The sequence below is a fragment of the Streptomyces sp. NPDC090077 genome, from assembly GCF_044747545.1.
Lineage (GTDB): Bacteria > Actinomycetota > Actinomycetes > Streptomycetales > Streptomycetaceae > Streptomyces.
In genome coordinates this window covers 260,050-313,493 of sequence record NZ_JBIVEG010000004.1, presented here as the reverse complement: position 1 = coordinate 313,493, position 53,444 = coordinate 260,050, and the positions used below count along the sequence as shown (strand labels likewise).

The 53,444-nt window shown below is 75.0% G+C and carries 57 protein-coding genes and 1 tRNA gene (1 of these 58 running past the window's edge); 29 read left to right on the top strand and 29 right to left on the bottom strand.

Translation table 11 applies throughout. The features are described 5' to 3' along the window. Both ACIPW5_RS10115 and ACIPW5_RS10110 read right to left on the bottom strand, forming a co-directional pair. On the bottom strand, positions 1-403 hold the start of the coding sequence (locus tag ACIPW5_RS10115) for a serine hydrolase domain-containing protein (protein WP_401243141.1). The gene continues 695 nt to the left of window position 1, outside the view; the window shows 403 of its 1,098 coding nt (coding positions 1-403); it begins with the start codon at positions 401-403; its stop codon lies beyond the left edge, outside the window. Positions 404-572: 169 nt separating this feature from the next. Then, positions 573-1,466, bottom strand: coding sequence for an alpha/beta hydrolase (locus ACIPW5_RS10110; RefSeq protein WP_401242917.1), 894 nt, complete (start codon positions 1,464-1,466; stop codon positions 573-575). A 119-nt stretch (positions 1,467-1,585) separates the two neighbouring features. Between ACIPW5_RS10110 and ACIPW5_RS10105 the strand changes: the two genes are divergently transcribed. From ACIPW5_RS10105 to ACIPW5_RS10095, 3 genes are all read left to right on the top strand, one after another. Beyond that, on the top strand, positions 1,586-2,623 hold the full coding sequence (locus tag ACIPW5_RS10105) for a helix-turn-helix domain-containing protein (protein ID WP_401242915.1): 1,038 nt from the start codon (positions 1,586-1,588) through the stop codon (positions 2,621-2,623). A 142-nt stretch (positions 2,624-2,765) separates the two neighbouring features. Next, a complete protein-coding gene (locus ACIPW5_RS10100; protein ID WP_401242912.1) occupies positions 2,766-3,599 on the top strand; it encodes a class I SAM-dependent methyltransferase in 834 nt (277 codons plus the stop codon). Between the two features lie 111 nt (positions 3,600-3,710). Further along, entirely contained in the window at positions 3,711-4,544 is an 834-nt protein-coding gene (locus ACIPW5_RS10095; protein WP_401242910.1) for a class I SAM-dependent methyltransferase, read from the top strand. 63 nt (positions 4,545-4,607) lie between these two features. Here ACIPW5_RS10095 and ACIPW5_RS10090 read toward each other — a convergent pair whose 3' ends face one another. From ACIPW5_RS10090 to ACIPW5_RS10075, 4 genes are all read right to left on the bottom strand, one after another. After that, positions 4,608-4,844 (bottom strand): hypothetical protein, encoded by a 237-nt coding sequence (locus ACIPW5_RS10090; RefSeq protein ID WP_401242909.1) that lies wholly within the window; start codon positions 4,842-4,844, stop codon positions 4,608-4,610. Positions 4,845-4,935: 91 nt separating this feature from the next. After that, the gene (locus ACIPW5_RS10085) at positions 4,936-5,772 is read right to left on the bottom strand and encodes a hypothetical protein (RefSeq protein ID WP_401242906.1); all 837 of its coding nucleotides are present in this window, start codon (positions 5,770-5,772) and stop codon (positions 4,936-4,938) included. Between the two features lie 68 nt (positions 5,773-5,840). After that, positions 5,841-6,731 carry a DMT family transporter gene (locus ACIPW5_RS10080; protein WP_401242904.1) on the bottom strand — a complete coding sequence of 297 codons (891 nt, stop codon included), beginning with the start codon at positions 6,729-6,731 and terminating at the stop codon, positions 5,841-5,843. Between the two features lie 77 nt (positions 6,732-6,808). Next, entirely contained in the window at positions 6,809-7,738 is a 930-nt protein-coding gene (locus ACIPW5_RS10075; protein ID WP_401242901.1) for an oxidoreductase, read from the bottom strand. Between the two features lie 153 nt (positions 7,739-7,891). Here ACIPW5_RS10075 and ACIPW5_RS10070 point away from each other — a divergent pair, with 153 nt between their 5' ends. Next, positions 7,892-8,506, top strand: coding sequence for a TetR/AcrR family transcriptional regulator (locus tag ACIPW5_RS10070; protein WP_401242898.1), 615 nt, complete (start codon positions 7,892-7,894; stop codon positions 8,504-8,506). Between the two features lie 405 nt (positions 8,507-8,911). Here the strand turns inward: ACIPW5_RS10070 and ACIPW5_RS10065 are convergent, their stop codons facing one another. Beyond that, the gene (locus tag ACIPW5_RS10065; protein WP_401242896.1) at positions 8,912-9,799 is read right to left on the bottom strand and encodes a TIGR03619 family F420-dependent LLM class oxidoreductase; all 888 of its coding nucleotides are present in this window, start codon (positions 9,797-9,799) and stop codon (positions 8,912-8,914) included. 227 nt (positions 9,800-10,026) lie between these two features. Between ACIPW5_RS10065 and ACIPW5_RS10060 the strand changes: the two genes are divergently transcribed. After that, positions 10,027-10,263, top strand: a complete 237-nt coding sequence (locus ACIPW5_RS10060; protein WP_401242894.1) for a chaplin — start codon at positions 10,027-10,029, stop codon at positions 10,261-10,263. 104 nt (positions 10,264-10,367) lie between these two features. After that, positions 10,368-11,465 (top strand): hypothetical protein, encoded by a 1,098-nt coding sequence (locus tag ACIPW5_RS10055; RefSeq protein ID WP_401242892.1) that lies wholly within the window; start codon positions 10,368-10,370, stop codon positions 11,463-11,465. Positions 11,466-11,497: 32 nt separating this feature from the next. Here the strand turns inward: ACIPW5_RS10055 and ACIPW5_RS10050 are convergent, their stop codons facing one another. From ACIPW5_RS10050 to ACIPW5_RS10040, 3 genes are all read right to left on the bottom strand, one after another. Further along, positions 11,498-12,259: a CAP domain-containing protein gene (locus ACIPW5_RS10050; RefSeq protein WP_401242891.1), complete on the bottom strand. Its 762-nt coding sequence runs from the start codon at positions 12,257-12,259 to the stop codon at positions 11,498-11,500. 443 nt (positions 12,260-12,702) lie between these two features. Then, positions 12,703-13,263, bottom strand: a complete 561-nt coding sequence (locus ACIPW5_RS10045) for a hypothetical protein (protein WP_401242889.1) — start codon at positions 13,261-13,263, stop codon at positions 12,703-12,705. Positions 13,264-13,424: 161 nt separating this feature from the next. Beyond that, a complete protein-coding gene (locus ACIPW5_RS10040) occupies positions 13,425-13,598 on the bottom strand; it encodes a hypothetical protein (RefSeq protein WP_401242888.1) in 174 nt (57 codons plus the stop codon). A gap of 145 nt (positions 13,599-13,743) precedes the next feature. Between ACIPW5_RS10040 and ACIPW5_RS10035 the strand changes: the two genes are divergently transcribed. The 4 genes from ACIPW5_RS10035 (at position 13,744) to ACIPW5_RS10020 (ending at position 15,506) form a co-directional block, all read left to right on the top strand. Beyond that, on the top strand, positions 13,744-14,103 hold the full coding sequence (locus tag ACIPW5_RS10035) for a hypothetical protein (protein ID WP_401242885.1): 360 nt from the start codon (positions 13,744-13,746) through the stop codon (positions 14,101-14,103). Beyond that, the gene (locus ACIPW5_RS10030; RefSeq protein WP_401242883.1) at positions 14,100-14,486 is read left to right on the top strand and encodes a VOC family protein; all 387 of its coding nucleotides are present in this window, start codon (positions 14,100-14,102) and stop codon (positions 14,484-14,486) included. Before ACIPW5_RS10035 ends, ACIPW5_RS10030 begins: the two co-directional genes overlap by 4 nt. A 14-nt stretch (positions 14,487-14,500) precedes the next feature. Beyond that, positions 14,501-14,575 (top strand) — tRNA-Trp (locus tag ACIPW5_RS10025). Positions 14,576-14,609: 34 nt separating this feature from the next. Beyond that, entirely contained in the window at positions 14,610-15,506 is an 897-nt protein-coding gene (locus tag ACIPW5_RS10020; RefSeq protein WP_401242880.1) for a GNAT family N-acetyltransferase, read from the top strand. Here the strand turns inward: ACIPW5_RS10020 and ACIPW5_RS10015 are convergent. Next, positions 15,492-16,475, bottom strand: coding sequence for an aldo/keto reductase (locus ACIPW5_RS10015; protein ID WP_401242878.1), 984 nt, complete (start codon positions 16,473-16,475; stop codon positions 15,492-15,494). The genes ACIPW5_RS10020 and ACIPW5_RS10015 overlap by 15 nt on opposite strands. Positions 16,476-16,587: 112 nt before the next feature. Between ACIPW5_RS10015 and ACIPW5_RS10010 the strand changes: the two genes are divergently transcribed. Continuing rightward, the gene (locus tag ACIPW5_RS10010) at positions 16,588-17,175 is read left to right on the top strand and encodes a TetR family transcriptional regulator (protein WP_401242875.1); all 588 of its coding nucleotides are present in this window, start codon (positions 16,588-16,590) and stop codon (positions 17,173-17,175) included. Between the two features lie 18 nt (positions 17,176-17,193). Here ACIPW5_RS10010 and ACIPW5_RS10005 read toward each other — a convergent pair whose 3' ends face one another. Beyond that, on the bottom strand, positions 17,194-18,051 hold the full coding sequence (locus ACIPW5_RS10005; protein ID WP_401242872.1) for a helix-turn-helix domain-containing protein: 858 nt from the start codon (positions 18,049-18,051) through the stop codon (positions 17,194-17,196). Positions 18,052-18,153: 102 nt separating this feature from the next. Here ACIPW5_RS10005 and ACIPW5_RS10000 point away from each other — a divergent pair, with 102 nt between their 5' ends. Together ACIPW5_RS10000 and ACIPW5_RS09995 are read left to right on the top strand one after the other, a co-directional pair. Further along, a complete protein-coding gene (locus ACIPW5_RS10000; protein ID WP_401242870.1) occupies positions 18,154-19,083 on the top strand; it encodes an MBL fold metallo-hydrolase in 930 nt (309 codons plus the stop codon). Between the two features lie 96 nt (positions 19,084-19,179). Beyond that, on the top strand, positions 19,180-19,941 hold the full coding sequence (locus tag ACIPW5_RS09995; RefSeq protein ID WP_401242869.1) for a DeoR/GlpR family DNA-binding transcription regulator: 762 nt from the start codon (positions 19,180-19,182) through the stop codon (positions 19,939-19,941). 20 nt (positions 19,942-19,961) lie between these two features. On the opposite strand, the gene ACIPW5_RS09990 is transcribed toward ACIPW5_RS09995, so the two are convergent. The 6 genes from ACIPW5_RS09990 to ACIPW5_RS09965 all read right to left on the bottom strand — a co-directional run bounded on the left by ACIPW5_RS09990 (position 19,962) and on the right by ACIPW5_RS09965 (position 24,616). Further along, positions 19,962-21,194: an FAD-dependent monooxygenase gene (locus ACIPW5_RS09990; RefSeq protein ID WP_401242866.1), complete on the bottom strand. Its 1,233-nt coding sequence runs from the start codon at positions 21,192-21,194 to the stop codon at positions 19,962-19,964. A 509-nt stretch (positions 21,195-21,703) separates the two neighbouring features. Then, positions 21,704-22,042, bottom strand: a complete 339-nt coding sequence (locus ACIPW5_RS09985) for an antibiotic biosynthesis monooxygenase family protein (RefSeq protein ID WP_401242864.1) — start codon at positions 22,040-22,042, stop codon at positions 21,704-21,706. 88 nt (positions 22,043-22,130) lie between these two features. Beyond that, the gene (locus ACIPW5_RS09980) at positions 22,131-23,009 is read right to left on the bottom strand and encodes a hypothetical protein (RefSeq protein ID WP_401242861.1); all 879 of its coding nucleotides are present in this window, start codon (positions 23,007-23,009) and stop codon (positions 22,131-22,133) included. After that, positions 23,006-23,377 carry a PadR family transcriptional regulator gene (locus ACIPW5_RS09975; protein WP_401242858.1) on the bottom strand — a complete coding sequence of 124 codons (372 nt, stop codon included), beginning with the start codon at positions 23,375-23,377 and terminating at the stop codon, positions 23,006-23,008. The genes ACIPW5_RS09980 and ACIPW5_RS09975 overlap by 4 nt, the downstream gene beginning before the upstream one ends. Before the next feature lie 19 nt (positions 23,378-23,396). Next, a complete protein-coding gene (locus tag ACIPW5_RS09970) occupies positions 23,397-23,900 on the bottom strand; it encodes a DUF3291 domain-containing protein (protein WP_401242856.1) in 504 nt (167 codons plus the stop codon). A 32-nt stretch (positions 23,901-23,932) separates the two neighbouring features. After that, complete coding sequence (locus ACIPW5_RS09965) at positions 23,933-24,616, bottom strand: helix-turn-helix transcriptional regulator (RefSeq protein ID WP_401242854.1); 684 nt, start codon at positions 24,614-24,616, stop codon at positions 23,933-23,935. 112 nt (positions 24,617-24,728) lie between these two features. On the opposite strand from ACIPW5_RS09965, the gene thpR reads away from it, so the two are divergent. Further along, entirely contained in the window at positions 24,729-25,316 is a 588-nt protein-coding gene (gene thpR, locus ACIPW5_RS09960) for an RNA 2',3'-cyclic phosphodiesterase (protein ID WP_401242852.1), read from the top strand. 97 nt (positions 25,317-25,413) lie between these two features. Then, on the top strand, positions 25,414-26,868 hold the full coding sequence (gene argG / locus ACIPW5_RS09955) for an argininosuccinate synthase (RefSeq protein ID WP_401242849.1): 1,455 nt from the start codon (positions 25,414-25,416) through the stop codon (positions 26,866-26,868). 72 nt (positions 26,869-26,940) lie between these two features. Here argG and ACIPW5_RS09950 read toward each other — a convergent pair whose 3' ends face one another. Both ACIPW5_RS09950 and ACIPW5_RS09945 read right to left on the bottom strand, forming a co-directional pair. After that, complete coding sequence (locus tag ACIPW5_RS09950; protein ID WP_401242846.1) at positions 26,941-28,155, bottom strand: serine hydrolase domain-containing protein; 1,215 nt, start codon at positions 28,153-28,155, stop codon at positions 26,941-26,943. Between the two features lie 97 nt (positions 28,156-28,252). Beyond that, positions 28,253-28,735 carry a hypothetical protein gene (locus ACIPW5_RS09945; RefSeq protein WP_401242844.1) on the bottom strand — a complete coding sequence of 161 codons (483 nt, stop codon included), beginning with the start codon at positions 28,733-28,735 and terminating at the stop codon, positions 28,253-28,255. A 157-nt stretch (positions 28,736-28,892) separates the two neighbouring features. On the opposite strand from ACIPW5_RS09945, the gene ACIPW5_RS09940 reads away from it, so the two are divergent. After that, a complete protein-coding gene (locus tag ACIPW5_RS09940; RefSeq protein WP_401242841.1) occupies positions 28,893-29,519 on the top strand; it encodes a hypothetical protein in 627 nt (208 codons plus the stop codon). A 59-nt stretch (positions 29,520-29,578) separates the two neighbouring features. Here the strand turns inward: ACIPW5_RS09940 and ACIPW5_RS09935 are convergent, their stop codons facing one another. Further along, on the bottom strand, positions 29,579-30,187 hold the full coding sequence (locus ACIPW5_RS09935) for a GNAT family N-acetyltransferase (protein ID WP_401242838.1): 609 nt from the start codon (positions 30,185-30,187) through the stop codon (positions 29,579-29,581). 115 nt (positions 30,188-30,302) lie between these two features. Between ACIPW5_RS09935 and ACIPW5_RS09930 the strand changes: the two genes are divergently transcribed. Continuing rightward, positions 30,303-31,133 (top strand): dienelactone hydrolase family protein, encoded by an 831-nt coding sequence (locus ACIPW5_RS09930; RefSeq protein WP_401242835.1) that lies wholly within the window; start codon positions 30,303-30,305, stop codon positions 31,131-31,133. 22 nt (positions 31,134-31,155) lie between these two features. Here ACIPW5_RS09930 and ACIPW5_RS09925 read toward each other — a convergent pair whose 3' ends face one another. Then, complete coding sequence (locus ACIPW5_RS09925) at positions 31,156-31,968, bottom strand: NAD(P)-dependent oxidoreductase (protein WP_401242832.1); 813 nt, start codon at positions 31,966-31,968, stop codon at positions 31,156-31,158. Positions 31,969-32,026: 58 nt separating this feature from the next. Here ACIPW5_RS09925 and ACIPW5_RS09920 point away from each other — a divergent pair, with 58 nt between their 5' ends. Further along, positions 32,027-32,941, top strand: coding sequence for a LysR family transcriptional regulator (locus ACIPW5_RS09920; RefSeq protein WP_401242829.1), 915 nt, complete (start codon positions 32,027-32,029; stop codon positions 32,939-32,941). Here ACIPW5_RS09920 and ACIPW5_RS09915 read toward each other — a convergent pair. Beyond that, entirely contained in the window at positions 32,928-34,979 is a 2,052-nt protein-coding gene (locus ACIPW5_RS09915) for a calcium-binding protein (protein WP_401242826.1), read from the bottom strand. The genes ACIPW5_RS09920 and ACIPW5_RS09915 overlap by 14 nt on opposite strands. A gap of 456 nt (positions 34,980-35,435) precedes the next feature. Here ACIPW5_RS09915 and ACIPW5_RS09910 point away from each other — a divergent pair, with 456 nt between their 5' ends. From ACIPW5_RS09910 to ACIPW5_RS09890, 5 genes are all read left to right on the top strand, one after another. Continuing rightward, on the top strand, positions 35,436-38,162 hold the full coding sequence (locus ACIPW5_RS09910; protein WP_401242823.1) for a glycosyl hydrolase 2 galactose-binding domain-containing protein: 2,727 nt from the start codon (positions 35,436-35,438) through the stop codon (positions 38,160-38,162). A 377-nt stretch (positions 38,163-38,539) separates the two neighbouring features. Then, a complete protein-coding gene (locus tag ACIPW5_RS09905; protein ID WP_401242820.1) occupies positions 38,540-38,749 on the top strand; it encodes a hypothetical protein in 210 nt (69 codons plus the stop codon). Positions 38,750-38,904: 155 nt separating this feature from the next. Next, a complete protein-coding gene (locus ACIPW5_RS09900) occupies positions 38,905-40,296 on the top strand; it encodes an MFS transporter (protein ID WP_401242817.1) in 1,392 nt (463 codons plus the stop codon). A gap of 37 nt (positions 40,297-40,333) precedes the next feature. Then, a complete protein-coding gene (locus ACIPW5_RS09895; protein ID WP_401242815.1) occupies positions 40,334-41,053 on the top strand; it encodes a response regulator transcription factor in 720 nt (239 codons plus the stop codon). Further along, positions 41,050-42,444 carry an ATP-binding protein gene (locus ACIPW5_RS09890; RefSeq protein WP_401242812.1) on the top strand — a complete coding sequence of 465 codons (1,395 nt, stop codon included), beginning with the start codon at positions 41,050-41,052 and terminating at the stop codon, positions 42,442-42,444. Before ACIPW5_RS09895 ends, ACIPW5_RS09890 begins: the two co-directional genes overlap by 4 nt. Before the next feature lie 137 nt (positions 42,445-42,581). Here the strand turns inward: ACIPW5_RS09890 and ACIPW5_RS09885 are convergent, their stop codons facing one another. The 3 genes from ACIPW5_RS09885 to ACIPW5_RS09875 form a co-directional block, all read right to left on the bottom strand. After that, positions 42,582-43,214, bottom strand: coding sequence for a hypothetical protein (locus ACIPW5_RS09885; protein WP_401242810.1), 633 nt, complete (start codon positions 43,212-43,214; stop codon positions 42,582-42,584). Between the two features lie 231 nt (positions 43,215-43,445). Continuing rightward, the gene (locus ACIPW5_RS09880) at positions 43,446-44,420 is read right to left on the bottom strand and encodes a TAXI family TRAP transporter solute-binding subunit (protein ID WP_401242807.1); all 975 of its coding nucleotides are present in this window, start codon (positions 44,418-44,420) and stop codon (positions 43,446-43,448) included. A gap of 22 nt (positions 44,421-44,442) precedes the next feature. Beyond that, entirely contained in the window at positions 44,443-44,787 is a 345-nt protein-coding gene (locus ACIPW5_RS09875) for a hypothetical protein (protein WP_401242804.1), read from the bottom strand. Positions 44,788-45,031: 244 nt separating this feature from the next. On the opposite strand from ACIPW5_RS09875, the gene ACIPW5_RS09870 reads away from it, so the two are divergent. Together ACIPW5_RS09870 and ACIPW5_RS09865 are read left to right on the top strand one after the other, a co-directional pair. Further along, entirely contained in the window at positions 45,032-45,745 is a 714-nt protein-coding gene (locus ACIPW5_RS09870) for a DUF4232 domain-containing protein (protein ID WP_401242802.1), read from the top strand. A gap of 79 nt (positions 45,746-45,824) precedes the next feature. Continuing rightward, on the top strand, positions 45,825-46,784 hold the full coding sequence (locus ACIPW5_RS09865; protein WP_401242799.1) for an SMP-30/gluconolactonase/LRE family protein: 960 nt from the start codon (positions 45,825-45,827) through the stop codon (positions 46,782-46,784). Between the two features lie 20 nt (positions 46,785-46,804). Here the strand turns inward: ACIPW5_RS09865 and ACIPW5_RS09860 are convergent, their stop codons facing one another. Together ACIPW5_RS09860 and ACIPW5_RS09855 are read right to left on the bottom strand one after the other, a co-directional pair. Continuing rightward, positions 46,805-48,079, bottom strand: a complete 1,275-nt coding sequence (locus ACIPW5_RS09860) for a DUF1266 domain-containing protein (RefSeq protein WP_401242797.1) — start codon at positions 48,077-48,079, stop codon at positions 46,805-46,807. A gap of 9 nt (positions 48,080-48,088) precedes the next feature. Continuing rightward, complete coding sequence (locus ACIPW5_RS09855) at positions 48,089-49,525, bottom strand: amidase (RefSeq protein ID WP_401242795.1); 1,437 nt, start codon at positions 49,523-49,525, stop codon at positions 48,089-48,091. Between the two features lie 171 nt (positions 49,526-49,696). Between ACIPW5_RS09855 and ACIPW5_RS09850 the strand changes: the two genes are divergently transcribed. From ACIPW5_RS09850 to ACIPW5_RS09840, 3 genes are all read left to right on the top strand, one after another. Continuing rightward, positions 49,697-50,311: a TetR/AcrR family transcriptional regulator gene (locus ACIPW5_RS09850; protein ID WP_401242792.1), complete on the top strand. Its 615-nt coding sequence runs from the start codon at positions 49,697-49,699 to the stop codon at positions 50,309-50,311. A gap of 70 nt (positions 50,312-50,381) precedes the next feature. Further along, entirely contained in the window at positions 50,382-51,149 is a 768-nt protein-coding gene (locus tag ACIPW5_RS09845) for a maleylpyruvate isomerase family mycothiol-dependent enzyme (protein ID WP_401242789.1), read from the top strand. Between the two features lie 90 nt (positions 51,150-51,239). Continuing rightward, positions 51,240-51,764 carry a DUF5133 domain-containing protein gene (locus tag ACIPW5_RS09840; RefSeq protein WP_401242786.1) on the top strand — a complete coding sequence of 175 codons (525 nt, stop codon included), beginning with the start codon at positions 51,240-51,242 and terminating at the stop codon, positions 51,762-51,764. A 10-nt stretch (positions 51,765-51,774) separates the two neighbouring features. Here ACIPW5_RS09840 and ACIPW5_RS09835 read toward each other — a convergent pair whose 3' ends face one another. Next, complete coding sequence (locus ACIPW5_RS09835; RefSeq protein WP_401242784.1) at positions 51,775-52,983, bottom strand: cytochrome P450; 1,209 nt, start codon at positions 52,981-52,983, stop codon at positions 51,775-51,777. Between the two features lie 174 nt (positions 52,984-53,157). Between ACIPW5_RS09835 and ACIPW5_RS09830 the strand changes: the two genes are divergently transcribed. Continuing rightward, positions 53,158-53,313 carry a DUF6131 family protein gene (locus tag ACIPW5_RS09830; RefSeq protein WP_401242781.1) on the top strand — a complete coding sequence of 52 codons (156 nt, stop codon included), beginning with the start codon at positions 53,158-53,160 and terminating at the stop codon, positions 53,311-53,313. The last annotated feature ends 131 nt before the right edge of the window (positions 53,314-53,444 follow it).

The following is a 53,444-nucleotide window of genomic DNA, read 5'->3' as shown; positions in this document are numbered from 1 at the left end:
GGATGAGCTCGGCCGGGCGGAAGCGCCGGAAGCGGTTGTCGTCGAGGCTCGCGGGCGATCCGGTCTGCAGGGACGGGAAGGCGTGGGCGATGTAGTCGGGGAGGCCGCTGGTGTGGTTCAGCAGCATCCGGACGGTGATCTTCCGGCCGCGCTCCCCCGGCACCAGGTCGGGGAGGTGGTCGCCGATCGGCGCGTCGAGCCGGATCCGGCCCCGTTCGACCTGCTGCATGACGGCGGCGGCGGTGAAGGTCTTGGTGACGCTGCCGACGCGGTGGCGCAGGTCCGGGCTGACGGGGCGTCCGGTCTCGACGTCGGCGACCCCGGAGGCGCCGCGCCAGGTGCGGCCGCCGGTGCGCACCTCGCCGTACACCCCCGGCACGCCCGCGCGGTGGACGGCGTCCATGGCCGCCCGCAGTTCCGCCGGGGTCACGGTGCGGTGCGGTGAGGGGGCCGCCGTCGCGGGCACGGCGGCGGTGGTGCTGAGCAGGGCGGCGCCCGCGCACAGGGCGAGGCGGAGTTTCGGCCGGATCGGCATGGTCGTGCTCCTCATCGGGGTGGGTGCGGTGGGCGGTTCAGGCGAGGGCGCGGCGCAGGACCGCGCCGAGTTCGGCGTTCTGGCGCTGGGACACCTCGGCGGACAGCAGGGCCTGCGAACCGTGGAAGGTGCCGGGCCACTGGTGGATCTCGACCGGTACGCCCGCCCGGAGCAGGCGCAGCCCGTACTCCAGGCCCTCGTCGCGGTTCGGGTCGAACTCCGCGGTGGAGATGTAGGCCGGGGGCAGGCCGGACAGGTCGGCCGCCCGGGCCGGCGCGGCGTACGGGGTGGCGGGCCCCGGTCCCAGGTAGTGCCGCCAGCCCGCGGCGGCCTTGTCGCGGTAGAACCAGGGCGTGTCGGTGAAGGTGCGGGCCGACCAGCTGTCCTGGCGGTCGTCGAGCCCCGGCTGGTTGAGCAGCTGGAACCGGATCGCCGGTCCGCCGTGGTCGCGGGCCCTCAGGGCGACGGCGGTCGCGAGGTTGGCGCCGGCACTGTGGCCGCCGACCGCGATGCGGGCCGGGTCGACGCCGAGGGCGTCGGCGTTCCCCGCCGCCCAGGCCAGGACGGCGTAGGCGTCGTCCAGGGCCGCGGGGAAGGGGTGTTCGGGGGCGAGGCGGTAGTCCACCGAGATCACCACGGCTCCGGAGCCGGCCGCGATGCGGCTGGCCCAGGGGTGTTCCGTGTCGAGGTCGCCCATGGTGAACCCGCCGCCGTGCATCCACACGACGGCGCCCTCGGCGCCGTGCGGCCGGTAGACGCGGACGCGCACGTCGGGGTCGGCCGCGACGGTGCGGTCCTCGACCTGCAGGTCCGCGGCGTCCGGTGCCGGTACGGCGGAGGCCAGTTCGGCGAAGCTCTTGCGGGCGGCGACCGGGTCGCTCAGGTCGGTCCGCGGGAAGAAGGGTACGAATGCTTCGAGTTCGGGGTCCATGGCCGACATCCTCACCGGGCGGGCCGGCCCGGGTCGTCCGCCGTCCGTCGGGCATCCCGGCCCGATCGCGCGCCGTTCGGCGCCCCCTGCCGGCCGGTCCGGCCTTCTATGCTTGGGCCATGGAGGCACTCGCCGTACGGCTGTCGGGACTCGATCCGTACGTGGACGGGGCCCTGCGCATCGTCGCGTTCTACGACACGCTGATGCGCCGGCGGGTGGACCTCCCGGCCCTCGCCCGCGCCTCGGCGGGGCTGGCCGAGTGCGTCGCCGGGATCCGGCTGTACGGCACGGGGCGGACGATCCGCGTCTCGTCCGGCGGCGGCGAGCTCCCGGCGGGGTCCGCGCCCGGGTCCGGCCGGGTGGCGGTGGTCCTGGACGAGGAGGAGATCGGCTCGGTGTGGCTGGAGCGACCGGGACCGGCCGGGCCGCTCGACGAGGTGCTGCTGGAGCGGCTCGCCATCGCCGTCGCGGCCGCCGTCGAACGGTACGGGCCGGCCCGGACCACGATGGCCGATCCGGCCCTCGTCGAGCTGGTGATCGGTACCGGAACCGACGAGGCGGCCCGGGCGCGGGCGCTGCGGCTGCTGGGCTTCGCCGCCGGCCGGCCGGTGCGGGTCGCGGCCGTGCGGTCGGACGGGCTGCCGCTGGACCGGGTGGGCGGGCTCGTCTGTCCGGGGCGGCCGGTCAAGGGGGCGGTGGTCGGCGGGGTCGGGGTCGTCCTGGCCGCGGCCGTGGAGCCCGACCGGTTCCCGGCGGGCGTGCGCGCGGGGATCGGCACCGCCGAGCGGCCCGACGTGGCGTGGCGGGAGGCCCGTACCGCCCTGCGGTTCGCCACCGCGCGCGAACCCGTCGTCCGCCATGCCGCGCTGGGCGCGCTGGCGCTGCTGGCGGAGCTGCCGCGGGACGTGCTGCGCGGCAACCCCGACGTCGCGGCGGTGGCCCGGCTGGCCGCCTGCCCGGAGGACCTGGAGACGCTGGACGCCTACTGTGCCACGGGGTCGCTGCGCCGGGCGGCCGACCTGCTGCACCTGCACCACAGCAGCGTGGCCCGCAGGGTCGAGCAGATCGGCCGGGTCACGGGCCTCGACCTGACCGGAGCGCCGGGACTGGCCCGGGCCGGGCTGGCACTGGCCGCGTGGCGGCTGCTGGAGGGGTGAGGGCGGCGGGCAGGGCGCCGGAACTCCGCCCGCGTTCCACCCGAACGGACCCGTGCCGCTCCCACCGGGCCGGGCGCCCGCCGGGTTCTTATGCTCGAAGGAGACGGCCATCGGCACCGTACGGACGAGGGAGGCGGGTGGCATGACCGAGACGGCGGAGGCGCGCGAGGCCGACCGTGCGCTCAAGGCGAAGCACCGGACGATGTGGGCGCTCGGCGATTACCCGGCGGTCGCCACACAGGTCGTGGCGGCGCTCGGGCCCGCGCTCGTGGAGGCCTGCCGGGTCACGGACGGCGACCGGGTGCTGGACGTGGCCGCGGGATCGGGCAACGCCTCGATCCCGGCCGCACTGGCCGGCGGGGACGTGGTGGCCTCCGACCTCACCCCCGAGCTGCTGGCCGTGGGGCGCAGGGAAGCCGAGGCCCGCGGTGCGGTGCTGAGCTGGCAGGAGGCGGACGCGGAGGCGCTCCCGTTCGAGGACGCCACCTTCGACACGGTGATGTCCTGCGTCGGGGTCATGTTCGCCCCGCACCACCAGGCCGCCGCCGACGAGCTGGTGCGGGTCTGCCGCCCCGGCGGCACGATCGGCCTGCTCAGCTGGACCCCGGAGGGTTTCATCGGGCAGATGTTCGCCACCATGAAGCCGTACGCGCCGCCGCCCCCGCCGGGAGCGCAGCCGCCGCCGCTGTGGGGCCGGGAGGAGCACGTGCGGGAGCTGCTGGGCGACCGCGTCACCGGCGTGGAGGCGCGGCGGCGGGCGATCCGGGTGGACACGTTCGGGGAGCCGGAGGAGTTCCGGGAGTTCTTCAAGGCCGCCTACGGGCCGACGATCGCCGTGTACCGCAGCCTCGCCGACGATCCCGACCGGACCGCCGCCCTGGACGACGCCCTCGCCGCACTGGCGTCCGGCGCCCTGCGGGACGGGGCCATGGAATGGGAGTACCTGCTGGTCACCGCGGAGCGGAGCGCCGCCTGAGCCCGGTCGCTCCGGGGCGCGCCGCCGACCGGCCCAATGCGGGTGTCGCGGCGGCCGGCGGGCGATCCTTCAGGCCGGGCGGTACGGGGCCGTCCGGCGGAAGGAGTCCCGGTGGCAGCAGTGTCCCCCGAAGAACCTCCGGTGCGGGCGGGACGGTACGGCGAGGCGCTGTTCCGGCCCGAGGCGCCGGGTGAGGGCGAGCGCATCGACCACGCCGCCCTCGTCTACGACCCGCTCACCCACCAGCGGCTGCGCGCGCTCGGGGTGGGTCCCGGCTGGCGCTGCCTGGAGGTGGGCGCCGGGACGGGCACGGTCGCCCGCTGGCTCGCCGAGGAGGCGGGGGTCGACGAGGTCCTCGCCCTGGACCGCGACACCAGCCGGCTGGCCCCGCTGGCGGGGCCCCGGCTGAGGGTGCTCACCGACGACCTGACCCGGCTGGACGACGAGGCCGAGCTCGGCTCCTTCGACCTGGTCCACGCCCGGTTCGTGCTGATGCACCTCCCCGAGCGCCGGGCCCTGCTCGACCGGCTCGCGAAGCGCCTGCGGCCCGGCGGGTACCTCGTCCTCAGCGACGCGGCGGACGTGCCGGACCCCGCCGACGCGCGCTCGGCGTACCGGCGCACCCTGGACGCGATGTGGCGCACTCTGGCCGAGACCATCGGGACGGACATCGGCGCCGTGCTGAACTACCCGCACGCCCTGCGCGCGGCCGGTCTGGCCGAGGTCGCCGCGGAGCTGGTCTGCCCGCCGCTGACGCCCGGCAGTCCGCTCGCCGCCTTCTGGCGCGAGACCTGGCAGCGGATGCGGACGGACCTGCTCGCGCCGGGCCGGCTCGAACCGGTCGTCTTCGACGAGGCCCTCGCCTATCTGGACTCCCCCGGCCTGGCCGAGATCGGCCCGGGCATGCTCACGGCATGGGGCCGCCGCCCGGTGCCGCGCGCCTGACCGGCGCCGCACGATGGGGCCCGCGGCCCGCCGCCTCCGGGCAGGGGGCGGCGGGCCGGGCCGTCAGTGCAGGGTCCAGGTGAACTTGCCGCCCCCGACCCACCGGACCTCGTCCAGGTCGTCGAGGTCGTGGATGGTGATACCCGCCTCCGAGGCGACCAGCAGCACGTCCGTCATCGATTCCGCCCGGCCGACGAACTCCCCGTCGAGCTCGATGATCCGGAAGGGCGGGGTACCGGGTTGGACTCCCAGGACGGTGATGCGCGCCGGGGAGAGGTGAGGTGTCAGGCCTTCGGTCATGGGGAGACGGTTGCACGCCGTGACCGGTGAGGGGCGCGGCGACACGGCACGGGGCGCCGATCGGCGGCGTACGGGGGACGGCCCGGCGGGCTCAGCGGCCGAGCGCGCCGCGCAGGGTGATCCCGTGGCGGCTGCGCAGGCGCCGGACTTCCCACACGGAGAGCGCGGTGACCGAGAGGGGGCCGCCGAGCAGGAAGGCGTAGAGCACCTCCGGGGGCGCGGCGACGTCGGGGCCGTTGAAGACCTGGAAGGCGAACAGCGACCACACCAGCAGCGGGGAGAGCAGGGCCGGGAGCAGCTGGTGGACGTCCGAGGCGCGGAAGCAGGAGGCCACGCAGACGTAGGCGGCGAGGACCGTGTACGGGACGGACGCGATCAGCAGCACGACGGCGGCCAGCCAGCCGATGATCAGGACGATGAGGCTGGCCAGGGAGCACAGGATGCCGCGGCCGAAGATCCCGGAGAAGAAGTCCATCAGGTCGTTCCCGCCGACCAGGTCGCCCTTGAGGGTGGCGAGGGAGAGCCAGATCGCCGCGGGGCCGAGGGCGAGCGCCAGCATGCAGACGATCGGGCCGAGCAGCCGCCGGGAGAAGGCCCGGCGCCGGTCCGGGGTGCCTGCGATGAGGAAGGCGGTGATGCCGAGGACGCTTCCCACCAGCAGGATGCCGCAGGCGAGGCCCAGTTCGGCGAGTTTGCCGAGGACGAAGTCCTGCCGGCCCGAGCTCAGCGGATAGGCCAGGACGAGCCATACGGCGGCGATCATGCCGAGGAGGGTGCGGATGACCTGGAGGCTGCCGATGAGCCGGTCGTCGGGGCGTTCGTCGAGTCCGGGGGCGTGGTCGCCCATCAGGTCGCGGAAGAACTCGTTCGCCGTGGCGAAGGGGCCCGTGGACCCGCTGCCGCCCGCCTGCGGCCTGGTCGTGCTCACTTCTCGTCCCCCGGGTCCCCGCGCGTGCTTCCCGCGGCGGGCGCACCCCGCCGCGGACGTCGAACACCCTAACGGATCTTGGACTGTTCACCGGTCGGGCCGGACGGCTCGGCCGGGGGCTCGCTCCTGGCCAGGGCCAGTACTCCGGCGCAGATCAGGGCCAGGCCCAGGAGCTGCGGCAGCAGCCACCAGTGGGCCCGCAGGTGCTCCTCGTACAGCAGGACCCCGAGCGCGATGCTGACGCCGGCGTCACCGAGGGTCAGCGCGGGCTGCGAGGCGACCAGCGGCCCGCCCTGCATGGCGTGTTCGAGCAGCAGCAGGGCGCAGACGCCGCTCGCACCGAAGGCGTACGTCTCCCAGGCCGTCAGGAACGCCCCGATGCCGCCGCCCTGGAGGACGTGCACGGCGGACTTCATCAGGGCGGCCGTGAGCGCGTAGCAGACGGCGGTGGCCGCGCCGAGGCACCCGGCCCGCATCCTGCCGGGCGGCCGCCGCAGCCCGGCCACGGCCAGGACGGCCACCGCCGCCGCGCAGGCCGCCAGGGCCAGCACCCAGCGGTCGAACGGCACGTGGGTGCGGTTCCCGGCGGGCGCGGCGGCCACCAGCACGATCCCGAGCCCGGCCACGACCCCCGCCACGGCGAGCCAGAGCGCGCCCGGCAGGCGGCTGCGGGCCAGGAGCGAGGCGATCAGCAGGGCGAGCGGCAGCTCCAGTACGAACAGGGGCTGGACGAGGGCCAGCGCGCCGGTGGCCAGCGCGAGGGCCTGGCCGACGCCGGCGGCGATCACCGCGAGGATCCCGCCGATCCACAGGGGCCGCCGCAGCAGGTCGAGGACGAGCCCGAACCGGAAGCCGTCGCTCTGCGGCACGGTGAGCGAGGCCCGCCGCTGGAGGACCGTCGCCAGCGCGTTGCTGAACGCCGCGAACAGTGCGAAGAGGACCGGCAGGAGGAAGCCCATGCCCCGATCCTGACCGCACGGGGGTCGCCCCGCGCCGCCCGTACCCCCGTCCGGGCCGTTCCCGCCCCCGGCCGGCCCTACGGGTACGTGACGCCGGTCAGGCGTTCCGAGAGCGACCACAGGCGGCGGGCCGTGGCGGGGTCCCGGAGGGCGCGCTCCCGGGCGCGGAGGACGGGTTCGCCGCGGAGCTGGAAGGGGCCGTCGGGGACGACGTAGCTCCCTCCGGGCAGGCCCGGGAGGGTCGCGGCGTAGAGGGAGGTCTTGGCGCCCTCCGGGGTGGGACGGAAGACGCTGCGCAGGAGCAGGCGCACGAGGGTCCCGTACGCCCGGCCCCGGCTGCGGTTGGCGCCGCCGGTGAGCACGTTGGTGCGGGTGAGTCCGGGGGCGACGGCCATGCTGCGCAGCCCCAGGCCGGCGGCGTCGGCGCGGCGCTGCAGTTCCGCGGCGAAGTACAGGTTCGCCCGCTTCGACTGGAGGTAGGCGTACAGCGGCCGGTAGCCGCGCTCGGCGTCGAGGTTGCGCAGGTCGAACCGGGCGAACCGCTGGCCCTCGCTGCTGACCGTCACCACCCGGGGGTCGGGGGCGGCCAGCAGGTGCGGCAGGAGCAGGCCGGTCAGTGCGTACGTGCCGAGGTGGTTGACGCCGAACTGGGACTCGAAGCCGTCGGCGGTGCGGGCGAACGGCACCATGGCGATGCCCGCGTTGTTGACCAGGAGGTCGAGCCGGTCGTGGTCCCAGTCCTCGGCGAACCGGCGGACGGACCCCAGGTCGGCGAGGTCGAGCGGGCGCAGTTCGGCACGGGCGCCGGGGACTTCGGCCCGCAGCCGCTCGACCGCCCCGCTCCCGCGCTCGCGGCTGCGGCAGGCCAGGACGACGTGGGCGCCGCGGCGGGCGAGTTCGCGGGCGGTGACGTAGCCGATGCCGCTGTTGGCGCCGGTGACCACGGCCAGCCGCCCGGACTGGCCGGGGACGGAGGCCGGTGTCCACCGGGGGGTACGGGGAGTCATGGGGAACCTCGATCCACGGGTCGGGAGCCTCGGCCGCATCCGGCGGCACGGGCATGGGCGCAGCCACAGGCACGGCAGGACTGCATTGCAACTGCCAGTTGCAATATGCTGATGCTGTCGCATGGACCGCCAATAACGCAACTAGGAGTTGCAATGGATTCCGCCGAGTCGCCCCCGAGGCGCGGCACCCCCGTCGGACGCGGCAGCAGGATGCGGGCCGCCGTGCTGGCGGCGGCCCTCGCCGAGCTCACCGAGACGGGCTACGCCGCACTGACCGTCGACGCCGTCGCCCAGCGGGCCGGCGTGCACAAGACGACGATCTACCGGAACTGGAAGACCCCCGACGGCCTGGTCGAGGACGCGCTCACCCGCCACTTCGCCACCGACGTCCCGGTCCCCGACACCGGGACGGTGGAGGGCGACCTGCGGGCCCTGGCCCGTTCCCTGGTCGCGTCCATGACCACGGATGCGGGCCGCGCGCTCCTGACGACGGTGCTCTCGGACGCCGTCCGGACCCCCCGGCTCGCCGCGATCAAGCGGGCGCTCTTCGAGGACCGCTTCCGGCGGGCCGAGCCCGTCGTCACCCGGGCCGTCGAACGCGGCGAGCTGCCCGCCGGGACCGACCCCGCCGAGCTCCTGAAGACACTCGTCGCGCCGGTCTACTTCCGCCTCGTGTTCACCGGCGAACCGGTCGACGCGGCGACCGCGGACCGCGCGGTGGACGTCGCCCTGGCCGCCGCACGCGCGGGCGTGCTCCCGGCGCCGTGACCCGTCGCGGGGTCCGGTGACGGTGCGTCAACATGCGGTCGGGAAGGGCGGGTCGTCGGCGATGCCGGAGCCGCACGGCACCACGCGGGCAGCCGACCGCCGGTGGGCCGCCGAGGCCCACCTTCACCGCGCTCGCTGCCGCCGCCCCGTGATCGAACCGGCACACGGTCACGCCCGTCTTCGGTCCGCCCTCGACAAGAAGGCCCCGGTCTCCGTGAGGAGGCCGGGGCCTTGTCAGAGCGCTGGGCAGGCCTTGCACCTGCATTCCCCCACGGGAAGTGGGGTGTCTTTCCTTGGACCACCAACGCGCGTCCCGTCCACCGTGTTTCGCGGCGGCGAGCTCGAGATCAACTATACGGCACGCGGCCGGCCGTTCGAACCGTCGGCCGCGTGACCCCGGACCCGCTACCCGGCGCGTACCCGGTCGAGGACCTTGACGCCCAGTTCCAGTGCCTCGTCCGGTTCGCGCACGCACTGCTGGAGGTCGACGAAGCAGCTCTCGGCACCCGTGTCCCGGATGCCGTCGAGGACCGCGGCGATCTCCTCGCACGGGGTGCCCGGCTTGGCGTTGAAGCGGATGCTGCGGCGCAGGGCGTCGGGGTCGCGGCCGGCTTCCTCGGCGGCCTGTCGGGCGACGGCCCACAGGCCGGCGAGTGCCGCGGGCGGCAGGACGGCGCCGGCCCAGCCGGTCGCGCGGCGGCCCACCCGGCGCATCGCCGCGGGCGAGAACCCGCCCAAGTAGACGGGCGGGTGCGGCCGCTGCACCGGGCGCAGGCCGACGTGGGCGCGCGGGATGCGCCAGTGCGGGCCGTCGTGCTCGAACTCCTCGCGGGTCCAGATCCCCTGGAGGACGTCGAGGATCTCGTCGAGCCGTTCGCCGCGCCGGCCGAAGTCGGCGTTGACGGCGGTGTATTCGTCGCGCAGCCAGCCGATGCCGAAGCCGGCGTCCAGCCGGCCGCCGCTCACCTGGTCCAGCGAGGTGAGGCTGCGCGCGAGCAACAGGGGCGGGTACCAAGGGGCGTTGAGGGTGCTCGTGCCGAGACGGACGCGGCGGGTCGCACCGGCGGCGACGGTCAGGACGGTGAGCGGATCGAGGAAGGTCCGGTATTCGGGCGGGTACGGGTTCTCGGGCGTGTGGCCCGGGTAGAGGTCGCTGGGCTCGACCGGGGCCAGCGAGCGGTCCCCCACCCAGAGCGAGTCGAAGCCGGCGTGCTCCGCGTCGCGCGCGAAGCCGGCGATGCGGGCGGCCTGCGCGTGAGTGCCGTACTGGGGCAGTGCGATGCCTATCTCCATGGCCCCATCGTGGATGCGGGGCGGTCCAGGGGCCCAAGGGCGCCACACGTGACACGTGACACAACGTCGTTGTGGGGGCGGCCGTCTCCTCCACCACGGCACCCGTTCGGGCGGCGCCGGTCACCCCGGGCGCCGGAACACGCCGTTGGTCAGGTGAATGCCGGGCGGGAAGCCCCCGGAGGCGGTGTGATCCTGCTTCGACGTTCCGTCATCGAGTCTGGAGTGACATGCGTATTCGAACTGCGATCGCCGCCACCGTCCTGGCCGCGGCCGGCATCCTCGGCGCCGGCGGTGCCGCCGTTGCCGACTCCAACGCCAACGGCTTCGCCGTCGGCTCCCCGGGCATCCTGTCCGGCAACGTCGTCCAGGTGCCGATCCACATCCCGATCAACGTGTGCGGTAACAGCGTCAACGTCATCGGCCTGCTCAACCCGGCGGCCGGCAACACCTGCATCAACACCTGACCTGACCGCGGCGCGGCCCCGGCCGCGTCCGCACGGACCCCTCGCACCCCGTCCGGCGGTGCGAGGGGATACCGTGTTCCTCCAGGTCAAGAGGGGGAACAGGGATGTCGCACAACGCCGGATGGGGACAGCAGCCGCAGCAGTCCGCACCGCAGTGGCCGGGTGGCTGGATCCAACCGCCCCCGCAGCCGGGGGTCATACCCCTGCGTCCGCTCGGTGCGGGCGAGATGATCGGCGGCGCCTTCAAGGCGCTCCGCCAGTACTGGAAGCCGCTGGCCGGCGTCACGCTCGCGGTCCAGGGCATCGGGTTCCTGCTGGTGGTGGCGGCGGTGGTCATCGGCATCGCGGCGGCGAGCAGCACCTTCTCCGAGGTCTTCGACGTCGACTCGGACACACCCGCCGACGGCTCGGACGTGGCGACCCTCTTCCTGGCCCTGCTGCCGGGGGGCGTGCTCCTGCTGCTGGTGATGCTGGTGAGCACCGCGGCGATCGGCGCCCTGTGCCCCGCGGTGGTGCAGGAGGCCGTGCTCGGCCGCTCCGCGACCTTCCGCGACATGTGGCGCCGCAGCTGGTCCCGGCTGCCTTCGGTGCTCGGCGCCGTTTCGCTGATCGGGCTGATCGCGGGCGGGCCGGTGATCCTGCTGTACGCGATCGCCCTGCCGCTGATCATCACGTCCTGGGACGACTCGGTGCCGCCCGTCGGCCTGTTCCTGCTGATCGCGGGGGTCCTCGCCTGGATGCCCGTGGCGGTCTGGCTCGCGACCCGGTTCAGCCTCGCGCCCGCCGCGGTGGTGTTCGAGGGCCTGCGCCCGGTGGCCGCGCTGCGGCGGTCGGCGCAGCTGGTCCGCGGCAGCTGGTGGCGCGTCGCCGGTGTGACCCTGCTCGGGTACGTCGTGGGGGTGGCCGGGGGCTACGCCATCCAGATGCCGTTCGGGCTCGTCGGGATCCTCGCGCTGTTCCCCGCGATCCTCGGCTCCGGCCCGGACGGCTCGGCGGCCGTGACGGCCCTCGGGTTCGTCGTGTACGCGGTCTGCTTGCTGGCCGGCACCGCGTTCAGCGCGGTGTTCCAGCTGGGCTACCCGCAGCTGGTGGTCTCCCTGCTGTACGTCGACCAGCGGATGCGCAACGAGGACCTCGCGCCGGCCCTGATCGCCGCCGCCTACCCCGCCCCGGCGCCGGGCCAGGTCCCCCCGTCACCCTGACGGACGTCCCGGGCCGCGGCGTCCGGGCCGGTTCAGCGCGCCGCGGCGAAGTCCTGGGTCCAGTACTGGCCCGGCTGGGCGAGGCCGATGCCGATCTCCTTGTACGAGCAGTCGAGGATGTTCCGCTTGTGGCCGGGGCTGTTCATCCAGCCCTCCATGACCTGTTCGGGCGTGCTGTACCCGTAGGCGACGTTCTCGCCGTACGTGCGCCACTGGTACCCCGCGCGGGTGATGCGCTGCCCCGCGTCGGAGCCGTCGGACCCGGTGTGGGACATGTTGCGGTGCGCGGCCATGTCGGCGCTGTGGTCCTGCGCGGCCTTCGTGAGCTTCTCGTTGATCGTGAGCGCCGGGCAGCCGGCCGCGGCACGCGCCTGGTTGACGAGTTCGAGGACCTTGGCCTGTTCGTCGGAGGGGGCCCCGGAGGCCTGCGGCGCGGCGGGTGCGGCGGTGGGCTCCGCCGGCTGGGGCTGCTGGGGCTGCGGATCGGCGGGCGGCGCGGCCTCGACGACCGGCTCGGCGGGCTCCGCGGCGGGCTCTTCCGCCACAGGCTCCACGGGCGCCGGCGCGTCGGCGGCGGGCTGCACGGGCGCGGCGGCCGGGACGGGTGCCTGCGCCGGGAGCGGGGCCCCGGGAGCCTCGAAGGGTACGTCCAGCTGCGCCGCGGCCGGCCGCACGCGACCGCCGTCCTGGGTGTCCAGACAGGCCATGGCGGCGGTGGGGACACCCACGACGGCCAGCGCGCCGACGGCGACGGCTATCTTCCGGTAGTGCGTCTTCTTACGGTGCTTCTTCATGCGGGACCTCACTCGGTGATCGCGAAGCTCCCGGCGCCGGACCGCTGGGGCGCCGGAGGAGTCGCCATTCTTAGAAGGCCCGCAGGGGCATGGCAAGCCGGCTCCGGCCCGGCACGCCGCAGGCCCGGGCACCGGCTTGAAAGGGCGCGAAGATCGTGCATGACCGTCCGACGGGCCCGTCCCGGAGCAGCTGACGCGCCGCTAGAACCACCTCCCATCAGGAACGTTGGGGGAGGCGAAATGAGAGTCACCAATTCCGTTTCTGGCGGAGTGCGGCATGTCAACGCCAAACAGGGACAAATAATGAAATGGGCACCCACCGGCGCCCACTTCGGGGCCCTCGGGACCACCGGAGACCCTGTGTCCCATGTCACGAAACCGCGGAGCCCCGCACACCGTCCGCGGACGGTGTGCGGGGCTCCGCGCGGTGGCGCCGCCGTACGTCAGAAGGAGCTCTTCGACGCGCTGACGACGACGCACTCCTTGTACTCGGTGCCGTTGGTCTTGCCGAAGTACGGGGTGGTGGCCTCGGCCGGCTGGGACGCGCCCGCCTTCACCTTCAGGCTGCTGACCATGGCCGTCGCGGGGACCGCGGTCGAGGTCGCGTCGCCGCGGAACTTCATCGTGATGTTGTACGTGTAGTCCAGCGAACTGTTGTTGGTGACGGTGAGCTTGGCGACCAGGTTCTTGCCGCCGGCGTCCAGCTTGCACCCGTCGATCCGGATGTCCCGCTCGGCCTTGTCCCTCGAACCGCCCGTGGTGGAGCCGGTGGTGGTGCTGCCGGTGGTGGTGCTGCCGGTGGTGCCGGTGGTGGTGCTGCCGGTGCTGCTGCCGTCGTGGCTGCCGCCCGTGCTGCCCCCGCTGGAGCTGCCGGAACTGCCCGAGCTGGAGCTGGAGCTGTGGCTGCTGCCGCCGCAGCTGGCACCGTGCGAACCACGGGCTCCGGTCAGGGCGACGACGGCTATACCGAATACTGCGACCGCGCGGACATGGCGAAGCTTCACGTTACGAACCCCGTTGGAATATCAGTGAGCAGGAGGGCCCGCCTTGACGGGCGCACGTCACCCTACAGGCGGAGGGGATGCGATCCGGCCACCTTTCGACCCCGTGGCGCGTCTGTTGAGGAGCCGTTACGCAAGGCCCGGACGGCGGCCGCCGGAACCCCCTACCGCTCCTGCGGCGGATCGTCCTCGGGCCACAGACCGATCATGTCGAGCAGGGTCGCGAGGTCCTCCGCCCCGAGGGCGCGCGAGGCGACCGCGCGGCGGGCCGCGGCCCGGTCCACGGTGGCCGCCCGGGCCGGCAGTGCGGGCTCGTCACATCCGAAGGGATCTTTCATACGACCGATGCCACCACGGGCCCGGCCGATCCGCAGCTCCCGCTGCTCCCATCGGCCGCCGCCGCCGGACCGCCCCGTAGGGTGGCCCGGACATCCACCCGGCCGGGGGCCGCGCCTCCGGACCGCCTTCCTCCAGGGAGCCACCGTGGCGCGCTCGCTCGACGGCCTCGTCTTCGTCCCCGTAGCCGACCAGGCGCCGGGCCAGGTCGGCCGGCAGACCCGGTTCGCGTACCACGAGCAGGACGGCCGGGTCTGGGCCGAGTACTGTGGCGGGGACGTGGCCAGGGGACATCTGGTCGGCACCCGGGCGGACGACACCGTCGACTTCCGGTACGTCCAGCTCCGCCACGACGGCTCGACCGCCTCCGGGCACTGCGTCTCCCTCGTGACGGAACTCCCCGACGGGCGGCTCCGGCTGGAGGAGACGTGGACGTGGGAGTCCCAGGAGGGCAGCGGCACCAGCGTGGTCGAGCAGCAGCCCGATACGAGGGAGAGCACCCGATGAGGATCCACCTGTCCAGCGTCTTCGTCGACGACCAGGACAAGGCCCTGCGGTTCTATACGGACGTACTGGGCTTCGTGAAGAAGCACGAGGTGCCGCTGGGCGCGGACCGGTGGCTGACCGTGGTCTCGCCGGAGGACCCCGAGGGGACCCAGCTGCTGCTGGAGCCCGACGGCCACCCCGCGGTGAAGCCGTACAAGGAGGCCCTGGTCAAGGACGGCATCCCGGCCGCCTCCTTCGCCGTGGACGACGTGGCGGCCGAGTTCGCCCGGCTGAGCGGCCTCGGGGTGCGCTTCGCGCAGGAGCCGAGGGAGATGGGCCCGGTCACCACCGCGGTCCTGGACGACACCTGCGGCAACCTGATCCAGATCGTCCACGGCGGGTAGGCTGCCGGGCGGGCGGGGCCGTAGCGCAGGGGTCGACGCGCGCGGTCTCCAACACCGTGAGGACGCCGGTTCGAATCCGGTCGGCCCCGCCCGCCCGCCGCTCCCCCCGCCTAGGGTGGGCGAATGAGCGAGATCGAGATCGTTGCCGAACAGGGCACGTGGCGGGGCGGGTTCGAGGAGCGGGTGCTGGCCGGGTACCGGGCCGCAGGGTGCTCGGAGGCACTGGCCCGGGCCCTGCTGGAACGGGCCGTCGAGGGGATCGAAGGCTGGACGGTGGCCACGGACGGCACCGGCTGGATAGCGGTCGGGGTGTCGGAGGACAACGGGGCGGTGGTGGGCCGGATCCACGACCTCACGGCGGCGCGGGGGCGCGAGTGGGCCGAGCGGTGGTGCGCCGGGCGCGGCGCCGAGCGGGTGGAGGTCCGGCTCACCGGCGGCGCGGGAGCCTTCGCCGACTACCCCGTGCGGGGGCAGAACCGCATGCGCGTCGTGGCCGGGGATCCGCAGCTGCCGCCGGGGCTGACGGTCCGGCGGCTCACTGAGGAGGAGTACCCGGCCTGGTACGCCGCCGAGGAGGCCGCGTACGTGGCGGACATCGTCCGGGCCGGGGCCCTCACCCCGGAACAGGCCAAGGAGAAGTCCGACCAGGACTTCGCCCGGTACCTCCCCGAGGGCTACCGGACCCCCGGACACGCCTTCTACGCGATGGAGGCCGACGGCCGGGTCATCGGCACCGGCTGGGTGAACCACGGGTTCCTCCCAGGCGTCACCTTCGGCTTCTCGCTGGAGGTGCACGAGGAGCACCGGGGCAAGGGCTACGGCAGGGCCGCCATGGCCGTCGGCGAGTGGGCCACCCGGCAGGGCGGGGACGGGGCGATGATGTTCAACGTCTTCGGCGGGAACGAGGTCGCGATGGGCCTGTACGACAGCACGGGCTTCGCGGTCCTGGACGAGTTCCGCTCCCTCGACCTGCGCCGTCCCGCCCCGGAGCGCCCCGGCGGGGGCTCAGCCGTTCAGTGACGCCATCAGCTCGGGCGCGTACCGGTCCCCCGAGACCACACCGTGCGGTGCGACGGCGTCGATGGAGGCCAGGTCGGCGTCGGTGAGGGCGACCGCGGTGGCGGCGACGTTCTCCTCCAGGTAGCGGCGCCGCTTGGTGCCGGGGATCGGCACGGCGCCCATCCGCAGGGTCCAGGCCAGCGCGAGCTGCGAGGGGGTGACCCCCTTCTCGGCGGCGAGGGCCCGGACGCGGTCGACGACGGCGAGGTTGCGGCCGAAGTTGTCGCCCTGGAAGCGGGGGTCCGTACGCCGGAAGTCGTCGGCCGCGAAGTCGTCCGGGCTGGTCACGGCGCCGGAGAGGAAGCCGCGGCCGAGCGGTGAGTAGGCGACGAGGCCGATGCCGAGCTCGCGCAGGGTCTCGCGTACGCCGTCGTGCTCGATCCCGCGCTCGAAGAGGCTGTACTCGGTCTGTACGGCGGCCAGCGGGTGCACCGCGTGGGCGCGGGCGATGGTGGCCGCGGCGGCCTCGCAGATCCCGATGTGGCCGACCTTGCCGGCGGCGACCAGCTCCGCCATGGCGCCGATGCTCTCCTCGACGGGGACGGCCGGGTCGACGCGGTGCAGGTAGTACAGGTCGATGCGGTCCGTGCCCAGGTGGCGCAGGGAGCGGTCGGCGGACCGGCGGATGTACTCGGGGGTGCCGTTGTGGCCGACGAAGGCCCCCTCGTCGGTGAATTCGACGCCGGTCTTCGTCGCGATGACGGCGGCGTCGCGGCGGCCGCGGAGGGCCTTGCCGAGGAGCTGCTCGTTGACGAAGGGGCCGTAGCCCTCGGCGGTGTCGAGCAGGGTCACGCCCAGGGCCAGGGCGCGGTCGATGGTGGCGAGGGACTCGGTCTCGTCGGTGGCTCCGTAGTGGGCGCTCATGCCCATCAGGCCGAGGCCCTCGGCGCCGACCTCCAGGCCCTGACCGCCCAGTGCGCGGATCTCCATGGTGTCCTCCGTGGGGTGGGGTGCAGACAAGTAACTAACTGGATAGTTCGAGTCTGCACAGGAGCTGCGCCAGATGTCAATAACCGGATAGTTACTTGCTAGGCTGCCCGTCATGGCACGGGATTCCAGCGCAACCAAGGCACGCCTGCTCGACGCGGCGTTCTCCGAGTTCGCGGCGTACGGCATCGCCGGCGCCCGGATCGACCGCATCGCGGCGTCCGCCCAGGCGAACAAGCGGCTCATCTACGTCTACTACGGCAACAAGGAGCAGCTCTTCGACGCCGTGCTCCAGCGCGCCCTGGAGACGGGCTCGGAGTCGGTGCCCTTCGACGCGGAGGACCTGCCCGGCTACGCGGGAGCGGTCTTCGACCACTTCGTGGCCCACCCGGACCTGATGCGGCTGGTGCAGTGGAAGCAGCTGGAGCGGCCGGAGACCGGCGAGGCCGTGGCGGAGTCCTACCGGGGCAAGATCGCGGCGGTGGAGCGGGCACAGCGGGCGGGCCTGGTCGACCCGGGCCTCGACCCCGGTGACGTGCTCACGCTGGTCATGGGGCTGGCGCAGGCGTGGACCGGCGCGGTGGGCGGACCGGCGACGGGCGGACCGGGCGAGCCCTGGCCCGCCGCGCGGCTGGCCCGGCACCGCGAGACGGTGGTGGAGTCCGCCCGGCGGCTGGTCGGGCCCCCGCACCCGCGGGGGTGACCGGCGGCCCGACGCGGGTCAGGCCCGGGAGCCGGCGATGGCTTGGGCGAGGAGCCTGAGGGCGGTGTGGTGCGCGGAGCCGGCCGGGGCGGTCGCCACCAGGAGCGTCTGGTCGTCGGTGACCCGCAGGGCCTGCTGGGTGACGGTCAGCTCCCCCACCAGCGGATGCCACATCCGCTGCTCGGCGGAGGTGCAGGGACGGACCCGGTGATCGGCCCACAGGGTGGCGAACTCGTCGCTCTTCATGCTGAGTTCACCGACCAGGGCACCGAGGAGGACGTCGTCCGGGTGGCGGCCCGCGGCGTACCGCAGGTTGGCGACGGCGGCCCTGGCCTTGGACTCCCAGGTGCCGTAGATCTCGCGCAGGTACGGGTCGAGGAAGATCAGTGCGGCCATGTTCGGCCGGTCCGCGGGCCGGTCGGGTGCGGCGGGATCGAGGTGGCCCGCGAACAGGGCGTGCCCCAGCGGGTTCCACGCCAGGACGTCGGCCCGGCGGCCGGTGAGGACGGCCGGGACCTCGGGCATGGACTCCAGCAGCCGGCGGGTCGCCTCGTCCACCCGCTCCGCCGGCGGGCGCCGGGCCGCGGGGCGGCGGGCGGCCAGGCCCGCGAGGTCGTGCACGTGCCGCCGCTCGGCCTCGTCCAGGTCCAGCGCGCGGGCGAGGGCGTCCAGCACCTCCGGGGAGGCGTTGTGCGCGTGCCCCTGCTCCAGCCGCGCGTAGTACGAGGCGCTGACCCCCGCGAGGAGGGCGAGTTCCTCGCGGCGCAGGCCCGGCACGCGCCGCCGCTCGCCGTACGTGTCGAGGCCGATGTCCGCCGGCGTCAGCCGGGACCGGCGGGCCTGCAGGAACGCGCCGAGGCTGCTCTGTCCGTCCATGGGGATCAGTATCGCGGGCCGCGCGGGGCCCAGCCTCTCCCTGCCGGGGATAGGCAGGGAAGGGTGTGGCTGTCCCCCCGGGACCGCCGCAGGGTGGGGTCCATGAACACCACCACCGACACCATCGAGTTGGGCGGGGTCTCCGTCACCCGGGTCCGCGAGTACTACGGGCCGCTCGGCCTGACCCCCCACGAGTTCGTTCCCGACAGCAGCGAGGAGGTCTGGGCGGCGCACGCCGGCTGGCTGCGGCCCGACTTCGCGGACGGCGAGCCGCCCGTCTCCCGGGTGGCCCTGCAGACGTGGGTGCTGCGCAGCGAGGGCCGGGTGGTCCTCGTCGACACCGGCGGCGGCAACCACAAGGCCCGGCCGGGCACGCCCTGGGACCGCCAGGAGACGGCCTTCCTGGACGAGCTGGCCCGGGCCGGGGTCAAGCCCGAGGACGTGGACCTCGTGGTCAACACCCACCTGCACGGGGACCACGTCGGGTGGAACACCCGGCTGGAGGGGGGCGACTGGGTCCCCACCTTCCCGAACGCCCGCTATCTGATCAACCGGAACGACTTCGAGTTCTGGAACCCCGCGAACGGCCACCCGTCCGTCCTGGGCGACGGCAACGCCGGCGTGTTCGAGGACAGCGTGGCGCCGGTCTACGAGGCCGGCCAGGTCCTGCTGTGGGAGGAGGGCCACCGGATCGACTCGAACCTGCGGCTGGACCTCGCCGCCGGCCACACCCCCGGCTCCAGCGTGCTCACCCTGGCCTCCGGCGGCGACCGGGCGGTGTTCGTGGGCGACCTGCTGCACAGCCCGGTGCAGGTCATGGAGCCGGACGCGAACAGCTGCTTCTGCGAGGACGCCGCGCAGTCCCGGGCCACCCGGCGCCGGCTGCTCGGCTGGGCCGCCGACCACAACGCGCTGCTGGTCCCGGCGCACTTCGGCTCCCACGGCGCCCTGGAGGTCGCCCGGGACGCGGGGGCCTTCGCGGTGAAGGGCTGGGCGCCGTTCGCCCCGTACACCCCGGACGGGCAGGGCTGAGGCCGTCCGGCGGCCGGGCGGGCGGCCGTCGGGGCGGAGGGCGAGTAGGGTCCGTCGTAGACAGGGAAGAACCCGGAGGGAACGGATCCGATCCCCATGTACGCACCCGAGCGTCAGCACCGGATCGTCCAGCTGACCCAGGAGCGCGGACGCGTCGAAGTCCCGGCCCTGGCGGAGGAGTTCGGCGTCACGCAGGAGACCGTCCGGCGGGACCTGACCGCCCTGGAACGGGCCGGTCTGCTGCGCCGGGTGCACGGCGGGGCGCTGCCCGCCGGGGGGCTGCGGCTGGAGCCGGGGCTCGCCGAGCGCGATTCCACCGCCGCTGCCGCCAAGGAACGGATCGCGCGGGCGGCGCTGGCGCTGCTGCCGGAGGAGGGGAGCCTGCTGCTGGACGCCGGTACCACCGTCTCCCGGCTGGCCGCCCTCCTCCCCCGGGACTCCACCCTCACCGTGGTCACCAACGCGCTCCCGGTGGCCGCCCGGCTGGCCGAGCATCCGGGGCTGCACCTGCACATCGTCGGCGGCCGGCTGCGGCACCGCACGCAGGCGGCGGTGGACGCGTGGGCGCTGCGCGACCTCGCCGAACTGGAGCCGGACGTGGCGGTGATCGCGACGAACGGCTTCTCGGCGGAGGCCGGGCTGACCACGCCCGACCTGGCCGAGGCGGCGGTCAAGCGGGCCATGGTGGCCGGGGCCCGCCGGGTCGTGCTCGTCGCGGACTCCTCCAAGTACGGCGCCCGGCACTTCGCCCGGTTCGCCGCCCTGGAGCAGGTCGACGTGCTGGTCACGGACACCGGGCTGACCGACGGGCAGGCCGACGAGATCGCCGGCCGCGGCCCGGAGGTCATCCGGGCCTGAGCCCTATCCGGGCCTGAGCCTTATCCGGGGAGCGGCGGGAGTCGGAAGCCCTCGAAGAGGTCGTCCATGCCGCGCAGGGCCAGCCGGTCGGGGGTGGCGCGGACCGCGAGGTCGCGGGCCGCCGCCGCGAGGGGGTTCCGCAGGGCGCCGAGGCGGCCGACGCGGCGGGCGCGGACGCGGACGGCATCGGTGCGGGCGCGGCGGGCGGCGGTGTAGGCGGCGAGGGCGGCCGGGACGGGGTCCCGGCCGCCCTCGCCGCTTTCGGCGCCTCCGGTGTCCCCGGTGTCGCCGGGAGGGAGCAGGTGGGCGAGGACGACGGCGTCCTCGATGGCCTGGCAGCCGCCCTGGCCGAGGTTGGGGGCCATGGCGTGGGCCGCGTCGCCGAGCCAGGCGGTGCGGCCGTGGTGCAGGCGCGGGAGCGGGGCGGCCAGTTCGTACAGGTCGTTCTGGAGCACGCCGGCGGGGGCGAGGCGGGCGACGCGGTCCAGCAGGGCGGGGATCGGGTCGTGCCAGGCGCCGAAGCGGCGGCGGAGTTCGGCGCGGGGGTCGGCCGGGCGGGTGCCGGCCGGGACGCGCGCGGTGGCGTAGAGGTAGTACCGGCCGTCGGCCAGTGGGGTCACCCCGAACCTCTCCCCCCGCCCCCAGGTTTCGCTCATGGCCGGAATCCGCAGGTCGGGGGCGTCCACGAGGGCCCGCCAGGCGGTCTCGCCGAGGTAGCGCAGGCCCGGGTGGGCGGGGAAGTGCGCGCGGCGCAGCGGGCTGCGGATCCCGTCGGCGGCGACGACCAGGTCTGCGGTGAGGTCCGCTCCGCCCGCGGTGCGGACGGTGGCCCGGACCCCGGTCCCGTCGGGGCCCGCCGGGTCGACGCCGGTCACCTCGGTGCCGTAGCGGAGGGATTCCGGAGGGAGGCCTGCGGCGAGGGCGGCGGTGAAGGCCGGGCGCGGGACGGCGATCGGGGGGACTCCGTAGCGGGCCGCCATGTCGGCGGTCGCGGCCCGGGTGAGCCACCGGCCGTCGGGGCGGCGTACGCCCATCACCTCCGGTACCGCGCTGCCCGTGGCGTGGGCGGCGTCGACGCCGATCGCCTCCAGTGCGCGCAGGGCGTTGGGGGCGAGGCCGATGCCGGCTCCGGTGACGGGCGGCTCGGGGGCGCGTTCGCAGACGGTGACGCGCCAGCCCCGGCGGTGCAGTGCGAGGGCCGCCGTGAGCCCGCCGATCCCGGCCCCGGCCACCACCGCGTGGCGCTGCGGCATGCGGTACCCCCTCCGTTCGCCCCGGACGCCGTCCCGACGGCGGAACCCCGACCCTACCGGGGGCTCCGCCGGTGCACGGTCCGGGCGGGGGCGAGCCCGTGGGGCGGCCGCGCGGCCGGCACCGTCCCGCGTTGCCACGCGAGGACGGCGCCCGCCGGGGGCGCCCGGAGGAACAGCCGGAGGTGACGGCCCAGAGGTGACGGCCCAGGGCCGCCGGGAAGACCGTCCGGAGGGACAACTCCGGGAAGTCCACGCGGAGGAACCGCCGAAGGGGCTGCCCGGATGGGGCCTGTCGGCTTCGCGCCGCCCCGCCGACGCCGGCAGGGCCCGGTGCTCGCGGCCGTCCACCCGAACCCGCTACCCAGCCCCGACACCCGTCCGGGCAGCTGTCCGGGCCCACGACGGGACCGCCCCGCCAGCACCGGCAAGACGCGGTGCTCGCGGCCGTCCGCCCGGACCCGGTGCCTGGACCCGATGTCGATCCGGGCGGCCGGGCGGCCGACGTCGCCTCAGCGAGGTCTTCCGGCAGTGGACTCGGCGTCCGCCGCGGAAACGGCCGGCTCGGCGAGGAGGTCGTCGACGAGGGCGAGCCTCGTCTCCGGCATCCGCTCCTCGATCGCTCCCGCCATCATCGCGATGCCCTCCGGGTCCGGCACCCGGCAGCGCTCGCGGGCCTCCTCGTCCGGCCAGCGGGCGTACGCGACCCAGGTGCCGTCGTCGGCGCGGTGGAGCCGCGAGCCGTAGCTGCCGCAGTCCCGCAGGATCGCCTCCGTCACCCGGCGCCAGCCCTCGCGGAACTGCTCTTCCGCACCCGGCCGCAGCCGCCACCGGTAGATCACCGCGAACACGATTCCCCCGTCGTCGTCCCCAAGCGCCGCCGGTCGCGCGGCGCGTGGGCACCACCGTACGGTGCGGACGCCGACGAGAGCGCCCGCGTCAGGCTCCGGCGAGCGGGGGCCGGCCGCCGCGCCGACGGCGGCGGATGCTCACCGTGGTGGCGGCGGCGAGGAGGAGGGCGAACAGGACGGGCCCGGTGAACACGTCCCGCGTCCAGACGGGCGTGCCGAGGACGAGCAGGGGCAGCGCCGCGAGGAGGACGGCGGGTGCCGTGCGCAGCCGGGCGAACGCCGGCCGCCCGGCCAGGGCCAGTCCGGCCGCCGCCGGAACGGCGAAGCTGAGCACGCCGGACCAGTCCCCCGGCGGCGCGAGCGTCAACGCCGCGGTGAGCAGCGTCGTCCACAGCAGGACGGCGCCCAGCCCGGTCGCCGTCCGAACGCGCGGCTGCGGGCGCAGGTCCGCGGGGCAGAGCACGGCCGCCAGCGCGGCGAGGAACAGCGGCGTCCGTACGAAGAGCACCAGGTCGAGGCCCCCGCCGAGGCGGACCAGGTCGACCGCCGTGGTCGCCGCGCAGCCCGCCAGTACGGTCCAGGTGCCCGCGGCCCAGCGGCCGCTCAGGGCGATCGCGGCGCCCAGCACCATCACGAAGTGGGTGACCGCCAGCAGGACGAAGGGCACCGCGAGCTCCGTGGGCATGCCGGTCGACCAGGCCGCGGGGAGCATCAGACCGGCCCACCAGACCGCACTCGCGCCCACCGCCGCGGCGGCGAACGGCGCCACCTCCGCCACGAGCTGTCCGGGGCGCCGTGCGGAGCCGAGCCCGAGCCGCATGCGCAGCGCGTGCCCGGTGATGTCCAGCGCCTCCCGGGTCCGGGCCGCCCGGCCCGCGCCGCGGGTGGCCTCGCGGTGGGCCTCGGCTATCTCGTCGCCGAACTCCCGCCGGTAGGCGGCGGGATAGAGCCTCAGCAGGGCGGTCATGCCGTCACCGTCCCGTCGGGGAGGCCGAGCAGGCCGGGTGCGGCCTTCGTGCCGAGGCCGAGGCGGCGGGTGGCCTCCTGGGCGGTGCGGGCGATCCGGGCCGCCTCGGCGGCCAGGACCTCGCGGCCGTGCGGGGCGAGCGCGTAGCTGCGCCGCCTGCGGCCGTCGACCACCTCCTCGTCGTGGACGGCGATGAGCTGCTGTTCCAGGAGCCGTTCCAGGGCCCCGTACAGCGTTCCGGTACGCATCTTCGTGCGGCCTTCCGAGATCTTCTCGACCTCCTGGGCGATCGCGTACCCGTGCCGCGGGGCGTCGGCGATCGCGGTGAGGATGAGCAGAGTCGGCTCGCGCAGAGCTTGATCGTTCACGAGCGTCACCATAGCTCGGCTACCGACATATGTCGATGACCGAGTCATGTGCCGAGTCGGCGGCGGCACGGAAGGAGGCGAAGGTGAACGCGCGGGGGGTCGGGCCGTGCTCCCTGATGCAGGCCAGCCGTTCCAGGGCCTCCTCGACGCCGGGGAGGTGGCCGGCCGGAACCCACCAGAGGGCCATGTGCGCCTCGACGTGCCGCTCGAACCAGTCCCGGCGGCCGCGCATCGCCTCCAGGTGCCCGCTGCGGTAGGTGAACTCCCACAGCGCATCCCGGGTTTCCCACACGGACATGTTGACGATGACGTCCTCGCCCAGCGGGCGCAGGGCGGTGGCGTCCCCCTCCCCGGGTTCCGTGAGCCGCCACACGAACCCGGGCGCCGCGTCGGCCGCGGAGTTGACCGGGGCGAGCATCTCGACGAACGGAGCCACGCGCGGGTCTTCGAGGGGGTAGCGGAGCGTCGCGACGTTGAGCTGGGCCAGGTGGAAGGCGGCGGGGTCGTGCGGGGATGCGGTCATGACCCCATCCCAGCACGGCGCTCATTTCTATGTCAATGATGATTGTTTTTAGAATCCTCCACCACCACGCAGCACTCCCCCGGCCGGGCGTCCATCCGGGCGCGCACCGGACCGTCCACCCCGAGCAGCCCCTCCAGCAGGGCGAGGTTCATCCCGCAGACGAGCGGCGGGAAGCGCTCGGCGACGGCATGGAAGGGGCAGTTGCGCATCCGGACGACGGCCGCCGCCGCGGCCCCGGCCTCGCCCGCGGCGTCCTCCAGGTGCGGTTCGTAGCCGCGGGCGGCCAGCACCGCCATCGCCTCCTCCAGTCCGCGGCACGGAGCCGCCGCACCGCGCAGGGCCTCACCCCTGCGGCGCGCCGCCGCACAGAGCCCGGCGTCCAGCCCCGCCCCCTCGGCGGCCTCGGCCAGCAGTTCGGCGGCCGTGAGGTAGTCGCGGGCCGGCAGCGACACCGACCACTCCGTCCGGGCCCGCGTGTACACCTTGGCGGGGCGCCCCGCACCGGGTCCCGAGCGGCCGGTCAGCCGGCGGCTGCCGCTCTCCAGCAGCCCCGCCCCGGCGAGCCGGTCCAGATGGTGCGCGGCGAGGGTGCGCGCCACCCCGGCCGCCTCGGCGGCCTCGTTCCGGCCGACCTCGCGGCCCTGGGCCACCACGTACTCGTACAGGCGGCGCCGCACGGGGTCCTGCAGCACCGCGATCGCATCGATGTCCTCCATCCCGACATTCTAGGAACAACCCACGTTGGAGATAGAAGGCCGGACAGCGCCCCGGGCGGAACTGACGGGGCGGAAGGTGACCGGGGGGCCGGGAGGCGGTACGAAGGCGTACGTGAAGGAACACACCCACCCCGCGACCGTCCGCGTCTTCATCGCCCTCGCCCCGCCCGACGAGGCCAAGGAGGAGCTGGAGCGGGCGCTCGCCCCCGCGTACGAGGCGTACCCGCGCATGCGCTGGAACCGCATCGAGGACTGGCACGTCACCCTGGCCTTCCTCGGCGAGCTCCCGGTCGGCGCCGTTCCGCCGCTGCGGCCCCGGCTCGCGGAGCTGGCGCGCACGCACCGGCCCGTTCGGCTGTCCCTGCGCGGCGGCGGGCACTTCGACGAGCGGGTGCTGTGGAGCGGGATAGGCGGGGAGCTGGAGGAGCTGCACGTACTGGCCGCCGAGGTGCGCGCCGTGGTCAAGGAGTGCGGCATCGGCTTCGCGGACCGGCCGCTGCGGCCCCACCTCACCCTGGCCCGGGCGCGGCGCGGCGACCACCGTGCCGCGCCGGAGGCCGCGGCGGGGCTCGACGGGTTCGCCGGGCGGGAGTGGCCGGCACGGCGCCTGCACCTGGTCGGGAGCAACATCGGCCGGGGACCGGGGCCGATCCACTACCGGGACATCGAGTCCTGGCCCTTCGGCGGCGGCGAGAGCTGAGGAGTGCGGGGTTCCGCGTTCCGGGACGCAGCCCGGAGAACCGTCCGGGATGCGATCCGGAATTGCATGACCATGCGGCAGCATGCATAATCTTCCTATGTCTAAGGTCCTCACCTCCCTTCCCGCCGGCGAGCGCGTCGGCATCGCCTTCTCGGGCGGCCTCGACACCTCCGTCGCGGTCGCGTGGATGCGCGACAAGGGTGCCGTCCCGTGCACCTACACCGCCGACATCGGCCAGTACGACGAGCCCGACATCGCCTCGGTGCCCGGCCGTGCGAAGACCTACGGCGCCGAGATCGCGCGCCTGGTCGACTGCCGAGCGGCGCTCGTCGAGGAGGGCCTGGCCGCGCTGACCTGCGGCGCGTTCCACATCCGCTCGGGCGGGCGGGCCTACTTCAACACCACCCCGCTCGGCCGCGCCGTCACCGGCACCCTGCTGGTGCGGGCCATGCTGGAGGACGACGTCCAGATCTGGGGCGACGGCTCGACCTTCAAGGGCAACGACATCGAGCGGTTCTACCGCTACGGTCTGCTCGCCAACCCCCACCTGCGGATCTACAAGCCGTGGCTGGACGCGGACTTCGTGACCGAGCTGGGCGGCCGCAAGGAGATGTCGGAGTGGCTGGTCGCCCACGACCTGCCGTACCGCGACAGCACCGAGAAGGCGTACTCCACCGACGCCAACATCTGGGGCGCCACCCACGAGGCGAAGACCCTGGAGCACCTCGACACCGGTGTGGAGACGGTCGAGCCGATCATGGGCGTGCGGTTCTGGGACCCGTCCGTCGAGATCGCCACCGAGGACGTGACCATCGGCTTCAACCAGGGTCGCCCCGTCACGATCAACGGCAAGGAGTTCTCCTCCCCCGTCGACCTGGTCATGGAGGCCAACGCCATCGGCGGCCGCCACGGCATGGGCATGTCCGACCAGATCGAGAACCGGATCATCGAGGCCAAGAGCCGCGGCATCTACGAGGCGCCGGGCATGGCCCTGCTGCACGCCGCGTACGAGCGCCTGGTCAACGCGATCCACAACGAGGACACCCTCGCCCAGTACCACAACGAGGGCCGCCGCCTCGGCCGGCTCATGTACGAGGGCCGCTGGCTGGACCCGCAGGCCCTGATGGTCCGGGAGTCCCTCCAGCGCTGGGTCGGCGCGGCCGTCACCGGCGAGGTGACCCTGCGGCTGCGGCGCGGCGAGGACTACTCGATCCTCGACACCCGGGGCCCGGCGTTCAGCTACCACCCGGACAAGCTGTCCATGGAGCGGACCGAGGACTCGGCCTTCGGCCCGGTGGACCGGATCGGCCAGCTCACCATGCGCAACCTGGACATCGCCGACTCCCGCGCCAAGCTGGAGCAGTACGCGGTGCTCGGCCTGATCGGGACCGGCAGCCCCGCCGTCGGCGCGGCGCAGGCGGCCGCGACCGGGCTGATCGGCACCATGCCGGAGATGCCGCAGGGCGGCGCCGAGGCCATCGCCTCGCGCGGCGAGGTCTCCGCCGACGAGGAGATGCTGGACCGCGCCGCGATGGAGTTCGGCACGGACTGACCCCCTCCGCGGGCGGTACGACGCAACGGGCCGGTTCCGGCGCCCCCAGGGCGCCGGAACCGGCCCGCGTCGTCAGCTCCGCGGCGGCACGGGGTCGGGGGTGGCGTCGGGCTGGGCCGCCGCCGGCAGGGTCCACCGGTGGTCCGGGGTCGCGATGGTGGTGACCTCGTGCCCGATCAGGGTGCTCAGGTTGCCGAAGTCCCCGTCCACATCGGAGTTGACGATCACCACGAGCACCGCGCCCTCCTGCGGCAGGCGGGCGGCGATCGTCTCGTACCCGGGCAGCTCGCCGTTGTGCCCGACCCAGCCGTCGATCTCGGCGATGCCCAGGCCGTAGCCGACGCCGCGGTGGCCGGTCGGCAGCATCCGCATCCGCTGGGCCTGCGTACCCGGCTCCAGCAGCCGGCTCCCGTCGGGCAGCTTCCCGCCGGTCAGGGCGGGCACCCAGGTGTGCAGGTCGTCCAGGGTGGAGGTCATCGCGCCGGCGGCCCAGGCCCAGGAGGGGTTCCACCGGGAGGCGTCGGCCACCTTCCCGTCGGGCGTGAAGTCCGTGTAGCCGTGGGCGTACGGGCTGGGGATCTCGGCGCCCTTCGGCAGCGCGGTGTCGTCCAGGCCGACCGGGTCCAGGACGTGTGCGCGCAGGTAGGAGGAGAGGTCCTGGCCGCTCATCTTCTCCACGAGCAGGCCGAGCAGCACGGTGTTGGTGTTCGAGTACTGCCAGCGGGCTCCCGGGGGGAACTGGGCGGGATGCCGGAAGGCGATGCCCAGCAGCTCGCGCGGCGTCCAGGAGCGGGTGGGGTCGGCCCGGAGCGTGGCGAGCCACTTGGTGTCCTGGGTGTAGTCGAAGAGGCCGCTGCGCATCTCGGCGAGCTGGCGGACCGTGATCCGGTCGCCGCCGGGGACGCCGTCGAGGTGCCGGGAGACGGGGTCGTCGAGGCGGAGCCTGCCGTCGTCGACGAGCTGGAGCAGCGCGGTGACCGTGAAGGTCTTGGTGACGCTGCCGATCCGGGTGAACAGGTCCGTCTTCATCGGGGCGCCGGTGGCGGTGTCCGCCGTGCCGAAGGAGCGCTCGTAGGATCCCCGGCCGTCGAACCACAGCCCGACGGTGACGCCGGGGATGCCGGCCTTCTTCATGGCCGCGGTGACCGCCTCGTCGAGCCGCTCCGCCGTGGCCGCGTCCACGTCCGCCCGGCCGGGCACCCCCGCGGCCGGGGCCTGGCCCGCGCACAGCGCGGTGAGCAGCAGGGATGCGGCGGCGAGCGCGGTGCCCGCCCGGAAGCTGCGCATGGGGTACCCCCTCTGCACGCGGGTCCCCGAGGCCTCACTCCATCGTAGGAAGGCCGCCCGTGCCCGGCGACCGAGCGGGGCGGCCGGCGGGGGCGCGTCAGTACACGAGCTTGTACGTCACGTCCTTGGGGACCGGGTGCGGTGCGGTGTCGGTGTAGAGCAGCCGGATCGTGGTGAAGCGCCGGACGTCGGGGTGGTCCGGCCAGGGCTGCGGCTTGCTCAGGGTCACCGTCACCGGGTGGGCGCGGAAGCGTCCCGCGGCACAGTACGGGCGGCAGTCGTTGACCATGTCGGTCCCGGTGGCGGTCGCGGTGCGCGGCCCCCAGCTCTCCCAGCGCAGTCCGACCAGCCGGTTGTTGCCGTCGCCGCAGGCGAGCAGGTACTCGTCGGGGCGGACCTGGGGCTTGTCGAAGCAGTCGACCACGACGAGCGGGTCCGGGGCCGCGACGGTTCGGGCTGCGGAGGCCGGCCCGGCGGCCGCCGCGAGGGCCGCGAGCACGCACAGCAGGGCCGCTCCGCGCGCCCCTCTGCGGCGCGTCCGTACGGCCCGGGTCCCTCGCGGAGCTTCCTTGGCTTCCATCAGCCCCTCCTCGCCAGTCCGTCGCCCGGCCGGCGCCGCGGCACTGCCCAGCTTTCCGCATCCGGCCGCGGCCCGCACCCGCTGGGGGTGCGGGGCCGGGGCCCGGCGCCGGAAATCCGTTGCCGGGCGCGGCGTCCCGCCCGGAGAATCGCCGTCCATGGGAACGGACATCCACGGGTTCGTGGAATGCGCGGACGAGTGGGGCGAGGAGCCCTGGTGCGCCGCGATCGACCTCGCGCTGCTGTACGACGGCCGGGACTACGACGCCTTCGGCTGCCTCTTCGGCGTGCGCAACTTCGCGGGCTTCCGGCCCCTGGCCGAGGGTCGTGGGCTGCCCGGGGACGCCTCCCCGGCGGTCCGCGCGGAGCACGCGGGCCTGGGGTCCGACGCGCACGGGGCCACCTGGATCGGCTGGGCGGAGCTCAAGCGGGTCGACTGGTCGGAGCCGGCGCAGCGGGTGGACGCCCGGATCCGCGAGTACCGGCGCACCGGGGACAGCTGGGTGATGACGGGCGAGGCGGCCTGGAGCCCCCGGGTCGCCGAGGTGGCCGGCCTGGCCCGGCAGCGGGACCCGGGGCGGCTGTTCCGGTACGAGGAGCACGACTGGCCGGAGGGCACGGAGTGGGCCGACGGCGACGACGTCCGCTACCGGGTGGAGCGGATGACCCGGGGCGAGGCCGTCCCGCCCGACGGCGCGTGGAAGCCGCTGTGGACCGTGATGGAGACCCTGGCCGCACTGCACGGCGACGAGAACGTGCGGCTCACCGTCTGGTTCGACTGCTGAACGGCGCCCGCCCCGGGGCGCGGGGCGGGCCGGGGCGGGCCGGGGCGGGCGCCGTGGTGTCAGGCGGTGCGGGGGGCGCGGCGCATGGCCCAGAGGGTGGGGCCGCCGCCCGGGAGCTCGACCTCGCCGAGGACCGTGAAGCCGAAGTGCTCGTAGACGGGCAGGTTGGACGGCTTGGACGACTCCAGGTAGACGGGCAGGCCCGCCGCGTCGGCCTTGGCCAGGCCCGAGCGCAGCAGCGCGGAGCCGTGGCCCCGGCCCTGGCCGGCCGGGTCCGCGCCGATCAGCGCCAGGTACCAGTGCGGCTCCTGCGGCGCGTGCCGGGCGGCCAGTTCGACGGCGTCGCGGAACAGGTGGGCCCGGTCGCCGAGGATCTCCGTGAGCTCCCGGATCGTCTCCGCGTCGGGGACGGACTTCTCGTGCCCCTCGGGCGACACCCAGAAGGCGGCCGCGGCGTCCGTGCGCTCGCACACGCCGTGTCGGGCGTACTGGCGCGTGAAGATGGTGCTGAAGTACCGGGTCAGGTTCTCATCCCGCGCATCCTCGGCGGGGAAGAACCAGTTCATCATCGGGTCGTCGTGGAAGGCGCGGGCCAGGGCGCGGCTGATCGACGGGGCGTCGTCAACGGTGGCCGTCTTCGGCAGGTTTGTCATCGACATACGGGTCATTCTGCACGCGGATGATCTTGAACTCGGCGGGGGGGGTCCCATTGACCGCGACCCCCTACGTCCCGGTAACTTGGGGGCCGCCGAGGAGGATCCGACCGGAGGGACCGCAAGACCCGTGGCAGATCACGACCTGACCGGCTTCACCAGGGACACGTTCACGCACGAGGGCACCACACGGCGGCTGCTGCGCCGCGGCTCGGGCCCGGCGGTGATCGTCATGGCGGAGATCCCCGGCATCACCCCCAAGGTCCTGGAGTTCGCCGAACGGGTGGCGGACACGGGCTGCACCGCCGTGCTGCCGGTGCTCTTCGGCGAACCCGGACGGGACGCGGACCCCCGCACCGCGGGCTGGCCGCAGGCCGGGCGGTACCTGGCGTCGACCATGCGGAAGGTGTGCGTGAGCCGGGAGTTCACCCTGCTCGCCACCGGGCGGGCGTCCCGGGTGGTGACCTGGCTCCGGGCGCTCGCCGCGGCCGAGCACGAGCGGTGCGGCGGCCCCGGGGTCGGCGCCGTCGGGATGTGCCTGACCGGCGGGTTCGCGCTGGCCATGGCCACCGATCAGCGCCTGCTCGCCCCGGTGCTGTCGCAGCCGTCGCTGCCGCTGGCCCTCACCCCCGGCCGGGCGGGCCGCATCGACATCTCCCCCGAGGAACTGGCCGTCGTCCGCGGGCGCTGCGAGCGCGAGGGCCTCCAGGTGCTCGGCCTGCGCTTCCGGGGCGACCGACTGGTGCCCGGCGACCGGTTCGCGTACCTGCGCCGCGAGTTGGGCGACGCGTTCGTCGCCGTCGAGCTGGACGACTCGGCGGCCAGCCCGGACAGCCCCCTGCCCCCGCACTCCGTCCTGACGGAGCACCTGGTCGACGAGCCGGGGCAGCCCACGCGACAGGCGCTGGACACCGTCCTCGACCTGTTCCGGACCCGGCTGCTGACGGCCGGCACCGGCTGACGCCCCGCGCGGGTGCCCCCGGTCAGTCCCAGAGGGGCGCCCGCGGCCGGATCCGGGACAGGTCCTCGCCCGCCAGCTCGGGGCGGGCGGCGAGCTCGGCGTGGACGGCGCTCAGCACCGGGAGCCGGGTCCCGGCGGTGTCCAGCGCCAGGGAGACGTCCTTGGCGGCCAGGGCCACCGGGAAGTGGGAGCCGGCCGCGAAGGTGCGGGCCACCGCTCCCGACAGTGGGCCCCTGGCCAGTTCGCCGCGGACCAGCCCGGCGGGGAGCCCGAGGGCCTGGCCGAGCCGGAGGGCCTCGGACACCAGGGCCACACCACCGATCGCCGCGTTGATCAGGACCAGTTTGAGGGCGGCCCCGGAGCCGGGGGCACCGCATGCGGTGACCTCTCCCAGCCGCTCCAGGACCGTGCGCACCGGGCCGGGGAGCGGTCCGCCCGCCAGGATCCACAGCTCTCCGGCCGCCGCCCGGTCCACGCTGCCCATCACCGGCGCGTCGGTCAGCGAGACCCCTTCCGGGAGGCGGGCGGCCAGCTCGGCGATCGTGTCGGGCCCCACCGTCGAGGTGTCGATCCAGTGGGTGCCCGGCCGCAGGGCCGGGAGGACGGAGCCGGCCACGGCACGGGCGGCGGCCGGGTCGGCGAGCATCGTGATCACGACGTCGGCCCCCGCGGCCGCCTCCCCCGGTCCGTCGGCGAGGCGGGCGCCCGCGGCGACCAGCGGGCCGGCCTTGTAGGGGGTGCGGTTCCAGACGGTCAGCGGGTGTCCGGCGTCGAGCAGGCGACGGGCCATGGGCAGGCCCATGGCCCCGAGGCCGAGGAATGCGATCTTCTCCATGGCCCCGACGCTAGGACCGCCCGAGGCATGCGACAAGCGAATGTCTAGCATGGCTGCCATGCCCGATCCACATGGCTCGTACGAGGTGTTCCTGCGGGTGGCCCGGGACGGTTCCTTCACCGCCGCCGCCCGGGCCCTCGGGTACACCCAGTCCGCCGTCTCCCGGCAGGTCCAGGCCCTGGAGGAGGAGTGGGGCACCGCCCTGTTCGACCGGCTGCCGCGCGGGGTGCGGCTGACCGAGGCCGGGCGCGTCCTGCTGCCCCACGCCGAGGGCGTACGGGACCGGCTGCGGGCGGCGCGCGCGGAGCTGACCGCGCTGCGCTCCCTCGGTGGCGGCACCCTGCGGGTCGGGGCCTTCGCCGCCGCCAACGTGTCCCTGGTGCCGCGCGCCCTGGCCGCCTTCGGGGACCGGTACCCGGGTGTCACCGTCGTCCACTCGGAAGGGCCCACCGCCAAGCACGCGGCGCTGCTGGCCGAGGGCGCCCTCGACCTGGCCGTGCTGAGCACCCCCGCCGGGGTCGAGCTGCCCGGCCCGGAGCTGCACCACCTGCTGGACGAGCCGATGTACGCGGCGCTGCCGCTCGGCCACCGGTACGCGGGGCGCTCCGTGCTACACCTCGCCGAACTGGCCGACGAGGACTGGATCGAGGGCGACGTCCGCCCCGAACAGACCCTGCTGGCGCCCGCGCTGGCGGCCGGGTTCCGGCCGCGGGTGGCGTTCCGGGTCAACGACTGGACCGCCAAGCAGGGTTTCGTGGCCGCCGGGCTCGGCATCACGGTGCTGCCGGAGCTGGCGGCCGGGGCGGTGCGGCCGGACGTCGTCCTGGTGCCGGTCGACCCGGCGGACCTGCCCTGCCGGAAGGTGTACGCCGGCACCCCGCGCGGGCTGCGCCGACCGCCGGCGGTCGGCGCCTTCCTGTCCCTGCTGCGGTCCGCCGCCGCCGGGCGGCGGACGGCGGTCAAGGGCAGCTGACGCGGGTGTCGCCCGGGTCGGTGGTGCAGGTGTCGGTCCCGTAGCCGCCGTTGGCCGTGTCGTTGCCGGCGACACCGTCGGCGGTGTTGAGCCGGTCGTTGCCGTAGTTGCCGGTCAGGACGTCGTTCCCGGTGCCGCCGACGAGGGTGTCGTCGCCGAAGCCGCCGTCGGGCCGGTCGTTGCCGGCGCCCGCGTACACCGTGTCGTTGCCGTAGCCCGCGTTGACGGTGTCGTTGCCGCTGAGGGAGCAGATCACGTCGTTGCCGAAGGTTCCGGTGACGGTGTCGTTGCCGCTGGTGCCGATGATGGTGCAGCCCCGCGTGTTGGCGACGGCGGTGGTGACGCTCGCGGTGTTGTTCGCCGCCTGCGGGTCGCTCTCGACGGCCGTGACGCGGGCCGTGTCGGTGAGGGTGCCGGCCCGCGTGGGCTCGGCGGTGACCGTGACGGTCACGGTGGCGCCGGGGTCGAGGGTGCCGAGGGCGCAGGTGACCTGGGCCGGGGCGGTGGTGCAGCTGCCCCGGGTGGTGGTGGCGGCCAGCAGCCCGCCGGTGCCGGTGAGCGTGTCGGTCAGCTGGACGCCGGTCGCCCGCGTCGTGGTGCTGTTGTTGGTCACGCGCACGGTGTAGGCCGTGGGGTCGCCGAGGGCGAGGGTCGCTGCGCCGGTCTTGGTCACCGACAGGTCCGCGCCCGGCGGGGGCGGCGGCGTGGTTCCGGTGCCCTCGTAGCGGAGCACGGCCTGGGCGGTGGAGTCGTCGGTGACGCCGGCGACCACGATCTTCCCGTCCGGCCGCAGGGCGACGGCGTGGGCCTCCTCCCAGTCCTCCGCGAAGTCGAAGCCCACGTCGGTGGTCACCTTGCCGTCGCCGCCGAAGGAGGCGTCGAGGGTGCCGTCGCCCAGGTAGCGGGCGACGGCGAAGTCGTTGCCGCCCTCCGTTCCGCGCCCCACGCCGACGGCCACGAGCCTGCCGTCCGGCTGGAGCGCCACGTCGTGGGCCGCGCCCAGGCCGCCCTCGAAGACGGTTCCGACCCGGCCGTCCCCGCCGAAGGAGGGATCGGGGGCGCCGGCGGTGGTGAGCCGGGCCACGGTGAACCCCTCGGGGCTCTGGCCCGCGATGACGATGCGGTCGTCCGGCAGCAGCGCGACGCCGTTCGCGGTGTCCCCCGTACCGCCCCAGTCGTAGACGGCGGTCCCGTCGCCGTCGAAGCCCGGGTCGAGGGCGCCTGCGGCCGTGTAGCGGGCCACGGCGACGTCGGTGGAGTAGGAGGGCGAGGTGTAGCCGCGCTGCCCGACGGCGACGATCCGCCCGTCGGAGGCCAGCGCGAGGTCCTGGACGGAGGCACCGCCTCCGGCGAAGGCCGTCGTCACGAGGCCGTCGCCGTCGCCGAACGCGGCGTCGGGGGCGCCGCCGGGCAGCAGCCGTGCCAGGGCGAAGTCGCCCCGGGCCGCGCCGGCGACGAGGATCCGGTCGTCGGCCAGCACCCGGACCGCCCGGGCCGCGGTGCCCCGGCCGAAGTCCGGGAACACCCGGCCGCCGTCGCCGAAGGAGGTGTCGGGGGTTCCGTCCGCGAGGTAGCGGAGCACCGTGAACCGGCCCCAGCTGACGCCGTCCTCCTCCGCGGTGCTGATGCCCGCCACGACGATGCGGCCGTCGGACTGGAGGGCCACCGCGTGGCCCGCGTCGTCGGGGCTGAGGTGGGTCCGCACGACGCCCCCGGTGCCGAAGGAGGGGTCGGGGCTGCCGTCCGCGGTGTAGCGCAGCAGCGAGAAGTCGCTGCCGTCCTCGCCGCCCTCGGCGGGGGTCACGCCGCCGACGGTGATGATCCTGCCGTCGGGCTGCAGGACCATGTCCTGGACGTCCTCGTAGTACGAGAGGTCCGTGACGACGATGCCGTCGCCGCCCCCGAAGAGCGGATCGAGGTCGCCGGCCGCCGCCAGCGCCGTCCCGGGACAGGCCACCGCGAGCGCGGCCGCGGCGACGGCCGCCGTGCAGGCCCGGCGGAGCCTGCCGCGCGCACCGGGGGTGGAGGACTGGGGCATGCGGACGGCTCCCTCGGCTGGCTCCGGCGTGCGGACGCGGGGGTCCGGCCCGACGGTCGGCGGCCGGGAGCCCGCGCGACGGATCGTAGGAGCCGCCCCGCGCCGCCCCCCGCCGTCGTACCGGGACACGCCGGGCGGGGCCGCGCCGGATCAGCCGATCGGCTCCCGCGCGGCCGGCGGACCGTGTCTTGCGGATCACGCCGGGCCCGCGACGCTCCCCCGGCCACCGCCGGGAGGTGCCCCCACCGTCGTGGCTCCCTCCCCGGCCTTGCGGGGCACGGCACCTGGCGGTACCTCCCGGCGGTGGCCGGGGGAGCCCCGGGCCGACCGGCCCGGGGCCGGCCGCGACGGCCCGCGTACGCCGCGCCGGGCACGAGCCGTCGCGGCGTGTCCCGGGCCCGGCCGTGACAGACTCCGCGCGGAATCCCGAGCCCCGTCCCCCCACGGGAGGCCTCCGTGCCGCACCGCCCCGCCCCCGCGTACGCCCGGACCGCCGCCCTCGCGGCCGGTTCCCTGGTCCTCGTCCTGGCCGCCGGGGCCTCCCCCGCGGCGCCCGCGCCCGCACCCCCTCCCACGGCGGGGGTGCGGGCGACCGCCGTCGCGGCGGCGCCCGGGACCGGTACGGTCCTGGCCTCGTACGCGATCCGGTCGACGGCGGAGGTCTCCGACACCGCCGCCGAGGTGTCCAGTCCCGGCTATCCGGTGACGGGCTGGTACCCCGCCGGGTCCCGGTCCACGGTCCTCGCGGCGCTGCTCGCCGCCGGCGCGTACCCCGACCCCTTCTACTCCACCCAGCAGAAGCAGATCCCGGCCGGGGACTTCACCGTCCCCTGGTGGTACCGCTCCGACTTCACCGTCGCCGACCCGGGCGCCCGTACGTACCTGGACTTCAGCGGGGTGATCTCCGCCGCCGACGTCTACGTCAACGGCCGCCGGGTCGCCGACGCAGGCACCGTCACCGGCGCCTACACCCGGCACGAACTCGACGTCACCGCCCTCGTCCGGGCGGGCACCAATACGGTCGCGTTCAGGATCCGGCCCAACAACCCGCGCAAGCACCTCACGATGGGCTGGCTCGACTGGCTGCAGCCGCCGCCCGACGAGAACATGGGGATCGTCCGCGACGTCACCGTGCGTCGGGGCGGCCCGGTCGCCCTGCGCGACGCGCACGTGGTGACCTCCCTGGCCCTGCCCTCGATGGCCACGGCCGAGCTGACCGTCAAGGCGCGGGTGCGCAACGACTCGGCGGCCGCCGTCACCACGACCGTCTCGGGCACCGTCGGCCCGGCCTCCGTCAGCCGGAGCGTCACCCTCGCCCCGCACGAGACCCGGACCGTGGTCTTCTCCCCCGCCGACCACCCGGGCCTGCGGCTGGCGTCGCCCCGCGTGTGGTGGCCCGCCGCGATGGGCGGGCAGCCCCTGTACTCCCTCGACCTGACCGCATCGGTGGACGGCACGGCCTCCGACACCGCGCACGAGTCCTTCGGCATCCGCGACGTACGGGCTCCATTGAACGCCGACGGGGCGCGCCAGTACGTGGTGAACGGGCGCCCGCTGCTGATCCGGGGCGCCGGCTGGTCCCCCGACGAGTTCCTGCGCTGGGACACCCGGTACACCGAGGACCGGCTCCGGTACGCCCTCGACCTGGGGCTGAACGCGCTGCGCCTGGAGGGCCACATCGAGCCCGACGAGTTCTTCGACCTCGCCGACCGGTACGGGATCCTCACACTGCCCGGCTGGGAGTGCTGCGACAAGTGGGAGGGCGAGGTCAACGGCTCGGAGGCCGGGGAGCGGTGGGAGAGCGCCGACTACCCGGTCGCGAAGGCCTCGATGGCCGCCGAGGCCGCCCGGCTGCGCCACCACCCCAGCGTGGCCTCCTTCCTGATCGGCAGCGACTTCGCCCCGGACCGGACGATCGAGCAGGGCTACCTCGACGCGCTGGAGGCCGCCGACTGGACGGCCCCCGTGGTCCCCTCGGCCTCCGCCCGGTCCTCACCGGTCACCGGGCGCTCCGGGATGAAGATGACCGGCCCCTACGACTGGGTCCCGCCCGGCTACTGGTACGCCAAGCGGGAGGGCGGAGCGACCGGCTTCAACTCCGAGACCAGCGCCGGCCCCGACGTCCCCACCCTGGACACGCTGCGCCGGATGCTGTCGCCGGCGGAGCTGGAAAGCCTGTGGAAGGACCCCTCGGCGGCCCAGTACCACCGCTCGCCCTCGTCCACCTTTGCGACGCTCAGGCTGTACGACGCGGCCCTGGCGGGCCGTTACGGTGCGCCGACGGGTCTGGAGGACTACGTGCGCAAGGCGCAGCTCGCCCAGTACGAGGCCGTGCGGGCGCAGTTCGAGGCGTACGCCCGCAACGCGAAGGACGCCTCCGCGCCGTCGACCGGGGTCGTGTACTGGATGTTCAACAGCGGCTGGACCTCGCTGCACTGGCAGCTGGTGGACCGCTACCTCGACCAGGGCGGGGCCTACTTCGGGGCGAAGAAGGCGAACGAGCCCCTGCACATCCAGTACGGGTACGACAACCGCGCCGTGTCGGTCGTCAACAGCCGCGCCGCCGCGGCCTCGGGGCTGACCGCGCGGGTGACCCTCTTCGACCCCGACGGCACGCAGCGCTACGACCGGACGGTGACGGGGCTGAGCGTGGCGGGCGGGGGCGCGAGCAGCACGGCGCTGACCCTGCCCGCGTCGGTCCCGGGCCTGGCCACCACCCACCTGGCCCGGCTGCTGCTCACCGACGCCGACGGGCGGGAGATCAGTCGCAACGTCTACTGGCTCTCGTCCCGGGCCGACGTGCTCGACTACTCCGGGAGCACCTGGTACCACACGCCGACGACCGCGTACGCCGACCTCAAGGGGCTGAGCTCGATGCCGCGTTCGGCCGTGGCGGCGACCTCCGCGACGGCCTCGGACGGGCAGGGGGTCTCGACGACGACGGTGACCGTGCGCCACACCGGGAAGGGGAGCGCCCCGGCGCTGCTCACCGACGTGCACCTGCTGGGAGCGGGGGGCGAGCCGCTGCTTCCCGTCCGGTGGAGCGACAACCAGATCACCCTCTGGCCCGGCGAATCGGCGACGCTGACGGCGGTCTACCGGACGGCGGACCTGCGCGGCGCGGCACCGGCCCTGCGGATCTCCGGCTGGAACACCCCGACGACGACGGTCCCGGCCGGGTGACGGCGGCGGCGGGTGTTCCGGGGCGGCCGTGGCCGGCCGGGTCCTGCCGGGCGGGCGCGGCTCGGGCGAGCCGGTGGACCCGCTCGGGCTGCTGTTGACCGCCGTCGGCACGGGGCTGCTGGTCGCGCCGTCGTGGCGGCGGGCTCGCCGGGGGTGCGGACCGGACTGCTCTGGCCCGTCCTCGCCGGTTCGGCGGCGGCGCTGTGGGGGGCCTTCGCGCTGGCCTGGTCGGCGGCCGTCGCCTCGCCGACCGGTACGGGACCCCGGTGCTGCTGGGGGGCGTGGCGGTCATGGCCCTCGGGTAGGGGGCGCTGGCCGCCGTCCTCGCCTCCGTCGACGCCCGGGACGCGGGTGCCGGGTCCGGGATCCTGCTGACGATGAACCAGCTCGCGGGCGCGATCGGCGTCGGCGTGCTCGGTGCGCTGTTCACCGCGCTGCTCGGCGCGGACCCGCAGGTCGCCGGCGGCCGGCCGCCCGCGGCGTTCCTGAGCGCCCTGGCGGGCTGCTGCTGGCTGCTGATCGCCCTCGCCGCGGCGACCGGGCTCCTGGTCCGGCGGCTGCCGCCGTATCCGCGACCGGTCAGCTGACGGCCGGGGCACGCGCAGATGCGCGGGTTCCTTAGCGGAACGTTAGATCTGGGCGGCGGGCCTTGTCCGGGTCCGGCGCCCGATCCATGCTCTGGGCACCCCCGCATCCGGGGGGTTCCCCCTTCTCCCCTCGGGGACTTCCGTCTGGAGCCGCCATGTCCTCGTCCGCCGTCACGCCCGGGTCGCAGCAACGGGAGGAGCGCGCCAGGCGCCGCCTCGCCCTGATCGGCGGCTCCCTCGGCAACCTGGTGGAGTGGTACGACTGGTTCGTCTACGCGAGCTTCGCGATCTACTTCGCCGACTCCTTCTTCCCCGGCGACAACCCGACCACCCAACTGCTGAACACGGCGGGCATCTTCGCGGTCGGGTTCCTCATGCGTCCCGTCGGCGGGTGGATCCTGGGCCGGGCCGCGGACCGGCACGGGCGCAAGAGCGCGCTCACCCTCACCGTCACCATGATGTCGGTGGCGGCCCTGATGATCGCCGTCGCACCGACCTACGGCCAGGCCGGGTACTTCGGCGCCCTGGTGCTGCTGCTCGCGCGCCTGCTCCAGGGGCTGAGCATCGGCGGCGAGTACGCGGCCAGCGCCACGTACCTCACCGAGGCGTCGGCCCGCGACCGGCGCGGGCTGGGCTCCTCCTTCCAGTACGTGTCGATGACCTGCGGGCAGCTGCTGGGCCTCGGCATCCTGATCACGATGCAGCACACGCTGACCGCGGCCCAGCTGTCGAGCTGGGGCTGGCGCATCCCGTTCGTCCTCGGGGCCCTGTTCGCGGTGGTGGTGTTCTGGCTGCGGCGGCGGCTCCAGGAGACCGACGCGTTCACGGAGGAGTCCGCGGACGGGGACGCCCACGACGGCAGCCCGCGCGGCTCGCTGAAGGCGCTGTGGGAGCACCGGCGGCAGGCCGGGCTGGTGATGGCGCTGACCCTCGGCGGAACCGTGGCCTACTACACGTACACCACGTACCTCACCAAGTACCTGGTCGGCAGCGCTGGCATGGCCAAGACCACGGCGACGCTGGTGAGTTTCACGGCCCTCGCCCTCTTCGCCGTGCTCCAGCCCTTCGCCGGAATGCTGTCGGACCGGATCGGCCGCCGCCCGCTGCTGATCACCTTCGCGGTGGGCTGCACCGTCGGCACGTACCCGATCATGACGGCCCTCGGTTCGGTCGACTCCTACTGGTCCGCGCTGGGTCTGTCCCTGCTGGCCCTGGTGATCGTCACCGGCTACACCTCGATCAACGCGGCGGTGAAGGCCGAGCTGTTCCCGACCCGGGTGCGCGCGCTGGGCGTCGCCCTGCCGTACGCCGTCGCGAACGCGCTGTTCGGCGGCACGGCGGAGTACGTGGCCCTGTGGTTCAAGAGCGGCGGCCACGAGAAGATGTTCTTCTGGTACGTGTCCGGCTGCGCGCTGGTCTCGCTGGTGACGTACGTCCTGATGCCGGACACCCGGAACGCGGCGCTGAGCCGGGCCGAGGCGGCCGGGGCGGACGCGGCCGGCCGGGGAACCGCCCCGGCGAAGGCCGGTGCCGGGGCGGCCCCGTGAACCGCTGAACCCTGAACCCGATCCGTCCGGAGGGCCGGTGCACGCACTTCTCGTCGAGGACGACGACCGCATGGCCCGCGCCCTGGGCACCGCCCTCGCCCAGCGCGGGCACACGGTCCGCCGGGCGGCGCGGGCGCTGGACGCCCTGCGGTACGTCCGCGAGGCCGAGTTCGTCCTGCTGGACCTGGGGCTGCCCGACCTCGACGGGCTCGAACTGCTGCGCCGGCTGCGCACCGTCTGCGACGCGCCGCTGATCGTGGTGACCGCGCGCTGCGAGGAGCGCGACGTCGTGCAGGGGCTGCGGGCCGGCGCCGACGACTACGTGGTCAAGCCGTTCCGGATGGCCGAGCTGATGGCACGCATCGACAGCGTGCGGCGCCGGTCGGGCGGGCGCACCGGAGCCGAGCCGCTGCGGCCCGGCGGCGGGCCGGTGCGCTGCGGGGACGTGGAGGTGGACCCGGCCGGGCGTACGGTCACGGTGGCGGGGTCCGAAGTGCGGCTGACCCGGCGCGAGTTCGACGTACTGGCCCTGCTGGCGGCGCGTCCGGGCGAGGTGTGCTCCCGGGAGGAGATCCTGGACCGGATCTGGGGGGACGCCTTCCTCGCCGCCTCCCGCTCGCTGGACGTGCACGTGGCGGGGATCCGCGCCAAGACGGGCCGTTCCGGTCTGGTGCGCACGGTGCGCGGGTTCGGCTACCGGCTCGGTGACGCGGCGGACGCCGTGGACGCGGTGGAAGAGCGGGACTCCGGCCGGTGAGGCGCAGACTGCTCGCGGTGCTGATGGTGCTGATGGGGACCGCCGCGCTGCTGTTGTGCGTACCGCTGGCCGACGCGTACGCGCGGGGGCGGACCGAGCACCTGCTCCTGCAGCGGCGTTCGGAGGCCGTGCGCTTCGCGGACCTCGCCGACCGGACGGGTACGGCGGCGGACCGGGCGGAGCTGTCGGCCGAGATCGGCCGGTACGCGCAGCTGTACGGGGCCGGGGTGGTCGTGGTCGACGCGGCGGGGGCGACGGTCGCGCGGGCCGGCCCGGGCCCGGCCCTGGAGGCCCTGGCGGGAGCGGGCCCGGGCGGTGCGGCGGAGGCCAGGGAGCGGGCGCTGACCGGGCGTTCCACCGACCGGCTGCCCACGGTGCGGCCCTGGGGGCCGGCCCGGGTGGTGCTCGCGGAGCCGGTGGGGCGGGACGAGCGGGTCGCCGGAGCGGTGCTGCTGGCGGTGCCGACGGAGGCGGCCCGGCGGGACGTCGCGGCCCGCTGGTCGCTCCTCGCGGCCGGGGCTGCGGCCGCCTTCGCCGCGGCGGCGCTGGTGGCGGCAGGGATCACCCGCTGGCTGATGCGGCCGCTGCTCGACCTGGACCGGGCGGTGGAGGGGCTGGCCGCCGGGAGCCTGCACGTGCGGGCGGTCTCCGATGCCGGTCCGCCGGAACTGCGCCGGCTGCGGCGGCACTTCAACGCGATGGCGCAGGCCCTGGCCGACTCCATCGGCCGTCAGCGGGACTTCGTCGCCGACGCCTCGCACCAGCTGCGCAACCCGCTGGCGACGCTGGTGCTCCAGCTGGAGAACGTCGAGCCGCACGTCGCCCCCGGTCCCGGCCGGGCCGAGCACGGCCGGGCGCTGGAGGAGACGGAGCGGCTGGAGGAGCTGCTGGACGGACTGCTGGCGCTGGCCCGGGTGGAGTCCGCGGCGCCGGAGCTGTGCGCGCAGGACGTGGCGCGGGCGGTGCGGGAGCGGGTGCGGGCCTGGCGGCCGGTGTTCCGGGCGGCCGGTCTGGAGCTGGCGGTCCGCGTCCCGTCCGGGGAACTGCCCGCCCGCGCCCTGCCCGACGCCGCGGGCCGGGTCCTGGACGCCGCGTTGGACAACGCGGTGAAGTTCGTGCCGCGCGGCGGCCGGGTGGAGGTGTGCGCCCGGCCCGGCGCGGACGGTTCGGCCGTGGTGCGGGTCGCCGATGACGGGCCGGGCGTCCCGGAGGAGCACCTGGAGCTGCTGCCGAGGCGCTTCGCCCGCGCGCCCGGACACCAGAACGTGCGCGGCAGCGGGCTGGGGCTGGCCATCGCGGACGAGATCGCCCGGACCAGCGGCGGCCGGCTCCGCGTCGGCGGCAACGTGCCCCGGGGGCTGGCGGTGGAGCTGCGGCTGCCGCCGCCGTGACGGCCGGGGCGGTGCCGAGCGGGTGTCCGGCGGCTCAGGGCCGGGCCCCGGTCCGCCGGGCACCCCGGTGACTCCGCCGCTGCCGGTCACCGGTGCCCAGCGGGCGGTGTTGCAGGGCTGGTTGCGGCGGCGGGTGCTCAGTACAGCTTCTTCACCGCGGTGTTCAGGGTGTTCTTCCACGGGATCACGGGCGGATCGCCCCAGTAGCTCTGCCACAGGACCAGCGTCACCGTGTCGCCGTCTCGGCCCACGCCCCACAGGTAGTTGTAGTCGGGGCGCTCGGTGGCGTTGGAGTCGAAGGTGTGCATCCCCTGAAGGGTGGCGCCCTCCTCGACGTTGATCACCCCGTGGTCGCGGTAGGTCGCCGTCACGCCGGGCCGCTGCGGGGCGTGCGCGCAGGCCATGTAGTCCTGCCGGGCCTTGTCCGCGAAGGCGATGGCCTCGGCCTCCGTGCCGAAGACCGCCACCTTCTGCTGGGCGAACGCGGTCTCCGCGGTGGTGAAGTCCCGGTGCCATACGTTGACTTCGGCCGGCTCGACGGGCCAGCCCGCCGGACAGTCGAAATCGGTGCCCCACCCCCGGGCGGTCGGATTGGCGCGCCACGACTCGTTCTTCGGCAGGTCGGAGATGTACAGGGTGCCCGGCTGCGGCCGCCACTGGTCGGCGGCCGCCGCCCGACCCGGAACCGCCCCGGCCCCCAGGGCCCCCACCGCCAGCACCGCGGCCCCCACCGCGACCGCGCCCCCGCGCAGCCGTGCACGTACCCCCATGGCTTCCCTTCCTCCGTGCGCTTCGATCGCCCCGTTCCGCCCCGGACCGGGGCGGGCTCCCTTCGACGGTAGGGTGCCGGCGCCCGTACGGCAGGGCCTTTCGGGCGGAATGACCGAGAAGTCCACGGCTGTTGACCGAGAACATGGCCCCGTGCGGCAACCACAGGCACGCAGCAGCCGTCGCCCGGACCGGGTCGGGTTCACGTCACGACGATGAACCTCCGACTCGGCTCACCGGCCGAACACGGAGCGGTAGTGGGCGGTGGCGCCCGGGTGGAGGGGGACCTCGCCGGTCGAGATGGCGAACCGGGGTTCCAGCTGTACGCCCGCGGTCACTTCGCGCAGCAGGTCGCGCCACCGGTCGAACACCACCCGCAGCAGGGCGCTCGCCGCGGCCGCGGGCACCGCGTCGCGGGCCAGGAGGTAGTTGCCGACGCCGAGGGTGCCGACCGGCCCGGTCAGTCCGTACGCCCCGGCGGGGAGGGTGACGGCCGTGTAGACGGGGCCGTGGCGCTCGCGCAGCGGGCCCACGTGGCCGTCCAGCGCGAGGAAGCGCAGCGGCAGTTCCCGTGCCAGCTCAGTCAGCGCCGGGGTGGGCACGCCGCCCGACCAGAAGAAGGCCGCGACGGCGCCCGTGCGCAGGGCGGCCGCGGATTCGGCGAGGCCCAGCTGGCGCACGTCCGCCGGAGCGGGGCCGGCCCCGGCTCCGGTGAGTCCGGCCGCCCGCAGGATGCGTCCGGCGACCACCTGCACCCCGGAGCCCGCGGCGCCGGCGGCGACGGGGCGGCCCGCGAGGTCGGGTACGGCGTGCACGGGTCCGGCGGCGGGGACGAGCAGGTGCGTGTAGTTGACGTAGACGCGGGCCAGCGCCGTCACCGCGGCCCGCCGGGGGAACGGCTCCCGCCCGAGCACCGCGTCCTCGGCGACGTCGGCGGTGGCCAGGGCCAGGTCCACGGAGCCCTCGTCCAGCCTCCTCAGGTTGTCCACGCTCGCGGCGGTTTCCACCGGCACGATCTCCACCCGGCTCCCCGCGGCGGCCCGCGCCAGGGCCAGGCCGAACGCGTTGTACGGGCCTCCGTGCGGCCCGGTCGCGAGCCGCAGCCGGCGCGCCGGGCCGGAGTCGGCGGTGCAGCCGGCGAGGGCCGTCGCGGCCGCGGCGAGCCCGGCCCGGAGCAGTCGCCGGCGGCCGTCCCCCGTATCCGTCACGGCGGCAGCGTAGCCGCTCCGCTCACCACACGAAGGTGCGGTGGCAGCCCAGCACCACCCCGGTCACGGCGGTGAACGTGCCCAGCACCCCGAGGAGCGTGGACACCCCCTCGGACACCGGCGCGCCCGCGTCCGCCTCGTAGAGGTCTCCGCGCCAGGGCCACCGCTCGGCCACGGCGGCCCGCTCGGCGCCACACCGGAACGTGGCGGTCCGGGTCCGCTCCGGTTCCCACGGGGCGGCGTACCGTACGAGGCAGTCCCCGTCCGCACGCCGTTCCACCGTCCGCAGCGGGACGGTCGAGTCGTCCGTGGCGTCCGGGGAGGACCAGAAGCCGAAGGCCAGCATTCCGATCCCGAGCAGCGTCATCCACCGGAACACCCCAAGCCACCACGGCACCCGCCACCGGCCCATGCCGCCCCCCGTCCCGCCCGTCCGCCGCCACTGCCCCGAACCCGTGTTCCCACTCCCCCGGGCGGCCGGACGGGAAACGTCATGGTTGCGTGACAGGACTGCCACAACGGCGCAGTGCGGGAACTCCGGCGGGGCGGCGTGCCGTGTCCCTGCACGCGTGCCGGTGCGGGGCCGGCCCGGAGAGACCGAGGAGCATCCCATGCAGTACACAGCAGGCCCGCGCCGCACGGCGGCGGCGCTCGTGGCGGCCGCCGCGGCCACCGTCCTGATGACGGGCTGCGGCCCGGCCGACGACGGGGCGGCCGGGACGCCGTCGGCGCCGCCCGCCGCCTCGGTGCCGGCCAAGCCGACGCCCACGGGCGGCTCCTCGGGCGGCGGTACGGGCGGCGGTACGGGCGGCTCCGCCACCGGCGGCGGGGGCGGGACCGTGCCGACCCCCTCGGCGTCCGCGCCGGGCGGCGGCGGGGCGAAGCCGTGCACGACCGACGAGGTCAAGGTGTCGGACGCCGAGCAGGCAGCGGTCCGGCCGCCCGGTACGGGGACGGGGGCCGCCATCGTCTCCGTCACCAACACCTCGAAGCACGCCTGCACCGTCAACGGGTTCCCGACGGTCGCCGGGGCGGGCAACGGCTCACCGGGCAAGAACGTTCCGCTGGCCGTCACCCCGAGCGGGAAGGCGTCGGCGGTCGCGCTGGCGCCCGGCGCCCGCGCGTGGACGAAGCTCACCTTCGTCAACGTCCAGGGCGAGGCGGACGGGTACTGCGTGTCCGGTGCCACCCCGGCCAGTTTCCCGACGATGGTGATCGGCGTGCCCGGCGCGGGTGCGCACCAGATCGCCATGACCGACGGCGTGTTCGCCGAGTGCGACAACAAGGCGACGGTCACGGCCTTCTCGGCCGTCAAGCCCTCCTGAGGCGGGGCGCGGGGTGGTGCGCCCGCGGGCTCACGCCGATACTTCACGGGCAGCACGGTCTGACCACGGAGGGGAAGCGATGAGGCTCGACAGGATGCTCCGCACCGTCTTACGGGGGCCCTCTGCGGGGTTCGTGGCCGCGGCCGTACTGGCCGCGGCCACGGCCGTTCCGGCGGCGGGGACCGCGTACGCCGCCGCGCGGTGCGCGGGCGTGGCGGCGGCGGCGCCGGTGCAGGTCGCGCAGCTCCCGGACTGGGTGGAGTCGATCGCGGTCGACGGGCGGGGCCGGATGTTCGCCACCGCCTACTTCAGCGGCCGGGTCTACCGGATCGACGCGCCGGGCAGTACCCCGGTGGCCCTGACCGGGGACGTCGGGGCCAACGGCGGGATCGTCGTCCGCGCCGACGGACAGCTCCTCGTCGGCACCGGCAACGACCTGGCGCACTCGCTGACCGGGGACCTCTTCCCCGTCTCGCGGCTGCTGCGGGTGGACCCGGACACCGGCGCGGTCGCCACGTACGCCTCGGGCCTCGGCGGGATCGACGGGGTCGCCCTCGCGCCCGACGGGACCGTGTACACCACGACCCTGGGCGGCCGGAACATCGGCCGGGTCACCCCGGACGGCCGGGTGGACCCGGCCTGGGCCCGTGTGCCGCAGCCCAACGGGATCGCCGTCTCCCCGGACGGGAGCGAGGTCTACGTCGTACAGACCACGGTGGCCCCCGGGCTGTACCGGATTCCCGTCGGGGATCCGGCGCACCCGCGGCTGTGGGTGTCCGCCGGGGCCGGGGACGCCCTGGCCCTGCCGGACGGGCTGACCCTCGACGGCCGGGGCCGACCGCTGGTCGCCACGCACGCGGCGGGCGAGATCTGGCGGGTCGAGGACGGGCGGCTGTGCTCCGTGGAGTCGGGGCTGCACCTCTCCACCCAGATCTCCTACGGGCGCGGAGACCGGGGCTTCCCGGCGGGCCGGCTCTACCGGGCGGGCGTCGACGGGAAGGTCTACGAGGTGCCGGGCGGGGCCGAGCCCGGCCGCTGAGCCGGGCGTGCGAAGCCGCGTCAGCTCCAGGGGAGGGTCCGCCAGGGGCTGGCCGGGTCGGTGGCCAGGACGCGGTGGGTGCCGAGGGCCGTCTCGTACCACTCCCCGAACTCCTCCTCGTCGAAGTGGAGGCAGCGGCCGAGCACGTAGGCGGCCGAGAAGTCCTCCCAGGAGCGGTAGTTCGTCTGGGCCAGGCGGCCGGCGCGGACCACGGCCGCCTCCGCCTCCGCCAGGGAGCACAGGCGGGCGGCGAGGCCCCAACGGGCCATGGCGGAGGCCCGGCCGTAGTCCCAGGCCTCGACGGAGCGGACGAACCCCCCTTCGGGGAGCAGTCCGTCGGCGCGGAACCGCGCCTCGTAGCGGGCGATCCGGCCGATCAGCCGCTGCACGCCCGTGACCTGGCCCTCGATCTCGGCCTCGGTGACGGTGCGGCCCCTGCTGACGCCGTCCGCGGTCAGCCGGGGCTCGGCGGCCGCCTCGGCGCGGCGGCGCACCACGTTGCCCGCGGCCTGGCGCCAGTGGTCGGCGTCGACGGGGCCGGCGAAGTCCAGGGCCATGGAGCGGCGCAGTTGCAGGACGAACTCCCAGACGCCGCTGACCATGTCGGCGCCGAGCAGCTGCTCCTGGGTGTCCAGCCAGTCCTGGCGGGTGGTGACGCCCCACCACTCCTCCAGGACGCGCTTCTCGTCCCGGTAGCCGCAGCCGTGGTAGGCCATGGAGTTCCAGTAGCGGCCGTTGCGCACGTTGATGTGCGCGCCGACCCCGAGGCCGAAGGCGACCTGGCCGCTGCGGGGGCCGCCGACCTCCAGGGTGTGGATGGCGTCCCGGGCGAGTCCGGGCCGCTCCACGGGGGCGGCGTGGCGCTGCCACAGGGCGCGGCCCTCCGGTCCGGCCGGCAGCACGCCCTCGCACGGGCTGCCGGGGTTGACGACGAGGTAGGGCGGGTCGTCCGGGTTCCAGGTCTCGGCGAACCAGCCCAGGTCGTAGCAGTTGTAGACGGGGTCGGCGGCGGGCGGGGGCAGCATGCCGCCCGTGTAGACGGCCAGGCACATGGTCCCGGTCTGCGGGTTCCAGTACGGGTGGAAGCGGGTGTTGCGCGGGTTCGCGTCGGTGTACGCCCGCGACTGCATCATGTACAGGTCCGCGCGGGCGACGAGGTCGTAGTACGCGGGCCAGTCGCCGCGCGTCCTCGCCTCGTACAGCCCCCGCTCGACCGCGCTCGGTGCCTGCCAGTCCTGTGCCTGCGCCGTCGGACCGGGCGGGGCCCCCTGCTCGTGACCTGCTGTCAAACCCATGGGCAAACCCTAAACTCCGCCCGCCGGACGGGGGTCGACGGGGGTGAGGACGCCGAGCCGGTCCTCGACCGCCTGGGCCGCGTCCAGGCACAGGTCCTCCCGGAAGGCCCGTCCGACGATCTGCACCCCGCCGGGCAGCCCGTCGTACAGTCCGGTCGGCACGGCCACGGCGGGCACGCCCGCGAAGCTGGTGGCCGTGCACAGCCGCATGGCCGCCGCGACGCGGTCCCGGCCGGCGCGGTCGCGGGACTCCAGTCCCGGCTCGACGGGCGGTTCGGTGAAGGAAGGGCCGAGCAGCAGCGGGTACGCGTCGAGGAACTCGGCCCAGGAGCGGCGGATGTTCAGCCAGAGGCCCGTCAGCCGGACGAGCTCGGCGGCGGTGGCGGGCGGCGTCCTGTCCATCGCCATCTGGATGTAGCGGTCCCCGCCCTCGCCCAGGAGCGTGCGCACGGCCGGCCAGCTCGGGGCGAACTCGGTCATGGTGATGCGGTCGTACGCGTCGAGGGCCTCGTCGAGCCGGGGCACGTCCGCGACCTCGCGCACGTCGTAGCCGGCGTCGCGGAGGGCGTCGGCCGCGTCGGCCACGGCTGCGCGGACCGCCGGGTGGACGCCGTGCCCGCCGGGGTCCGTCACCACCGCGACCTTGACGGGGCCGGGGAGCGGGGGCCCGTAGGCGGGGACGGGCACGGCCCGCGGGTCGCGGGGGTCGGTTCCGGCCAGGGCCTCGTAGGCGAGCCGCAAGTCGGCCACGCGGCGGGCCAGGGGTCCGTCGGTGACCAGCCACTGGGAGGCGGGGCCGGGGTCGTCGGGGCCGAGGACGCGGTGGTCGGCGGGGAAGCGGCCGGTGGTGGGCTTGAGCCCGGCCACACCGCAGAACTGGGCGGGGATCCGGATGGAGCCGCCGGAGTCGTTGCCGAGGCCGAGCGCCGCCATGCCGGTGGCGACGGCGGCCGCGTCTCCCCCGCTGGTGCCGCCCGGGGTGCGTGCGGGGTCCCACGGGTTGGCGGTGTCGCCGAAGAGTTCGCTGCGGGTGTGCATCCCGGCGAGGACCAGGGTGGGCATGTTGGAGTGCCCGATCGGTACGGCGCCTGCGGCGCGCAGCCGGGCGACCGGGGGTGCGTCGGCGGATGCCGTGAGGGTGCGGAAGCGCGCGAGGCCGAAGGTGGTCGGCACGCCTTCCACGGGGGTGGTCTCCTTGACGGTGAACGGCACCCCGGCGAGCGGGCCGAGCGGTTCGCCCGCGGCCCGGCGGCGGTCCGTGGCGGCGGCCGCTTCCAGGGCCCGGTCCGCCATCGGCTGGGTCACCGCGTTCACCGCGGGGTTGACCTCGGCGATCCGCTCCAGATGGCTCTGGACGAGTTCCACCGCCGTCACCTCGCCGCCGCGTACGGCGCGCGCCTGTTCGGCGGCCGGCCGCCGCCAGAGGTCTTCCTGTGATTCCCGCACGTCCGGGTCCTCCCTTGCTCGTTGGTCCGTTCCTGATCTGATGCGCTCGCATCGGAACCATAACCGAGGAACCGATGCGACCGCATCGAATAAGCTGGGGCGCACGCCCGTACGGTGTCGGCGGGCAGCAGGAGGCGGCCGGAACGGGCCGGAACAGGAAGGCGGGTGCGCATGCCCAGGCAGGTGGACCACGAGGGGCGGCGCCGTCTCATCGCCGAGGCCGTCTGCCGCCTCGCCGACGAACGCGGACTGGAGGGCGTCACGCTGCGCGACGTCGCGGCCCGCGCGCAGGTCTCGATGGGCGCCGTCCAGCGGTGCTTCGGCACGAAGGAGGAGATGCTGCTCTTCGCCCTCGGGTACGTCGGCGAGACCATCGCCGAACGCGTACGGGCCCGGCTGGTCCGCAGTCCCGCCCAGTCGGCCGCCTCCGCCCTGGGCCACGCGGCCACCGAGGTCGCGCTGCTGCGCGAGGAGCGCCGGGCCGAGGCCCGGGTCTGGCTCGCCTTCGTCGCGCAGGCCGCCGTGAGCGCACCGCTCGCCGGGACGCTGCGGGCGAACTACGCGGCCCTGCAGACGGCGTTCGCCCGGCTCGTCGAGGAGGCGGCCGGGGCGGACGCGGAGGGGCCCGCGCGGCTCGATCCGCAGCGGGAGGCCCGGGCCCTCCTGGCCCTGGCGGACGGCCTCACCACGCACGTCCTCATCGGGCACCTCACCCCCCGGGAAGCCGGGGACGTGCTCGACGCGCACCTGCGCGGACTGTGGGAGGGGCCGGGCGGCAGCCGGTGAGACCGGCGCCGCGGGCCTGTGAAAGAGTTCCTGCGGAGCGCGAACGACAGGACGGAAGGACTCCCCCACCATGCACACTGCCGACCGGATCGACCACGGGGCGGCGGTCGCGGCGGAGACCGCCCGCTTCGCGGACCTCCTCGCGGGCGCCGACCTCACGACCCCCGTGCCCACCTGTCCCGGCTGGACGCTGGCCGACCTGGTCCGGCACGCCGGCGGCGTGCACCGCTGGTTCTCCGTGCTGCTGCGGCAGCGGATCCAGCAGCCCCCGGCCGGCCGCGAGGTGGACCTGCGGCTGCCCGAGCGGGAGGAGGGTTACGCCGCATGGCTGAGGACCGGCGCCGCCGAGGCGGCCGGGGTGTTCGCCGGCACCGACCCCGACGCCCCGATGTGGGTGTGGGGCGCGGACGGGCACGCCCGGTTCTGGATCCGCCGGATGCTGTTCGAGACGCTGGTGCACCGTGTCGACGCCGAGCGGGCGCTCGGACTGCCCTCGGTCGTCGACCCCGCGCTCGCGCGGGACGGCGTGGACGAGTTCCTGGCCAACCTGCCCTTCGCCGGGCTGTTCGCGCCGAAGGTCGCGAACCTCCGCGGAACCGGCGAGACGATCCGGTTCCGGTGCACCGGAACGGACGGGACCTGGCTGGTCCGGCTGCGCCCCGACGGTTTCGGCCCGGAGGCGGACACCCGTCCGGCCCCCGCCGGAGCGGAGGTCCGGGCACCGGCAGCGGACCTGCTGCTCCTGCTCTACGGCCGACTGGACCGTACGGCGCCGGGCGTGGAGTGCGCCGGAGACGTGGACCTGCTCGACCGCTGGTTCGCCAACTCGGCGTTCTGAGGGGCCCCGGGCGCCGGAGACGGGACATGCGGATCCCCGGAGGCTGTGTCAGCGTGAGAAGGCACATGCCCCGCCGAAGGGATCCTCAACGTGGCGTCTCCTGGTGACCCGCCGTCCGCCGCCGCCCTCGCGGCGCAGGCCCCGCCCCTCGCGGAACGGCCGCTCGGACAGGTGCCGACCGAGCTGTGGGCGCTGGGGCTGGTGATGGCCGCGGCCCCGTGCTCGGCCCGCGAGGCGAAGCAGATCCTGCTGGCGGCGGCCGAACGGGCCCGGATCACCGCGGCGCAGGCCGCGGAGGCCATGGTGGCGGGGTCGCTCGGCCTGCCGGTGCCGGGCCGGGTGGAACGGGCCCTGCACCGGGCGGTGCAGGCGGCCCGCACCCCGCTGCCGCCGGGCGCGTTCCGCGGCGTCGGGCTGCTGCCGAGCCGGCTGCGGGCCGAGGAGGTCCTGTCGCGCCTGCGCGGCTGCCAGGCCCGCCTCGCGGCCGACCCCACGGACCCGGGCACGCTGCGGGCGATGGACGACGTGGCCTACACCCTGTGCGTCCTGATGGGCCGTCCGACCACCCACGAAGCCGTCCTGGCGGCCGAACGGCACCTCTGCGCCCCGGAGTAGGGCGCGGGGGTCACCAGCGGACGGGGATCTCCCGTACGCCGCGGATCAGCATGCCGTGCACCCAGGAGAACCCGGCGGCGTCGGCGTCGCCCTCCAGGTCCGGGAAGCGCTCCAGCAGCGAGCGGAGGGCGATACGGCCCTCCATCCGGGCGAGCGGAGCGCCGAGGCAGTAGTGGAGACCGTGGCCGAAGGCGATGTGGCCGCGGGCGTCCCGGCGGATGTCGAAGCGGTCCGGGTCCTCGAAGCGCGCCGGGTCGCGGTCCGCGTCGGCCATGCCGATCAGGACGACGGAGCCCTTCGGGATCACCACCCCGCCCATCTCCACGTCCTCCAGGGCGAGTCGCTCGGTGGAGGTCTCCACGGGCCCGTCGTAGCGGAGCATCTCCTCGACGGCTCCCTCCAGCAGGCCGAGGTCGGCGCGGAGGTCGGCGAGCTGCTCGGGGTGGGCGAACAGGGCGCGCATCCCGTTTCCGATCATGTTGACGGTGGTCTCGTGCCCGGCGATGAGCAGCAGGACGCACATGCCGATCAGCTCGGACGGCGAGAGCCGGTCGCCGCCCTCGTCGACGGCGTGGATCATCGCGCTGAGCAGGTCGTCGCCCGGTTCGGCGCGCTTGGCGTCGATGAGCACCGTCAGGTAGCGGGTCATCTCCTCGTACGCGGCGGCCTCGGCTTCGGCGCTGGTGCGGGCGACCGCCTCGTTGGACCAGCCGCGGAACGCGTCCCGGTCCAGGGCGGGCACGCCGAGCAGTTCGCAGATGACCGTCATCGGCAACGGGAAGGCGAAGGCCTCCACCAGGTCGGCGCGACGCGCCCCGTTCGCCTCCATGGCGTCCAGGAGTTCGTCGGTGATCTGCTGGACGCGCGGGGCCAGTTCCTCTATCCGGCGCGGGGTGAACGCCTTCACCACCAGGCGCCGCAGGCGGGTGTGGTCCGGCGGATCGGCCATCAGCATGTGGGCGAGCGCCGGGTGGTCCTGTTCCACGTTGATGATCTGGCCGACGTCCCCGGACCGGTGCCAGTCGCGGCTCAGCCGCGGGTCGGTGAAGGCCGTACGGCAGGCCTCGTGGCCGACGACCAGCCACATGTCCTCGCCGTCGGGGGTCCGCACGTGGTGCACGGGTCCCCGCTCCCGCAGCGCCGCGTAGACCGGGTACGGGTTCCGTATGAAGTCCGGGCTGAGTTCCAGCAGATCGACGACGGCAGGCTGAAGTGCCATTCCATTCCCCCTGAATCGAATGCGTTGCGGCGCCGGGGCGCCGCATGTTCACCCCAGAGTAATCACGGCATTACTCCGAGGACAGACCGGCTGCCCCGGTTCCGGTTCGACGACATGCCGAGGCATTACGACGCCCCGAGCGGGAAGACGCACACCGGAGATCGGAGAGAAGCCATGATCATTCTGGGCGTCATACTACTGATCGTCGGCTACGTCGCCGGCATCGCCATCCTCTGGACCATCGGCATCATCCTGGTCCTCGTCGGCCTGGTCCTGTGGATCCTGGGATCCGTCGGACATGCCATCGGAGGCCGACGGCATTACTGGTAGCGGCGCCGGACGGCGGTGCGGCGTACGGCAACACGGCGCGTCGGGGGGGGGGGGGGGGGGGGCCCCCCCCCCCCCCCCCCCCCCCCCCCCCCCCCCCCCCCCCCCCCCCCCCCCCCCCCGGGCCCCCCCCC

Bases quoted from the DNA above. Each gene is read 5' to 3' on its own strand.
- ACIPW5_RS10070 (WP_401242898.1), top strand. From the start codon at position 7,892: ATGGATTCCGCCGAGTCGCCCCCGAGGCGCGGCACCCCCGTCGGACGC.
- ACIPW5_RS10090 (WP_401242909.1), bottom strand. From the start codon at position 4,844: ATGACCGAAGGCCTGACACCTCACCTCTCCCCGGCGCGCATCACCGTC.
- ACIPW5_RS09950 (WP_401242846.1), bottom strand. From the start codon at position 28,155: ATGCGCAGCTTCCGGGCGGGCACCGCGCTCGCCGCCGCATCCCTGCTG.
- ACIPW5_RS09870 (WP_401242802.1), top strand. From the start codon at position 45,032: ATGCAGTACACAGCAGGCCCGCGCCGCACGGCGGCGGCGCTCGTGGCG.
- ACIPW5_RS10105 (WP_401242915.1), top strand. From the start codon at position 1,586: ATGGAGGCACTCGCCGTACGGCTGTCGGGACTCGATCCGTACGTGGAC.
- ACIPW5_RS10075 (WP_401242901.1), bottom strand. From the start codon at position 7,738: ATGACTCCCCGTACCCCCCGGTGGACACCGGCCTCCGTCCCCGGCCAG.
- ACIPW5_RS09875 (WP_401242804.1), bottom strand. From the start codon at position 44,787: ATGACGCTGCTCGGGATCGGAATGCTGGCCTTCGGCTTCTGGTCCTCC.
- ACIPW5_RS09980 (WP_401242861.1), bottom strand. From the start codon at position 23,009: ATGACCGCCCTGCTGAGGCTCTATCCCGCCGCCTACCGGCGGGAGTTC.
- ACIPW5_RS09940 (WP_401242841.1), top strand. From the start codon at position 28,893: ATGGGAACGGACATCCACGGGTTCGTGGAATGCGCGGACGAGTGGGGC.
- ACIPW5_RS09920 (WP_401242829.1), top strand. From the start codon at position 32,027: ATGCCCGATCCACATGGCTCGTACGAGGTGTTCCTGCGGGTGGCCCGG.
- ACIPW5_RS10020 (WP_401242880.1), top strand. From the start codon at position 14,610: ATGAGCGAGATCGAGATCGTTGCCGAACAGGGCACGTGGCGGGGCGGG.
- ACIPW5_RS09935 (WP_401242838.1), bottom strand. From the start codon at position 30,187: ATGACCCGTATGTCGATGACAAACCTGCCGAAGACGGCCACCGTTGAC.
- ACIPW5_RS09965 (WP_401242854.1), bottom strand. From the start codon at position 24,616: ATGGAGGACATCGATGCGATCGCGGTGCTGCAGGACCCCGTGCGGCGC.
- ACIPW5_RS10080 (WP_401242904.1), bottom strand. From the start codon at position 6,731: ATGGGCTTCCTCCTGCCGGTCCTCTTCGCACTGTTCGCGGCGTTCAGC.
- ACIPW5_RS09905 (WP_401242820.1), top strand. From the start codon at position 38,540: ATGAACCAGCTCGCGGGCGCGATCGGCGTCGGCGTGCTCGGTGCGCTG.
- ACIPW5_RS10100 (WP_401242912.1), top strand. From the start codon at position 2,766: ATGACCGAGACGGCGGAGGCGCGCGAGGCCGACCGTGCGCTCAAGGCG.
- ACIPW5_RS09915 (WP_401242826.1), bottom strand. From the start codon at position 34,979: ATGCCCCAGTCCTCCACCCCCGGTGCGCGCGGCAGGCTCCGCCGGGCC.
- ACIPW5_RS09995 (WP_401242869.1), top strand. From the start codon at position 19,180: ATGTACGCACCCGAGCGTCAGCACCGGATCGTCCAGCTGACCCAGGAG.
- ACIPW5_RS10060 (WP_401242894.1), top strand. From the start codon at position 10,027: ATGCGTATTCGAACTGCGATCGCCGCCACCGTCCTGGCCGCGGCCGGC.
- ACIPW5_RS10040 (WP_401242888.1), bottom strand. From the start codon at position 13,598: ATGAAAGATCCCTTCGGATGTGACGAGCCCGCACTGCCGGCCCGGGCG.
- ACIPW5_RS10065 (WP_401242896.1), bottom strand. From the start codon at position 9,799: ATGGAGATAGGCATCGCACTGCCCCAGTACGGCACTCACGCGCAGGCC.
- ACIPW5_RS10055 (WP_401242892.1), top strand. From the start codon at position 10,368: ATGTCGCACAACGCCGGATGGGGACAGCAGCCGCAGCAGTCCGCACCG.
- ACIPW5_RS09945 (WP_401242844.1), bottom strand. From the start codon at position 28,735: ATGGAAGCCAAGGAAGCTCCGCGAGGGACCCGGGCCGTACGGACGCGC.
- ACIPW5_RS10050 (WP_401242891.1), bottom strand. From the start codon at position 12,259: ATGAAGAAGCACCGTAAGAAGACGCACTACCGGAAGATAGCCGTCGCC.
- ACIPW5_RS09925 (WP_401242832.1), bottom strand. From the start codon at position 31,968: ATGGAGAAGATCGCATTCCTCGGCCTCGGGGCCATGGGCCTGCCCATG.
- ACIPW5_RS09845 (WP_401242789.1), top strand. From the start codon at position 50,382: ATGCACACTGCCGACCGGATCGACCACGGGGCGGCGGTCGCGGCGGAG.
- ACIPW5_RS09830 (WP_401242781.1), top strand. From the start codon at position 53,158: ATGATCATTCTGGGCGTCATACTACTGATCGTCGGCTACGTCGCCGGC.
- ACIPW5_RS09990 (WP_401242866.1), bottom strand. From the start codon at position 21,194: ATGCCGCAGCGCCACGCGGTGGTGGCCGGGGCCGGGATCGGCGGGCTC.
- ACIPW5_RS09885 (WP_401242810.1), bottom strand. From the start codon at position 43,214: ATGGGGGTACGTGCACGGCTGCGCGGGGGCGCGGTCGCGGTGGGGGCC.
- ACIPW5_RS09900 (WP_401242817.1), top strand. From the start codon at position 38,905: ATGTCCTCGTCCGCCGTCACGCCCGGGTCGCAGCAACGGGAGGAGCGC.
- ACIPW5_RS09860 (WP_401242797.1), bottom strand. From the start codon at position 48,079: ATGGGTTTGACAGCAGGTCACGAGCAGGGGGCCCCGCCCGGTCCGACG.
- ACIPW5_RS09850 (WP_401242792.1), top strand. From the start codon at position 49,697: ATGCCCAGGCAGGTGGACCACGAGGGGCGGCGCCGTCTCATCGCCGAG.
- ACIPW5_RS10110 (WP_401242917.1), bottom strand. From the start codon at position 1,466: ATGGACCCCGAACTCGAAGCATTCGTACCCTTCTTCCCGCGGACCGAC.
- ACIPW5_RS10015 (WP_401242878.1), bottom strand. From the start codon at position 16,475: ATGGAGATCCGCGCACTGGGCGGTCAGGGCCTGGAGGTCGGCGCCGAG.
- ACIPW5_RS09970 (WP_401242856.1), bottom strand. From the start codon at position 23,900: ATGACCGCATCCCCGCACGACCCCGCCGCCTTCCACCTGGCCCAGCTC.
- argG (WP_401242849.1), top strand. From the start codon at position 25,414: ATGTCTAAGGTCCTCACCTCCCTTCCCGCCGGCGAGCGCGTCGGCATC.
- ACIPW5_RS10010 (WP_401242875.1), top strand. From the start codon at position 16,588: ATGGCACGGGATTCCAGCGCAACCAAGGCACGCCTGCTCGACGCGGCG.
- ACIPW5_RS10030 (WP_401242883.1), top strand. From the start codon at position 14,100: ATGAGGATCCACCTGTCCAGCGTCTTCGTCGACGACCAGGACAAGGCC.
- ACIPW5_RS09865 (WP_401242799.1), top strand. From the start codon at position 45,825: ATGAGGCTCGACAGGATGCTCCGCACCGTCTTACGGGGGCCCTCTGCG.
- ACIPW5_RS09835 (WP_401242784.1), bottom strand. From the start codon at position 52,983: ATGGCACTTCAGCCTGCCGTCGTCGATCTGCTGGAACTCAGCCCGGAC.
- ACIPW5_RS10000 (WP_401242870.1), top strand. From the start codon at position 18,154: ATGAACACCACCACCGACACCATCGAGTTGGGCGGGGTCTCCGTCACC.
- ACIPW5_RS10005 (WP_401242872.1), bottom strand. From the start codon at position 18,051: ATGGACGGACAGAGCAGCCTCGGCGCGTTCCTGCAGGCCCGCCGGTCC.